Below are 43731 nucleotides of genomic sequence, written 5' to 3'. Positions count from 1 at the left end.
CTTTATTTTTCAAGTTATTATCATTTTTGAAGAGTTGGCACGACTCTTGATATATCCCTACTGAGAGTTGATACATGAATCGGCGCCACCAAACGCCAATCAGTTTAAGAGGATATAATTTATGGGTATTTTTTCTCGTTTTGCCGATATCGTAAATGCCAATATCAATACATTACTGGATAAAGCCGAAGATCCGCAGAAATTAGTGCGGCTGATGATTCAGGAGATGGAAGATACGTTGGTTGAAATTCGCTCGACATCCGCTCGTGCATTGGCTGAGAAAAAGCAATTGTTACGCCGCATCGATCACAGTGAAAGTCAGCAACTGGAGTGGCAGGACAAAGCTGAGCTGGCTCTGCGCAAAGGCAAAGAAGACTTGGCGCGTGCAGCATTGATTGAAAAGCAAAAAGTGGCTTCATTAATTGAGACACTGGCGCGGGAAGTGGCAACGGTTGAAGAAACGCTCAGCCGTATGAAACACGAAATCACTGAACTGGAAAGCAAACTCACTGAAACTCGTGCAAGGCAGCAAGCGTTAACATTGCGCCACCAGGCGGCTTCTTCATCCCGTGATGTTCGCCGCCAGTTAGACAGTGGCAAATTGGATGAAGCAATGGCGCGCTTTGAGCAGTTTGAACGCCGTATTGACCATATGGAAGCGGAAGCTGAAACTGTCGGTGTTGGCAAACAAAAGTCACTGGAACAAGAGTTTGCCGAGCTGAAAGCCGATGACGAAATCAGCCAACAGTTGGCGGCGTTGAAAGCGAAAATGAATCCGCCTGAGTAATGCGATTTATAGACTATTTTTAGTTAGATAGTGCTAATAAAGACTGCGCCGCCGACGTAGAGGCGGCCTGCTATGAAAAAGTGATTAAAGATAATTAAGGGGAACGAATGAGTATCCTGTTTCTTGCCATACCGCTGACCATTTTCGTGTTGTTTGTGGCCCCAGTCTGGTTATGGCTGCATTACAGCAACCGTCAGCAAAGTGGTGCGCAGCTCAGCCATCAGGATATGCAGCGCCTGTCACAGCTCACCGACGACGCGCGTCGGATGCGCGAGCGTATTCAGACATTAGAAGAGATTCTTGATGCGCAGCACCCAAACTGGAGGCAGTCATAATGGGCGATGTGTTTAAAAATAATACGCTTGGCAGCAAAAAACTGTACCGGGTACCGGAAGAGGGCATGATCAAAGGAGTATGTGCCGGTCTGGCGCACTATTTTGATATTCCAGTGCGGCTGATTCGGGTCATGGTGGTGCTATCGCTGTTTTTTGGCTTGTTCATCTTCACTATCGCCGCTTACATCGTACTGACTTTTATGTTGGAGCCGGCACCGGCAAATAGCTTCAGCCATCAGCGTGAGGCAACGCCGCGCCAGTTACTGGACCAACTCGAGTTTGAATTGGGGGCGGGTGAGCAACGTTTGCGCCAGGTTGAGCGCTATGTCACCTCGGAAACCTTCGGCGTACAAAGCCGCTTTCGTCAGCTCTAATCTGACCAAGTTATTGCGTTTAAACCGGGCCGGTCATCGTCGATGACTGGTTGCGCTGCAATCAAATCGTCCTGCCGGAGGGCAAAATGAACAACAATAATCCCGTCCGTCTACGTGCAGGTGTAATATTGATATCACTACTGAAAATTATTTTTACTGTTGCATTGACCTATGGCCCAGCCGGTGCCGCAGGCTTGATCGTTCGAAGTGTGAGTAGTAAGCCGCTGCGTTGGTTACTTTTGCTACTGTTGGAGCCGATGTTGAAACGCGCAATGCGGGTAACTGCGGGCCAATTTGCCAAGGAGAAGCATGAAACGACTGCAAAATGAGATTACGTCTTTGGTTAATCGTGGGATGGACCGGCATCTCCGCCTGGCGGTCACTGGCCTGAGCCGTAGTGGGAAGACCGCCTTTATTACATCGTTGGTGAATCAACTACTTCATGTCCACAGCGGTGCTCGTCTGCCGCTGTTTTCTGCTGTACGTGAAGATCGTGTGTTGGGCGTAAAGCGCGTTCCTCAGCGCGATTTGGGTATTCAGCGTTTTACCTATGATGAGGGGCTGGCGTCTTTGTACGGCACGCCACCTAACTGGCCAACGCCGACGCGGGGGGTGAGTGAAATCCGTTTAGCGCTGCGTTTTCGTTCCAGCGATTCACTCTTACGCCATTTTAAAGAAACGTCCACGTTATACCTTGAGATTGTTGATTATCCCGGTGAATGGCTCTTGGATCTGCCGATGCTGGAGCAAGACTATTTAAGTTGGTCGCGCCAGATGGGAGGGTTGTTACAAGGGAACCGCGCGGAGTGGGCTAAGCCTTGGTTGACCTTATGCCAGCAGTGTGACCCGTTGGCACCGGCGGATGAAAACCAGCTCGCTACCATTGCACAGGCGTACACTGATTATCTTATTCGCTGCAAAAATGAAGGGCTACATTTCATTCAGCCGGGGCGGTTTGTGTTGCCCGGAGAGATGGCTGGCGCACCGGCATTGCAGTTTTTCCCGTGGCCGGACGTGAGTGGTATTGGGGAGTCACGGCTGGCGCAGGCAGATAAGCATTCAAATCTGGGGATGCTGCGCGCCCGTTTTAACTATTACTGTAACGCGGTGGTAAAAGGATTTTATAAAGAGCACTTTGTTCGTTTTGATCGGCAAATCGTGCTGGTGGATTGCCTGCAACCGTTAAATAGCGGGCCTCAGGCATTCAACGACATGCGATTGGCACTGACACAATTGATGCAAAGTTTCCATTATGGAAAGCGCACACTGTTCCGCCGCTTATTTTCTCCGTGTATCGATAAGCTGATGTTTGCGGCCACCAAAGCTGACCATGTCACAGCAGATCAACATGCTAATCTGGTGTCACTACTGCAACAACTGGTGCAAGAAGCCTGGCAGAATGCCGCCTTCGAGGGGATCAGCATGGATTGTGTCGGACTGGCCTCGGTACAAGCGACAGAGAGTGGCATTGTTGAGCACCAAGGGCAAAAGATCCCCGCATTGCGCGGTCATCGTCTGGACGATGGCGTGCCGCTGACCGTTTTCCCCGGCGATGTGCCAGCCCGTTTGCCCGGCCCGGCTTTCTGGCAACAGCAAGGTTTTCATTTTGACCAATTTCGCCCGCAAGCCGTACATGTTGACAGCCCGTTGCCGCACATCCGGCTGGATGCGGTGATGGAGTTTTTATTGGGAGATAAATTGCGATGAGTGAACCGCTGAAACCACGGATTGATTTTGAACAGCCATTACAACCGCTGGATGAGCCGGTGCTAAAAGCGGCACAGGCTTTTGATGAACAGGCAGCAGAGAACTTCTATCCCGCCGCGCCAGAATTGGACGCTGAAGAGGAAGAAGGGCGCGTGGAAGGGTTGGTTAATGCAGCGCTAAAACCTAAACGTAGCGTGTGGCGTAAGATGGTTACCCTCGGCGTGGCGCTATTTGGCGTCAGTGTGATTGCTCAATCAGTGCAATGGGTGAGCCAGGCATGGCAGCAGCAGGACTGGATAGCCTTGGGCACGACAACTGCGGGTGGTTTGATTGTGGTGGCCGGTGTCGGTTCGGTGTTGACCGAGTGGCGACGTTTATACCGTTTACGCCAACGGGCACAAGAGCGCGATATTGCGCGAGAACTGTTGGTCAGTCACGGTATCGGTCAGGGCCGGGATTTTTGTGAAAAACTGGCACGGCAGGCTGGGTTGGACCAAGGGCATCCGGCATTGCAGCGCTGGCAAGCGTCCCTGCATGAAACCCATAATGATCGCGAAGTGGTTGAGTTGTATGCCAAATTAGTGCAACCGACGCTGGATAATCAAGCCAGGGCGGAAATTAGCCGTTACGCCGCTGAATCCGCATTGATGATTGCGGTCAGCCCGTTGGCGCTGGTGGATATGGCTTTTATTGCCTGGCGCAACATTCGCCTGATCAATCGTATCGCTGCACTCTATGGTATTGAGTTGGGGTATTTCAGCCGTATTCGTCTGTTCCGCTTGGTCTTGCTGAATATTGCTTTTGCCGGTGCGTCTGAGCTGGTACGCGAAGTGGGGATGGATTGGTTGTCACAAGATTTGGCAGCCCGCTTGTCAGCTCGCGCTGCGCAAGGGATAGGCGCTGGTTTACTTACCGCCCGTCTGGGCATTAAAGCGATGGAATTGTGCCGCCCGTTACCGTGGCTGGCGGGCGATAAACCTAAACTGGGTGATTTCCGCCGTCAGTTGATAAGCCAACTGAAAAACACCTTACCAAAGAAACCGCAGGTTAATCAGTAGTGGCAGTGACGAAGGCTATCTTAGCCGCGGGTCAAAGGCAAAAGAGAGCGGCTTGACGCTTTTTAGACAACCCTGAAAGTCTTTGTGATGCGGGTTAACCAACATATTATTCTCTGATGGCACCAGGGTGGATGGAACCAGTAATCCAACAGATGACTCTGATTTTAGCCACTCGGTGCCAACGTCCATTGCTGCGACCGGTGCCGGATCACTTCGCCACTCTGACGGCCAATCTTGCGGTTGCAGCAGCATAATGCTGCCGTCATTAATTTCAATCTGAAATAACTCAAACTCACTGAGCGTAGTGCTGTCGTGAATATGTACCAATGTTTCCAACATCGCCAGTGATATGCTGCTGGCCAAGTAGATAGCAGCATGGCCTTTATGATTCCAACGGCCACCGTACATTTCGGCACCATAACCGGTCCAGGTTGAGGCGAGATAACGGCGCATTACGATGCGGTAGAGCATCATAACTCGCGCTCCCTTAACTGACTCTCCATGTACACCTCTCCCTCTGTCGCTATAATAACGGCAATGTTATAAGCGTAAAATCAAATAAAAATAGATAGTTACGAGAACACGCCGTGTTCCAGTCGGCCAATCAAATCACAGACTTCCAGTGCGCCGGTTTCCGTTTCCAACAGGGAGTCAGGGGTTCTGTGGCCCAAGCCTTTGATAGGCGTGGACATCCAGGTGATTGCCTTGCCTTTATTTCCGCTAAAGAGGTCAACAGTGGCATCCATGACACGCACAAAACGCGCAATTCGCTCACTCTCTTCCGGGGTAAAACGGCCATCATGGGTACGGCGGCGAGTCAGACTACGGCTGGGGATCCCTGTGGCACGTAATATCTCGGATTTAGGCATTGACGCCCATAAATGAATACTGTCGATGACATCAACAGAAAATCCTAGCTTGATACTGTCTACCAGCACAGTGCCGCGACTGGCCGGCAGGCCAATTTCACGCCACAACGCCCCTGTTTTGGTCGCAGGGGCTGGATGATATGCTCTCATGTAACCTCCTCGGTCATCTGGCTACCCATACTATAGCCATGTGGCCGATGTAATGCAAAGTGTCATCAATTTGTGACAAAGAAAGGATGTATTCAACCGTTATATTCATCTTAATTATTTATATTATAACTAATAAGCCACTGGCAATGTGCCGGAAAGACGTTAAAAATATCATCAAGGGCAATATATTATGGGAGAAAAAATGACGAAAAGCCGATTCCTGTCAACTTTTGCTGACAGACTGCTTCATCCATTGAGGGCGACAGGGTATTATCGTATGCAGTGATTTCGTACCTGCCATATATAAGGTCAATACTGATGCGCTTGGAAGTTTTTTGCGAAGACCGAATCGGTCTCACCAGAGAGTTGCTTGATCTCTTGGTTTTACGCAGCATTGATTTACGAGGGATCGAAATTGATCCAATTGGTCGCATTTATCTGAATTTCTCCTCATTGGATTTTAGTGTATTCAGTGCTTTGATGATGGATATTCGACGTATTGATGGGGTGACGGATGTTCGCACAGTTTCCTTTATGCCATCGGAGCGTGAGCATCGTTCATTACGCGCACTGTTAGAATCGATGCCAGAGCCGGTATTTTCCATTGATTTGAAAGGCAATCTTGAGTTGGCTAACCCCGCAGCTCGTAAACTGTTTTCTCTCAATGAAGAGAAAGTTCGTCACAAAACAGCCGGTAGTTTGCTGGGAGGATATAATTTTGCGCGTTGGTTCGATGGCGCAGAAACGGCACCTCATACCGAGCGCATATTGATCAACAATCAGGATTACCTGATGGAGATCACGCCGATCTACCTTGAAGATGAAAATCTGCAAAATCAGTCGGTTGGTGCGGTTGTAATGTTGAAATCCACCGCCCGGATGGGTCAGCAGCTACAAATTCTATCGGTTAATGATGACACCGAATTTAAACAGATTGTTGCCACCAGCACCAAGATGTGCCATGTGCTGGAACAGGCACGTAAGCTGGCGATGCTGGATGCCCCGTTGCTGCTGGTGGGGGATACCGGCACCGGTAAAGATTTACTGGCCCGTGCCTGCCACTTGCGCAGTCCTCGCGGCAAAATGCCGTTTCTGGGGCTGAACTGCGCTTCATTGCCCGACGAGGTGGTAGAAAGCGAGTTATTTGGCTACGCGGCAGGGGCTTATCCCAATGCAGTTGAAGGCAAAAAAGGCTTCTTTGAGCAGGCGAACGGTGGCTCGGTGTTGCTGGATGAAATCGGTGAAATGTCGCCACGGATGCAAATCAAGTTATTGCGTTTCCTTAATGATGGCACTTTCCGTCGTGTTGGCGAAGAGCACGAAGTCCATGTGGATGTCCGCGTGATTTGTGCGACGCAAAAGAACTTGGTGGAATTAGTTCGGCGTGGTGAGTTCCGCGAGGACCTCTATTATCGCCTCAATGTGCTAACCATCACTCTGCCGCCATTACGTGAACGTCAGGCTGATATCATGCCATTGACGGAACTGTTTGTGGCCCGTTTCTCTGATGAACAAGGGGTGCCACGGCCAAAGTTGGCCCCTGAGCTGAGCAGTTTCCTGACACACTATGGTTGGCCGGGCAATGTACGCCAACTGAAGAATGCCATCTATCGTGCCCTGACCCAACTGGACAGCGTCGAATTACGGCCACAAGATATTATTCTGCCTGAGTTTGAGGTTGAAGCTGCCTTGGGTGACGAGGTATTGGATGGTTCACTTGATGACATCAGTAAACGCTTTGAACGCTCCGTTCTGACGCGTCTTTACCGTAATTATCCTAGCACTCGTAAACTGGCGAAACGACTGGGTGTTTCTCACACCGCAATTGCCAATAAACTGCGTGAATACGGCTTAAGCAGTAAACGGCCCGCCAGTGATGAGAATGAAGAAGAGTAAACGTTAGAGCGTATCACAATAAAAAAACGGCTGTACCTAACAGGCAGCCGTTTTGTCGCATGACTTAATGCCTAAATAGGCTATTTATTTCAGTGCTGCCAGTGCGGCATCGTAGTCTGGTTCGCTGGTGATTTCATTAACCAGTTCGCTGTAGATAACGTTGTCCTGACCATCCAGAACCACCACTGCGCGCGCGGTTAAACCGGCCAGAGGGCCTTCCGTGATCGCCACACCGTATGCTTGTTTAAATTCAGCGCCACGCAAGGTTGACAGCGTAGTGACGTTGCTCAAGCCTTCAGCACCGCAAAAACGTGATTGAGCAAATGGCAGGTCAGAGGAGATACAAAGAACAACGGTGTTCTCAAGCTCGCCAGCCAGTTGATTGAATTTACGTACGGATGCGGCGCAAACGCCAGTATCAATACTTGGGAAGATATTCAAGACTTTACGTTTGCCAACGAAGCTGCTTAATGCAACATCAGATAAATCTTTCGCAACTAACGTAAAGTCTTTAGCTTTATCACCAGCCTGCGGCAGTTTGCCTGCAACAACCACTGGGTTGCCTTGAAAATGTACAGTTTGTGTCATTATTTGATTCCTTTTACAGATGTGTAACACGAACTTCAGTTTAAGGTAACAGTGGCAGCTTGGATATAAAAAAGTGACTAAATCACTGACATGCTAAATACATTAAGGTCTAACCGTCTGCTGTATCCGCCCGTACTTTGCCAAGGAGCCATGATGAGAACAATGCACTACTATCCAGAGAGCTGGCCTCTTCACTCTGCGTTTGTTATTTCCCGTGGCAGCCGCACTGAAGCCAAAGTGGTGGTGGTTGAAATCGAAGACAATGGTATTCGTGCTGTTGGCGAATGTACCCCATACCCACATTATGGCGAAAGTGAGTCTTCGGTGATGGCACAGTTAGCGTCAGTTGTTCGGGCCATTGAGTATGGCGTATCGCGCCAGGAGCTACAGTTGCTACTCCCTGCGGGCGCGGCCAGAAACGCGGTAGATTGTGCCTTATGGCAACTGGAGTGTGTGCAAAACCAGCAAAGTCTTTGGCAACGAAGTCAGGTTAGCGCACCAGAGCATATTTCGATGGCCCAGACGGTCAGTATTGGTACGCCGGAGGCGATGGCCTACAGTGCGAAGGCTCTGGCACAGCAAGGAGCCTGTTTGCTGAAAATCAAGCTGGATGACCATCTGATTGCGGAACGTTTGGTGGCCATTCGCAGTGCGGTGCCAGAGGTCACATTAATTGTTGATGCCAATGAAGCCTGGCAGCCAGAAGGGTTAGCCGCCCGGTGTCAGTTGCTTGCTGATCTTGGCGTGGCCATGTTGGAACAGCCACTACCGGCTGGAGCGGATGATTCTTTACAGAATTTTATTCACCCGCTGCCTATCTGTGCTGATGAGAGTTGCCATACCCGTGATGATTTAGCCGGTCTGGTTGGGCGTTATGATATGGTCAATATTAAACTGGATAAAAGCGGCGGGTTGACCGAAGCACGGTTACTGACTGAGCAGGCGAAAGCGATGGGATTCGGCATCATGCTTGGTTGTATGTTGTGTACTTCGCGTGCGATCCAGGCAGCATTGCCTTTGGCGCCGGGCGCGCGCTTTGTTGATTTGGACGGCCCGACATGGTTGGAAAATGATATAGAAGGTGGGCTGAACTTTGCTATAGGCGCAATAAATCTGTCGGTTTAATCCGTTAGTGTAAGTAAGTCGATCAGTGCAGCCAGGTAACATTCGTTGGCTGTATCCGCTGAGATTGGTGGTAATTCTGCTGTAATGCAGGGTAAGTCTCGTTGTGCACACCAACTGCCAAAAGAACCCGGTGTGGCATATCCCACGTTAGTGACCAACGGCAATACAAAATTCGCCGCCAGACGAGCACCCAAGGCGGAGCTTGCGGGGTCTTCAATGCAGGCCAGTGGTTCATGAAACGAGACCACCCAGGCAGGTGATAATTGGGTAATTAACTCGCACAGTGCCTGGGTTTCTGGCTCAGAGCCTGCGTATTCACCGCTTGATAACACCACATCACGCGCATCAGCAGCACTATTCCAGCGATAAACCGTTTCACCCGATTGCCAGTTATCCGTTGGAAAATTACGATTGAGGTCAACGCCATTAGCATTAGCACGTAACCCTAGCTGGCAACCATCGGGATTAACTGCCAATATCACATGATGGCGCTGCTGGGCAGGGGATATACTGCGCAGCGCACAGGAGAGAGCAACAATTGCTGCACTTTCATCACCATGCGTTCCTGCAATAATCAAACCGGTGTTAGCCGTCAGGGAGGGCGCTGGAAAATAAAGCAGTGGGGCACCTAATAGAGACTGGCCGTAGCGTTGACCGGGTTTAATTAAATTGCCTCGAGCGGAACGGGGAGTGGTCATGATGTTGATATTATCACTTCAAATATTATGTTAATCCGAAGCTACCACTTAATTGTTGCGTGTTCAAACTAATGTAACGTCAATCTGTGTTTACAACATTACACCTGTCCTTTCAGACTTGAAAACGAATAGTCTGGATATATATATAATCGGGTAAATAACTACCGATGGTTAATTCATAGGGGCGTCCCGCGGGTGGTTATTTCAACGAATAAAGTGAGTATGTATATTAGACAATAGTGACTTAGATGCCTTGAGTGTGGCGGGGAAATGGCTGTGACGTTAACCTGCGGATAATGTCGGCTAACGGTGGTTATCTGGCAATCAACCGTGATAACGTCTGTAGCAATACCTCCTTAACACAGGTGTTAAATTGAGTTTTTGATTGCTTAGCTGATATAAAACAGCATTAGCGGCGTCTTTGTGCGCCGCTTTTTTTTATTTTCTCATCGTCATGAGGGGGCTTTATCTGCTAGTTTATGTTTATTCGATTTTTTTGTTTCGCTGACATGGAACAACAACGATAAGGTTATCGATTATGCACTATTCCCATTATGTATTGTGCGTCACATTAGTCGGCACTTCGCTGGGAGTGGCAAATGCTGCGGATGTCCCTGCGGGTACGGTACTGGCTAAAAAACAAGAAATTGTTCGTCATATTAAAGATGAGCCTGCCTCGCTTGATCCGGTTAAAGCTGTTGGGTTAATCGAAGCACAGGTTGCCAGAGATCTGTTTGAAGGCTTGGTTAATCAGGATGCGCAGGGGAAAATCATTCCCGGCGTTGCTACCAGTTGGCAAACGACCGATAACCAAACGTATATATTCACCTTACGTAAAGATGCTAAATGGTCTGATGGCAAACCGGTTACCGCACAAGATTTTGTCTACAGTTGGCGTCGCCTGGTTGACCCTAAAAGTTTATCACCTTTTGCCTGGTTTGCGGATCTGGCAGGGATTGAGAACGCTCAGCAGATTATCTCCGGTAAAATGTCGCCTGAGACGCTTGGCGTCAGTGCGGTTAATAACCACACCCTGAAAATAAAACTCAGCAAACCGGTGCCTTATTTCCCAAGCCTGACCGCTAACTTTAGTTTATTCCCGGTACCACAAACCATTGTCGAGAAATACGGTAATGAGTGGACTAAAATTGGTAATCTGGTTGGCAACGGCGCATTTAAGTTGCAAGACCGAGTGGTAAATGAAAAGTTAGTCTTAGTTCCCAATAAATATTATTGGGACCATGCTCATACTGTTTTAACCAAAGTGACCTTTATTCCCATTAATCAGGAAGCAAATGCCACAAAACGTTATCAGGCCGGGGATATTGATATTACTGAATCTTTCCCGAAAAATCTGTATCAAAAGCTGCTAAAAGATATCCCAGATCAGGTTTATACCCCAGATCAGCTCGGCACCTATTATTACGCTTTTAATACGCAACGTGCGCCGACCAATGATGTTCGGGTGCGTAAAGCGCTATCTTATGCTATTGACCGTAAAATCATTGCGGAAAAGGTATTGGGTACCGGTGAGAAACCGGCGTATAACTTCACTCCTGACGTCACTGCGGGTTATCATCCGATGGTGAATTTTTTACAGCAGCAGGATCAGAATGAATTAAATGCGCAAGCTAAAGCGTTGCTCCATGCGGCAGGTTATGGCCCTGATAACCCCTTGAAGTTATCGCTGCTGTATAACACCTCTGATAATAACCAGAAATTGGCTATAGCTATCGCCTCAATGTGGAAGAAGACATTAGGTGTGGATGTCAAAATGGTCAATCAGGAGTGGAAAACGTATATTGATAGCCGCAATACCGGTAATTTTGATGTGGTTCGCGCTTCATGGGTTGGGGATTACAACGAACCCTCAACTTTCTTGTCTCTTCTGACGTCAACCCATAGTGGTAATATCGCCAAGTTCTCTGATGATAACTACGATTATTTGCTAACTGAAGCGGGTAAGCAGACAAATCCAAAAGCGTTGAACGACGATTATAATCGTGCTGAACAGATTATTGCTGAACAGTCGCCGATCGCGCCAATCTATCAATTTACCAATGGGCGTTTAATTAAGCCGTGGGTAAAAGGTTATCCTATCACTAACCCTGAAGACGTGGCTTATAGCCAAACAATGTATATTATTAAGCATTAAGCATTAAGCTATAGGTGATATTGTTTTTTCCACTTGTTCTATTACTTTATAAGTATAGTTCAAGTGGATTAACTTCATTCAATTGATTTGCGTTGTGATTGTTTTGGCACAATAGCAGAAACAGAAATCATAAATCCGGTTAGAGATGCTATTATTAATGGAAAGATGAATGCGTCTGATGTCCTCAATGGGTTTTCTATATCAAAAAGCATAACAAAGAAAAATGCGCTGGTAGCAAAAGTCGATGAGGAATATAACTCATTCAGTTTATATTGCAGATTTTCTAATGCGAAGGGCGGTGTTTTTATCGAAATACAATCCCAGGTAATATGGACTGCCATATAAGTGATGCAGATAAGGCAGTAGAATATGGTTAAATCATTAGTGGTTTGGGGAAGATACCAGTGGGTCGCGTTTGGATTCAAATTAAACTACCCGGCTATTTTTCAGGTAAACCCCTGCGGTTACGATTCCGCCGACGGCGGCAAACGTGAAAGCAAAAGAAGTGGTCACGGTCAATGCAGGAATAAGGAGTGATAAGCCACCGCTCAGTGCAAACCCCGCGCCAGCCCCCCCAATCAATGCTTTTAATAATGTCATTATATCCATAATTTCTCTTCCTTGAATGCAGTGTTGTTGATAACTCTGAGCCAAGTTTATCGCAAAACAAGGCGATTTCTGCGTTATTCTTTATTACTAAACCTTAAACCTACATTCTATTATCACCGGTGCTTCCTCACTATTTTAGGCTATCCCTGACCCTCGCCTTTCAAGATAGTGCTGCTAGCGCTACACTGAGCTAATTGCATGATTAATTTTGAAAAGAGGGTGCTGTTGTGGATGTAGTTGAAGGAAAAACGCTTCAAGTTTCTGATGCCGTATATGCCTATCAGCTTGACGGTAAAGGCGGTGTGAAACCCATCAGCCTCGATGCGGTTGCTACGGCCGAACAGCCTTGCTGGTTGCATCTGGATTACACTCATCCAGAAAGCGAGGCTTGGCTGCAAAACACGCCTCTGTTACCAGAAGTGGTGCGGGGTGGTTTAGCCGGTGAGAGTATGCGCCCTAAAGTCACCCGCCTGGGTGATGGCACGATGATAACGCTGCGCGGCATCAACTTTAACCATGATGCCCGCCCAGATCAGCTAGTTACGATTCGGGTTTATATGACAGATAAGCTGATTGTCTCAACCCGACATCGCAAAATTTACTCTATCGATGATGTGCTAAACGATCTGCAAAACGGTACTGGCCCGAAGGACAGTGGTAACTGGCTGGTGGAAATTGCCGATGGTTTCACCGACCATACCAGTGAGTTTATTGAAGATTTACACGATAAAATTATCGATCTCGAAGATGATTTACTGGAACAAAAAATCCCACAACGTGGGCAGATGGCGCTGTTACGTAAGCAACTTATTGTATTACGTCGTTATATGGCCCCACAACGCGATGTATTCTCCCGGCTGGCCAGTGAGCGTTTGCCGTGGATGAATGATGATGATCGCCGCCGGATGCAGGAAATTTCAGAGCGTTTAGGGCGTGGTTTGGAAGATTTAGATTCGAGTATTGCCCGTACCGCGGTGCTATCCGATGAAATAAGTTCATTAATGGCTGATGCCATGAACCGGCGTACCTATACGATGTCGCTGTTGGCGATGGTGTTCTTACCGACTACGTTTCTTACCGGGCTATTTGGTGTCAACCTTGGTGGAATCCCCGGTAATACCGATTCTTTCGGTTTTGCTGCTTTTTGTCTGATGTTAGTGACATTAATTCTTAGTGTTGCCTGGTGGTTAAGGCGCAGTAAATGGTTGTAGGAACTCAAGAATTAGGCAGTAAAAGAGTTTGCTCGCGATGGGGCTAATCACTGCAAAATTGAGCCATATCAAGATTTGATGGTTATGAGTCAGGCATTATGGTTTTGCAGGTGAATGTGACGTCAAGCGATGGGCGTTGCGCTCCATATTTGTAATACTTTTATTTTGAATTACTGCATAGCACATAATTGTTACGATGCCGATGTTATTTCAACATCGGCATTTTTTTATGCGTTATTTATGAATAAACCATTTGTGATAAATAGATTTTGAATGAAATTTCATAAAAATAAAGGATTAGATAATGGAGCGAATGCCTCATCCTGCGCAATGAGGCAATAAAAGCTGACGACTTATTTAATCTCCAGCACATCAAGGCGCACCGGCTGTAGCTTGCCCGTGCTTTCTTGGTCATCTTCCGGCTGCCAGCCTGCCGGTTGCAGTGGCAATTCTTCCCGGTCAAAGGCCAAATCACCCCCATCGACGATTTGGCTGTCGTGAGTAATACTTTTGAAATCAAACAGTTTATGGTCATTCAAATGTGATGGCACCACGTTTTGCATCGCGCTGAACATGGTTTCGATCCGGCCCGGATACTGTTTATCCCAGTCGCGTAACATATCTTTGATCACCTGACGTTGCAGGTTGGGCTGAGAACCGCATAAGTTACAAGGGATAATTGGATACTCTTTGGCAAGTGCAAACCGTTCAATGTCTTTTTCGCGGCAGTAGGCCAACGGGCGGATGACCACATGTTTACCGTCGTCACTCATCAATTTGGGTGGCATACCTTTGAGCTTTCCACCGTAGAACATATTCAAAAACAGGGTTTGCAGAATGTCATCACGGTGGTGCCCCAGTGCTATTTTAGTGGCACCCAGCTCAGTGGCGGTGCGGTATAAAATCCCACGCCGCAGGCGTGAACACAGTGAACAGGTGGTTTTGCCTTCGGGAATAATCTCTTTGACGATCCCGTAGGTGTTCTCTTCAACAATCTGATATTCCACACCTTGTTTGTTCAGGTAGGCTGGCAGGATATCTTCCGGGAAGCCGGGCTGCTTCTGATCGAGATTAACAGCAATTAACGTGAAATTAATTGGCGCACTTTTTTGCAAGTTTTGCAGAATATCCAGCATGGTATAGCTGTCCTTGCCACCGGACAGGCAAACCATCACGCGGTCACCTTCTTCAATCATATTGAAATCGGCAATTGCCTGACCCACATTACGGCGCAGTCGCTTGTGTAATTTATTCAGATCGTAATGTTCTTTTTGATTAACCACTTGTTTCTCTTGCATTTATTCGTGACTCATATTCAGTTGGCATGGCGTGTATTGATGCTATGGCGTAAGTTTATCATTCAACAAACAGAGTTATTAGTATTTTTCAGCTTTAAACCACCCCCCAAGAGAGCGGCGGTGGTTTTTATTTATACAAGGCGGTGGGTTGTGATGCTGGTTAACCTGGTGGTCTATATGAAATTATTCGAATTGACTATCGTTTTAATAATTGCCCCATCCTCAATATCAACAAAATCGGCAACAATAATGCCCATTTTTTGCTTCTCTCTGTATTGTTTACAGAACCAGATATTCATGCCATCAATCAAGAAATGCCCCTTTGCGCCAGAATACGGCGTTAATATACCTGAGACACTGATGAAGTTAATATATAAGCTTAAGGACAGTTTATCTTTTGCAGACTTCAATAAACTTTCAACAAACTTTCTTTTGAAACGTAGATTCAGGTCGGTATAACCATCATAATGATCTTGGACGTAGATATTAAAGCTGCTATTTTTAACCGTAAATGAGGTGTCATTTTTCCAGGGGAGCGCATTAATACCTATTTTTGCTCCACCATAACGCCGCAATAGCACTATCTTCCCTCTGATTGCGTCAATGATGGGTATTCCATTAATTAAGTAAAACATATCCTTATGGGTTTAATATAATTATCATACATCACGGCAGCAAAATCTTTGGTGCTATTTTCCGTTGTATGTTCTTGTTTAACGGATAAAATAATAAACTCGCCAGGATGGCGTTTTAAAAAATCAAGGCAGGTGTTGAGGACGTCACCGAATTGTTGTTTTAGAAAACCGGGCCGTGGTGCAGGGTGAATACGTTATCAATAAGGCGACAGCGGGCATCCAAAAACCGTATACCATTATCAAGTTGTTCTTTTATATTCCATGATTGCGTTTGTGTAAACATACCGCCAAAAACGTCAGTGCGAAATGAAGCAGAATCATGCGTTCCTGGTATGCTTATTTCGCTTAATGCTTTATTACCGTCTATACGTGATATCCAATTTCTCATGTCCATAATATCTTCCTTGTAATTGAGATCTGAAAATAGCGCGGTACTTAATTTGAGGACATTCCAAATTTAGACGTATGAGTAATAGAAGTTGGCACAAAAAAAAACCAGTCAAGGGATATTGACTGGCTTGATGATTTATTTAATTCAATTTCACTCTGAGCGGGCAATCTCTGCTTTCCCTGCCAGTAGGCTCAGGAAGTCATAACGTTTTTTCAAATCCTTCTCGGCATCCGCATATAATTGTGCTGCCACTTCTGGTTCTTGGCTATTGAGCCGACGAAAGCGTTGCTCATTGAGCAGTGTGGTGGTCAGGTCGCTGCTCGGTGGGCGTGAATCTAATGTCAGCGCCACGTTACCTTCATCAACGCGACGTGGATCAAAGCGATATAATGGCCAGAATCCGGTGGCAGTTAATTGCTTCATTTGCGCGTGGCTGTAAGCCAGATCGTAGCCGTGCTCTTCACAAGGGCTGTAAGCGATAATCAGTGACGGGCCGGGGTAGGCTTCTGCTTCCTGAATCGCTTTGACCGTCTGATTGAGTTGCGCACCGAGGGAGATTTGAGCCACATACACATGACCGTACATCATCATGCTGACGCCTAAATCTTTGCGGGCTTTACGTTTGCCGTGTTCACCAAACTTGGTGACCGCCCCCAGTGGCGTTGCTTTTGATTGCTGCCCGCCGGTATTGGAGTAGCACTGGGTATCTAGCACCAGCACATTGACGTTTTCTGTCAGGCTAAGTACATGATCCAGCCCACCAAAGCCGATATCGTAAGCCCAACCGTCGCCACCAATCAGCCAAATGGACTTATCCACCAGATAATCGGCGTCGGTTGCCAGTTGTTGCGCATCGTTGCCGGGGATAGCGCGTAATAACTCACGCAGTTGTGTCACTTGCTCGCGCCGCACTTCTGGCGTGGCAGCTTGATTGATTAACTGGCTGACCAGTTCAGCCGGTAACTGGGGTGCCAATTGATTAATCAAACGGGTTACGCGCTGGCGATGTTGATCGACCGTCAGGCGGAAGCCCAAACCAAACTCGGCATTATCTTCAAACAGCGAATTGGCCCACGCTGGGCCACGGCCATCGGCATTGGTGGTGTACGGTGTGGTTGGCAGATTGCCGCCATAGATTGATGAGCAACCGGTGGCATTGGCAATTAATAGCCGATCGCCATACAACTGGGTCAGCAGCTTGATATAGGGCGTTTCACCACAGCCGGAGCAGGCACCTGAGTATTCAAACAGCGGCGAGATTAACTGTGAGGTGCGGATATCGATACGTTCGATTTGAGTTTTATCGATCTCTGGCAATTTGAGGAAGAAATCGTAATGCGCTTTCTCTGCCGCCAGATGTTCCAGACGCGGCTTCATGTTAATCGCTTTAATTTCTGGATTCTGGCGATCTTTGGCCGGGCAGACCTCATAACACAAATTACAACCGGTACAGTCCTCTGGGGCCACTTGCAATACGTATTTCTGGCCGCGCATATCACGCGCTTTGACATCCAGTGATTGCAAACTGTCCGGCGCACCGGACATGGCCGCGGGTTGAACCACTTTGGCACGAATTGCCGAGTGCGGGCAGGCCGCGACACAGTGGTTACACTGCGTACAAAGGTCAGGCTGCCAGATGGGAATGTCTTCGGCAATATTGCGCTTTTCCCACTGTGTGGTGCCGACCGGCCAGGTGCCATCCGGTGGGAAAGCGGATACCGGCAGGGCATCACCTAAACCCGCCAACATGGTGGCGGTAACGGTTTTGACGAAATCAGGGGCCAAATCAGAGACGATCGGTGGCCGCATCGGGCTGTTTTCATTAATCGGTTGCCGCGGGATTTCAACCAACGCATCCAGGGTGGCATCCAGCGCTTGCCAGTTACGGCTGACGATTTCTGGCCCTTTAGTGCGGTAACTGCGGTCAATGGCGGCTCTAAGTTGCTCAAGGGCCATTGCCGTTGGCAAGATTTGGGTGAGATGGAAGAACGCCATCTGCATCACGGTATTGATACGGGCACCCAGTTTGCATTCGCGAGCAATTTTAGCCGCATTAATCACAAACAGGCGGGCCTGGCGTTGATGCAGCACTGCCTGAACTTCTTGCGGCAGGCGTTGCCACATTTCATCGGCGCTGAAAGGGGAGTTGATCAGGAAAATACCGCCGGGCTTCAGCCGTTCAGCCATTTGGTAGGTGTCAATAAACTGTAGCTGATGACAACCGACAAAGTCGGCATGACTAATCAGATAGGCTGAGTTGATCGGCGTCTTGCTGACACGTAAGTGAGAAACCGTCAGGCCGCCGGCCTTCTTCGAGTCATAAACAAAATAACCCTGCGCATACAAAGGTGTACTGTTACCGATAATTTTGATGTTATTTTTGGTGGCAGAAACCGAGCCATCACTGCCCAGGCCATAGAACAGGGCTTCCAGTGTGGCGCGTTGCTCAATTGTCTCATCGGTCAGCGGTAACGATAAACCGGTCACATCATCAAAAATGCCAACAGTAAAGCGCGCACGCGGCAAATCCAGGGATAACTCTTTGAAAATAGCCAGTGCGCAGTCGGGGCCAAACTCTTTGGAGGATAACCCATAACGGCCACCTATCACTTTGGGCAATGTGGCGCGTTCACCTCGACTGTAGGCTTCAGCCAGCGCGGTCATCACCTCAAGATAGAGCGGTTCGGCCAAGGCACCTGGCTCTTTGGTTCTGTCCAGTACGGCGATTTTGGTTACTGACTGTGGCAATACACCTAACAGATGTTCGGCGGAGAAAGGGCGGAACAGGCGTACTTTCAGTACACCGACTCTCTCGCCACGGGTCAGCAAGGTGTCAATCACCTCTTCGCAGGTGCCGATCGCCGAACCCATCAAGATAATAACGCGCTCAGCCTGTGGGTGGCCGTAATATTCGAAAGGCTGATATTCACGGCCAGTCGCTTGGGCAAACGCCTGCATTGCAGCGGCGACATGCTGATAAGTGCTGTTATACCAAGGATTGGTCGCTTCCCTGGATTGGAAATAGGTATCCGGGTTAGCCGATGTGCCGCGCACTACCGGCCGGTCTGGTGTCAGCGCCCGGCTGCGGTGGGCATCTATCCCTTTTTGTGGCAGTAGCTGACGCAGTGTGTCGTCACTGAGCGGCACAATTTTATTGATCTCATGAGAGGTACGGAAACCATCAAAGAAATGAATAAATGGAATACGACTATTAAGGGTTGCCACCTGAGAAATCAAGGCGAAATCCTGTGCTTCCTGCACACTGCTGGCACACAGCATGGCGCAACCGGTCTGGCGCACCGCCATTACATCAGAGTGGTCACCGAAGATAGATAACGCATGGGTTGCCACGGTTCTGGCGGCCACATGCAGCACAAAGGGGGTCAGTTCGCCCGCCAGCTTATACAGGGTCGGGATCATTAACAATAATCCCTGAGAGGAGGTAAAAGAGGTTGATAGCGCGCCGGTTTGCAACGCACCATGCACCGTGGCGATAGCGCCGCCTTCCGACTGCATTTCAACCACGCGTGGCACATCGCCCCAGATATTCACTTTACCGTCGCCAGACCATGCATCAGCTTGCTCTGCCATCGTGGAGCTGGGGGTAATAGGGTAGATAGCAATCACTTCACTGGCACGATAAGCCACAGAAGCGACGGCACTGTTACCGTCAGTTGTAATCATTAATTTATACCTTCACATTGCTTATCAAGCAGAGGCCGTTTCTCATTAATCGGAAAAGTAGTAATGAAGGCCTCTGATGGCTCACGATTTATTTGAACTAATAGAGAAATTCTAGCAGAGGGTACTTTTGTCAGTTATCGCGTTTGTGTGGCAGCGGTGAACCGATAATGGGTACAAAATAAGGCAGTTAGGCAGGTTTAGGATATATAGCGAGCATTCGGATAATAATTATTACAATTAGAGAACTATTTATTACGTTGTTCGGACATCCGCTGGGTAACACAGCCAAAATCAGTGAGTTTGTAAAATAATTGTGAGATTGATTTAATGAATATTGCATTATGCGTGGGCATAATACCGGTTCGATGTTGATAAGGAGAGATTAACAATGAGCGGTTTTGCTTATTTAATGATGGCAATTGTGGCTGAAGTGGTAGCTACCACCATGCTAAAAGCATCTGATGGTTTTACGCGGTTAGTGCCTTCGGGCGTGGTAGTGATTGGCTATGGCATTGCTTTCTGGGGGCTTTCTCAAGTGGTTAAAACCATGCCTCTGGGGATCGCTTACGCTATTTGGTCGGGATTGGGGATTGTTTTGGTTTCTATTGCGGCAACGTTTATGTATCAACAAAAAGCTGGATTGGGCTGCTATCTTAGGCATGACATTGATTGTGGCCGGCGTCATGGTGATTAATCTGCTGTCCAAGACGCCGATGCACTAATATATTCTGCTTACTTGACGTTGTAGGGGGCGGCTCTCGCTTACCCGAATCACTGACTTTAGTGAGTTCATCGGGATATATTCGTTTGCTGCCTGCCACGCCAATGGCTTTAGGATATATTTATAATTAATTGTGGGTAGTGGGGAGAATGAACCCGCTACTTAATGTCCAACTGATGTATTCCATCAATAGCCAGTAACTTTTCATATACCTGATCCACGCTTTTTCTTGGTGACAACGTCACGTCCATTGAGAGATCACAATCAGAATCGCCTTCGTCACGTTTTTGCGTCACGGAGAGGTTAATGGGTCGCAGGCGCAGTTTCTGTAGTGCAACCAATACCTGTGGCACACTTTCCGGTAACAGTTTGATGTATATATAATAGTGTTGCCCGAGCAGGCGATTACTTAACTGACGAAAGATCTCCAATACGATCAATGTCATTAACGTGCCATAAATACCAATCTCATACAGGCCACTGCCGATCACTAAGCCGATTGCCGCCGTGACCCACATTCCTGCCGCGGTGGTTAGCCCTTTAACCATCTGTTTTTGGATCATAATCGTACCGGCACCAAGGAACCCCATGCCGCTAACCACCTGTGCGGCGACCCTGCTCGGATCAAAACTGACGTGTTCGAGTATCAATAAATCCTCAAAACCATACTTGGAAACAATCATAAACATAGCGCTACCGATACCCACCAGAATGTGTGTGCGCAATCCTGCTTCTTTTGCACGTAACTGGCGCTCAATACCAATTAACCCACCCAGCGCCCCGGCAAGGGCAATTCGTAGCAATAAATCCGTGATCATAATTATTTCCTTTTATTCTTGTTCGCACTATAGGTATATGATTATCTATCCGATTAATATTAGCTCATTTGTTTTGCACGAAATTTAAACGTAAAAATAATCTGGTCAGCAGGCTGCTCGCCTTGACTTAAGCTAAATTAAATTATCATATTGGCGCTTATTTATGTTGTCTTTTAATTGTAACCGATATTATATAAGGCTTTTGCGGATCATCCGTACTGTTTTTCTAAGACAATAACTTTATATATTTCTCACGCCGGAGCAGAAGAATGAACGTATTATCTTGGTTGGCAGGCGGCGCGGTATTCTTTTTAGCCGCTTGTAGCAGCAATGATCCAACGACCGCATCGAACCGTGCTGATGTCGATGAGCCAGTACAACAAGCGACCAGTGCCAGCACGCATCACAACCTGAATATGTCAAACCCGGCATCAGTGAATTGCGCCAATGCGGGCGGCGTTTTGACCCTCGCCAGGCAACTCAATGGCAGCAGTGTGGGGATGTGCCAATTACCAGACGGTAAACGCTGTGAAGAGTGGGCATTAATGCGCGGAGCATGTCCGGCGCGTTAATAAACGGCAGTATTTAATGCATTATTAAATACTGCCGCGCAGACAGGTTTAACCGAGATCAGTTTACCCAGTCTTTTTGTTGGTAAATTAACGTATGAGCATTATTGCTTAGGGTTAACTGCCCCTTGTTTAAGGTCACTTTTACACCGTTGCCCAATGCTTCGCCAATTAGTGCATCCCACTGATTTAACTGCTCATCGGCACACAGCATCCGGGTGCTTGCCAGCCCTTTGGCAGTAAGTACCCCCTCTTTCAGCTCACCCTGGCCCATAAATCGATTACACATCGCGCCGGAAATATGCATTTTTTCGCCGAATTCAATACTCGGTGCAGGTTTTTTTAGCGGGGCTTGACCATTAACGCTTAGCAGCACAAAGTTGTGATGCAGCAGATCGTTTTCAGTCACGCTGCGCGTGGTGTCATTGCCGGATTGACTCATACCGCATCCTGTAAGAAGTACGCCAACGATGGCGAAGGGAAGTATTTTCTTCATGTTATCTCCTGCTGCGGTGTGGTTGTGTCGTTATTGTCAAAATCTAACGATAAGGTAATTACGGGGGATTATAACTGATATGCAGATTATTATAACGGCACAGGGCTGTTTTCAGGATTAATCTGTCTTGGGGATAACAAATAAACCGCACCCTGATAGAGTGTCTTATTGCACACCCTATCAGTGATACGCGATAGTTAATCAGTCAATAAGATTCGGGCAAGGTTTGTTATCTTTCAATTGTGCGATATTCTGCATTGTGGTGTTAGAAATACTGGTCAGCGCCTCTTCAGTCAGGAATGCCTGATGCCCAGTAAATAACACGTTATGGCAGGAAGAGAGGCGGCGGAAAATATCATCCTGAATCACGTCATTGGATTTATCTTCAAAGAACAGGTCACGTTCATTCTCATAAACGTCCATACCCAGAGCACCAATCTTCTGCTGTTTTAAGGCTTCGATCGCCGCCGCAGAATCAATCAATCCTCCTCGGCTGGTGTTGATGATCATGACGCCTTTTTTCATCTTATCGAAGGACTGTTTATTGAGCAGGTGATGGTTCTCTGCTGTCATCGGGCAATGCAACGAGATGACATCCGACTTATGGTATAAGGTATCCAAATCGACATATTCAGTGCCGAGTTCCAGAGCTTGTTGGCTTGGAAACGGATCATAGGCCAGTAAGTTCATGCCGAAACCTTTCAAAATACGCAGGGTGGCCACACCAATTTTACCGGTACCAATCACCCCCGCAGTACGGTTGTGCATATTGAAACCGATCAACCCCTCTAATGAGAAGTTAGCATCACGGGTTCGCTGATAAGCACGGTGAATGCGTCGATTTAGGCTCATCATCATACCAACAGCATGTTCTGCTACGGCTTCAGGTGAGTAAGCCGGAACACGGACAACCTGAATGCCCAGCTCTTTAGCGGCTTGCAGATCGACATTATTAAAACCCGCACAGCGCAAAGCGAGTATTTTAACGCCAACGGCGGCCAGCTCGGTTAATACTTCGCGGCAACCATCATCATTGACAAAAATACATACCGCCTGACAGCCCTCAGCCATTTTTGCTGTTTTCGGGGTCAACAGAAAGTCGAAAAACTCCAATTCAAAGCCAAAATCTTTATTGACCAATTCGAGGTATTTACGGTCATACTGTTTGGTACTGTAAACGGCTAATTTCATCGTGATTTCTCCGCTAAAATAATGTGATCAATCTAGCATATTTGAATAAATCATACAATTTGAGACAATGAACCATAAATAACAATTATGGTATCTTGCAGGGATTAAAGCACAACGTGAGTCCGGTCGGTGATAAAACAAGGCAAGTCATGACTAAATGCGCAAAAATAGTGGGTTGGTTGTTATTGATAGGGGTAATTTCTCTGCTGGTATTATGGAAAACCCTGCCTCAGTGGTTACCCAAAGTCGCGCAATACTGGCTGCCCGTCGGAACTCAACTGAGAGTGGCACACGCGCCAGTTTGGCATGATGGCGCACTGCGTATTGACCAACTGAGTTATCTGGCGCAGGGCTGCACGCTAACCAATATCTCCCAACTGAGTGTGGCTTATCATCTGGGCCGCTGGCAACTGGGTGCTGATAAAGTGGCACTGGATACTGCCTGCCTGAGTCAGCTTCCCTCCAGTGCTGACAGCGCACCGCAAGACCTGGCTCACTGGCAGCAACAACTATCGCGGCTGGATCTGAATATTGGCAATTTGCTGATAACGCCGTGGCAGCAATATGCCGGCAAACTGACGCTCTCTTCGAAAGGTAAGTTGACACAGGAACTGCGCTATCAGGGCCAGCAGCTCAGTTTTGCCGCCACGTTGGATGAGCAGCAGCAACTTAACTTGCATCAATTCTCTATTGCGGTACCCGGCACGCCACAACCCTTCCAACTGCGCGGTAAGATCAAGGTTCCGCTGTCACTGGATGACTGGCCGAGTCAAGGTGCGCTGGCGGGGGTATTGACCACCGGTTATCTCTCTAAGCCGTTGTTGCTGAACCTGAACTGGCAGCAACAGCACGGGGTATTAACGTTGACGGAGCAAGGTGACAGCCAACCGCTGGCCCATTTTCCGTGGCAGGTTTCAACCAATCAGATTCAGATAGTGGCAGGGCAATGGCAATGGCCTTACGGCCAGCAACCCCTGAGTGGTGGGGTTAACCTGACCTTACATGACTGGGATAACGGTCTGGAACAGACCTCGATTGATGCCCGCATCAATGTGATCACCTCCGGTAAGAGTGGCAAAGGCAATGCGGTATTGACCGTTGGCCCCGGTAATCTGAGCATGATTAACAGTGATTTAAAGTTCCAGCTCAGCGGGCAGGCGAATCTGGAAAGAATGATTTTGAACGCCACGCTTCCCGGCGTGTTCAGCGGTTCGGTGCTGAACCCCACCTGGGTGCTGTATCCGGGCGCGTTGCTGCGTGCGCATGGTAATGTAACCCCTGAATTGCGCATAAGAGATGCCCGCTGGCCGCTGGCTGGCGTCAAAGTCACTGCGCAGGGGGTTACCGGGCGTTTACAGGCTATCGTCGATGCGCAAGACCGCTATTGGGGCAATTTCAATCTGCATCTGGATGGTCAGGCGCAGGCGTTCTGGCCCGATAAAGGTCACTGGCAATGGCGTTATTGGGGGAATGGTAATCTGCCACCGCTGGCTGCCCGTTGGGATATGGCAGGCAAGGGGAGTTGGCACGACAGGGTGATCACCGTCGATAAGCTATCAACCGGTTTTGATCACTTGCAATATGGCTTGGTCAAAGTCGAAGCACCACGCCTGACATTAACGAAGCCGTTGACCTGGCAGCGTGATAACCATCATCCGGCGTTTATTGCCGGTCTTGAATTGGTCGCTAAGAAAGTGGCATTCAGTGATGGCGGGGGTTATCTGCCGCCAGCGGTGCTCTCATTGCAACTCAATGGCCGTGATCTGGACAGTTTTCTGTGGCAGGGGCAGTTACAGGCCAACACTATCGGGCCTATCCCGCTGCGCGGTCGTTGGGATGGGGAGCGCTTACGCGGTGAGGGCTGGTGGCCTAAACAGTCGTTGATGGTATTCCAGCCACTTATCTCTGAAGAGCTTGGCATCAAACTGCGTGATGGTGAGTTCTATGCACAGGCCGCATTCTCGGCCGCGCGTGAGCAAGGTTTTACCGCCGGTGGGCACTGGGTGGTGAAGAACGGTGGGATGTGGCTGAAAGACGGCGAGCTGAGTGGTTTGGACTTTGTTATGTCCTACCGATTGAAAAATCACCACTGGCAGTTGGGGGCGAAAGAACCGGTCATGCTGCGGATTGCTGCGCTTAACAACTTATTCGAAATGCAGAATATTACCGCTGATTTGCAAGGTACTTACCCTTACTCAGAAGGTGCGCCGTTAACCTTAAGCAATGTCGGTATGGATATCCTCAATGGGCATATGAGTTTGTCGGCATTACGTTTGCCGCAACATGATGCCGCAGTGCTGAAGCTAAACGCCATCGACCTCAGCGCACTGTTTACCGTATTACAACCGAAGCAGTTTGCTATGTCAGGCAAAGTGAATGGTGAGTTGCCGCTCTACCTTAATAACCCGCAATGGCTGGTGCGCAATGGCTGGATTGCCAATGATGGCATGGTGACTTTGCGGTTGGACCCTGACCTGGCCAATTCGATCAGTGAGAGTAATCTGGTGGCCGGCACCGCAATTGACTGGCTGCGCTACATGGAGATTTATCATTCTTATGCCAAAGTGGACTTGGATAACCTGGGTCACTTGACGCTCAGTTCAAAAATTCATGGCGTGAATACGCAGAAAAATAATAAGCGTGAGATAATACTCAATTACCAGCATCAGGAAAATGTATTCCAGCTCTGGCGTAGCCTGCGTTTTGGCGACAATTTACAAGAATGGCTACAACAAATGCTTTCAGCGCAACCGGCCATTTCATTACAACCTGCCCATTTATCTCAACCAAAAACATCGGCGAGGACCAAGGAATGAAGAACTTAACAGCGGAACGTATGGCGATAGCACTGGGTATTTTACTGCTCAGTGGCTGTGTACGCCTTGAAGTCGCGACTCCTGAAAAACCCATCACTATCAATATGAACGTCAAGATTGAGCATGAGATCCAGATCAAAGTGGACAAAGATGTGGAAAGTTTGCTGAAAAATCAATCCAATCTGTTTTAGGGAGCCAATATGACAAAGCAAATTTCAGCCTGGATTGGTGCGAGATCGCGGCAGTTTGGTGCAATAGTGTGTTATATGGCCTTGGCAGGCAGCCTGCTGTTCAGTTCAATGGCGTTTGCCTTGACACTAGAGCAAGCAAAGCAGCAAGGCCGGGTAGGGGAAACGCTGAACGGTTATCTGGCGGCGGTGAAAAAAGATGCTGAAACGCTGGCGTTGGTGGAGCAGATCAATATTGCGCGAACCGAGAAGTACCAGGAAGTCGCCCAGAAAAACCATATCTCTACCGAGGATGTCGCCAAATTAGCAGGGCAGAAGCTGGTTAACCGCGCAGCTCCCGGTGAATATGTGCGTGGCATTAACGGTCAGTGGATGCGACGCTGACCACGCGGAACGAATCGTGCGAGTTAAGACAAGGCAAGCCGTCGTTTAACGCGGCACCCGCCAGAAAAAAGCGCGCCCGAAGGCGCGCAATGATCAAATGACACTATGGGTAAAACGAGGGTAATACACGGTCATTTTCAGTGGCGCTTGACGAAGATACCCGCCATTGCGCAAAAGTGATTCATTAAGCGCTGACAACCTGAGCCAGTAATTCTTTCGCATCTGCCTGTGCTTTGGTCGCTACTTCAGGGCCGTAAGCGATACCCTCTGCAAATACGAACTCAACATCGCTAATCCCGATAAAGCCGAGGAACAGACGCAGGTAAGGTACAACCAGGTCTGTTGGGGTATCTTTATGAATACCGCCACGGCTGGTCAGGATAATGGCACGTTTACCGGTCACTAACCCTTCTGGGCCTTTTTCGGTGTAGCGGAATGTCACGCCAGCACGGGCAATCAGGTCAAAATAGTTTTTCAACTGGGTCGGGATATTGAAGTTGTACATCGGTGCGGCAATCACAATGACATCATTGGCTTGCAACTCCGCAATCAGCTCGTCAGACAGCGCCAGCGCATCTTGTTGACGTGGCGTTAATGCCGCGTCAGAAGGGCGCAGGGCACCCACCAATTCACCGTCCAATACTGGGATAGGTTGAGCGGCGAGGTCACGCACGGTAATCTGGTCGTCGGCATGGGCTGCCTGCCACTGTTCAACGAAGAAGTCAGCCAATTGGTTGGACTGTGAATAGGTTGCCAGAATGCTTGATTTAAGAACCAGAACTTTGCTCATCGTAATTCCTTAACAGGTAACAGAGACTTAGGCGATACGCCCTTTCAATGAGATACACTTTATTCATATTTTTAAACCAGTGATAGCGCAATAATTTGCGTTCTTTGTTCGATTTTATTGAATGAAGAAAATAGGCCCGAGATACGGCTTAGGTTACGGCGTAAAGCGAGGCTGTGTTACCCTATCCGATAAGGATTGATACGATAAAAAATGAGTAATAATCAGAATGAGATTAGCGGTTCATATCGTCTATCAATGAATAAAAAAGTCAGCTAATCAGACGAATAGCATAAAACATTGGGCTGATACTGTCAGTGGCAGCCGCATCGTAACAAGGAATACTGAACGTGAAATCTTCGCTCGCAGCGTTATCCACCCAACTTGGTGAGTTGATGCTCCGTGACCAACAGCGTATGCGGCGTCGGCTGCAAGGCGCACGAAAAATCAATGATCCCGACGCCGTGGCAGCCTTTACCCGCGAAATCGAAACAGAGCTTGGCGTTGCCATGCAGCGGGTCAATAGCCGTCGTGCTGCTTGCCCTGCAATTACCTACCCTGAAAATTTGCCGGTTAGCCAGAAAAAACCGGATATCTATAACGCCATCCGTGACCATCAGGTGGTGATTGTTGCCGGTGAAACCGGCTCCGGTAAAACGACGCAGATACCGAAAATCTGCCTGGAGCTGGGGCGTGGCGTGAAAGGGGTGATCGGCCATACCCAACCACGGCGTCTGGCGGCACGCACCGTCGCAAACCGCATTGCCGAAGAGTTGGACACGACGCTCGGCGGTTGTGTCGGTTATAAAGTCCGTTTTAATGATCAGGTTGGCGAGAACACGCTGGTCAAATTAATGACCGACGGCATTTTACTGGCGGAGATTCAGCAAGACCGTCTGCTGCTGCAATATGACACCTTGATCATTGATGAGGCTCATGAACGTAGCCTGAATATTGATTTCATTCTGGGTTATCTGCGGGAGTTATTACCCAAACGGCCAGACTTGAAAGTCATTATTACCTCTGCAACCATCGATCCACAGCGTTTCTCACGTCATTTCAATAATGCGCCGATCATTGAGGTTTCTGGCCGTACCTATCCGGTGGAGGTGCGTTACCGTCCGGTCGTTGATGACGCCGATGATGTTGAGCGCGATCAGCTACAAGCTATTTTTGATGCGGTAGATGAACTGGGGCGGGAAAGCCCCGGTGACATTTTGATCTTTATGAGCGGCGAGCGTGAAATTCGCGATACCGCCGATGCGCTGATGAAGCAAAATTTGCCACATACCGAAGTGTTGCCGCTGTACGCCCGCTTATCAAATAGCGAGCAGAATCGGGTATTTCAGTCTCATCATGGGCGGCGCATTGTGCTGGCGACCAACGTGGCTGAAACGTCGCTAACGGTGCCGGGGATCAAATATGTGATTGATCCCGGCACGGCGCGTATCAGCCGTTATAGCTTCCGCACCAAGGTGCAACGCTTACCGATTGAACCGGTATCCCAGGCGTCGGCCAATCAGCGCAAAGGGCGCTGTGGCCGTGTCTCCGATGGTATCTGTATCCGCCTCTACGCAGAGCAGGATTTCCTCTCTCGCCCTGAATTTACCGATCCCGAGATTCTGCGTACCAATCTGGCGTCAGTTATTCTGCAAATGACCTCACTCGGTTTGGGTGATATTGCGGCATTCCCGTTTGTTGAAGCGCCAGATAAGCGTAATATCCAGGATGGCGTGCGCCTGCTGGAAGAACTGGGGGCGATACAAACCGCCAGTAATGGCCATCAACAACTGACGCCGTTAGGACGGCAGTTGGCACAGTTACCGGTTGATCCACGGTTGGCGCGTATGGTGTTGGAAGCACAGCGAAGCGGCAGTGTCCGTGAGCTGATGATCATTACTTCTGCGCTCTCGATTCAAGATCCTCGCGAACGGCCAATGGATAAGCAGCAGGCATCCGATGAAAAACATCGCCGTTTTGCTGATAAAGACTCGGATTTCCTCGCTTTTGTTAACTTATGGGATTACCTGAAAGAGCAGCAAAAAGCGTTGTCTTCGGCGCAGTTTCGTAAGCTATGTCGCAGTGATTTCCTTAACTATCTGCGGGTGCGCGAATGGCAGGATATCTACACGCAACTACGTCAGGTGGTGAAAGAGCTGGGGATACCGGTTAACAGTGTCGTGGCGGATTATCGCAGTGTCCATAGCGCGATATTGACCGGTCTACTCTCGCATATCGGCCAGAAAGATGTTGAAAAGCAAGAGTTTACCGGCGCACGTAATGCCCGCTTTGCAGTTTTCCCAGGTTCTGGGTTATTCAAAAAACCGCCTAAATGGGTGATGGTGGCGGAACTGGTTGAGACTAGCCGCCTGTGGGGGCGCATTGCGGCGCGCATTGAACCGGAATGGATCGAACCCCTGGCGCAGCATTTGGTGAAACACCATTACAGTGACCCACATTGGGAAAAAGCGCAGGGTGCGGTCATGGCCTGCGAAAAAGTGACCTTATTTGGCTTACCGATTGTGGCGGAGCGTAAGATCAATTACGGCCCGATTGATCCGCCGCTGTGTCGCGAACTGTTTATCCGGCATGGCTTAGTGGAAGGGGATTGGCAGACGCGTCATGCCTTCTTCCGTGCCAATCTCAAGTTATTGGCAGAAGTCGAAGAGCTGGAACATAAATCACGTCGGCGTGACATTCTGGTTGATGATGAAACACTGTTTAACTTTTACGATCAGCGCATTGGCCGTGACGTAATTTCTGCCCGTCATTTTGATAGCTGGTGGAAGAAAACCAGCCAGACACAGCCAGAATTGCTTAACTTTGAGAAAACCATGCTTATCAAGGATGGTGCGAACAAAGTTAACCCATTGGATTACCCCAATTTTTGGTATCAAGGTTCAATCAAACTGCGCTTATCCTATCAATTTGAACCAGGCACGGATGCCGATGGTGTCACGGTCCATATACCGTTACAAATCCTCAACCAAATTCAAGAGCAGGGTTTTGACTGGCAAATTCCAGGTATCCGCCGTGAACGGGTAATCGCACTGATCAAATCTCTGCCAAAACCAGTGCGGCGTAATTTTGTGCCTGCGCCCAACTACGCTGAAGCATTTTTAGCGCGAGTAACACCGTTGGAAACTGGCCTGCTGGATGCGCTGGAGCGCGAACTGCGGCGCATGACTGGCGTGACAGTGTCACGAGAAGCGTGGCAGTGGGATCAAGTGCCTGACCATCTTAAAATGACGTTCCGGGTACTGGATGATAAAAATCGTACCTTACGAGAAGGCAAAGATCTTGCTGCACTGAAGTTACAATTGCAGGAAAAAGTACAAGAAACCCTTTCTGCGGTTGCCGATGATGGTATTGAACAAAATGATCTGCACATTTGGAGCTTTGGTGACTTGCCGGTGTGCTATGAGCAACGCCGTGGCGGTTACGAAGTTAAAGCCTATCCCGCATTGGTGGATGAGAAAGACAGTGTGGCGATCCGCCTGTTCGATAACGAATCCCAGCAGCAGCAAGCGATGTGGCAGGGGACGCGCCGTTTATTATTGCTAAATATTCCTTCTCCTATCAAGTATTTGCACGAAAAACTGCCGAACAAATCCAAGCTGGGGTTGTATTTTAATACCTATGGCAAAGTAATGGATTTAATTGATGATTGTATCGCCTGTGGTGTGGATAAACTGGTTGCGCAATATGGTGGCCCGGTTTGGCAGGAGGCGGATTTTGCGCATCTACAGGAGAAAGTTCGCGCCGAACTGAATGAAACGGTGGTCGATATCGCGCAACAGGTTGAGCAGATCCTGACGATGGTATTCAGTATCAACAAGCGTTTAAAAGGGCGGGTTGATATTTCTCAGGCTCTGGCACTGTCGGATATCAAAGCGCAGCTTGGCGATTTGATTTATCGTGGTTTTGTGACCAATAACGGCTGGAAACGTCTGCCAGATACGCTGCGGTATTTGCGCGCCATAGAGCGCCGACTGGAGAAACTGGCGGTGGACCCTCATCGTGACCGCGCCCAAATGGTGCGGGTAGAACACATTCAGAAAATGTGGCAGCAATGGCTCACCAAGTTGCCACCCAAACGCCAGCAGGATGAAGAGGTAAAAGAAGTGCGCTGGATGATTGAAGAGTTGCGCGTCAGTCTGTTTGCCCAACAACTCGGGACGCCTTATCCAATATCGGATAAGCGTATTTTACAAACGATTGAGCAACTCTCCATCTAATACCTCAGTCTATTTAAACCGTCATTTTCAGCGCCCGAAAGCAGAGTACATTCGGGCGCTGAGTTTATCCGCTCGTTCCGCCTCCCTTATAACATTATCCTTATAGTTCATAACGTAAACCCCAATGTAATCAATGAAAATCACCCGTTACGATGCGAGGCATTTCCAGAATAGTGAATTAACACGGCTATCTGGCCGCGGAGTTATTGTGTGAGTCACTTGCTGACAGTATACCTGCGTCAACAAACGTGCAGCGTGCACAAAGTTTGTCTGATTTTGGTCACCATATTTGATTACTTATGGTGAGTTTGTTAGAGTTTTCACCGAGCAAGGATGGCTTATGTATGAGATTAGTGTGTTGCGTTTGGCACAAAGGGAGCTATTAAAGTTGCCCGCGGGTATTCAGGCGGCATTGATTAAAGCGATGGATGAGCTGGAGGCTTATGGTCATGAATTACGGGAACCGGAAGTCAGGGATATCGGCCAGGGGCTAAAGGAGCTGCGTGTCAGTGCAAAGGAGGGGATCGGGCGTGGTTTTTTCTTTTATCACGCGAATCGGCAGGTTTATATCATCCATATTCTACAGAAAAAGACGCCAAAAACCCCGAGACGAACCCTGATATTGGCCTACCGGCGTATGAAGGAACTCAAACGGAGATTGCAGTCATGAAAAAACAAGATGATTTTGATGTCATACCCTTCAGTGAGGTGAAAGCCACTGCATTGAGTCAGCCTCAGGTAAATGATGCCTATACCGATTTACAGATCCGGCAGGCGATGATGACTGAGCTGAAGGCGGCTCGTCAGCGATGCAACTTGACTCAGGAGGATGTCGCCCTGCGCGCGGGGCTAAAGAAGCAAAACATTAGCCGCATGGAGAAAGGTATTATTTCGCCCAACCTCACAACGTTAAGCCGTTATGCAGCAGCGTTGGGAGGCACGTTCGTTTTTAAATTCAATTCTGAATCTTCTTGTGTTTCCAAGGAGTGATGGCAACGCGTAATCAGCAAATATGCATGATCACTTAGTGATATTAGCGGCTTTTATCGCCAGCGCCTTTAACCGGTCTTTAATGGCAGGAACGGTTAAGGCTCGGTTATCTGCCAGATAACGATCTTTAGCCGCCGGTGCCGAACTTTGAATCGCAATCAATGACCAACTATTGCCCGTTTTCAGCAGCAAGGGTGAGCCACTGTCGCCCGGTAAAGTATCACATTGGTGTGAGAGTACACCTTTCTGAGCCCAGCCAGTGACCAGGCAGCCCTCATGACGATAGAGTGTATCCAGATGGTCTAGCGGGTAACCTGCTTGCGTTATCTTGCGGTTAACCGACTTGAGGACTTGAGTCAGCTCAGTCGTGGAACCCTCCCACAGTGGTAAGGGTTTAATCGGTATGGGCTTTGCATTAGTTAAGCGGATAAGTGCAAAGTCATAAGCGGCGGCGGCGGGGGGAACAATCCATCCGTCACCATCAGGTTTTAGTTTTTTCCCCAACTTAGTATCAACCAGCGTTTCTAAACTGGTTATCTGATATTTCCAATGGCCGTTATCAGAGATAAAGCGCAAGGCAACGGCGCGGTCAATATGACCTGGCGGGGCCAGAACACAATGGCCTGCCGTGAGTGCCAGGCGAGGGGATATCAATGTTGCAGTGCAAAGATTGCCGCTTGCCGTTTCAACCTGCCCAATCGCTTGCCACGGCCATGGGTTACTATTGGTTATCGCTGTCCGATCATCTTTGCCGAAAAATAGCGTAGTTTGATCAGCGATAGTGCTGTCAGCATCTTGCTTCTCCGCAGGAGAGCGCGCTAACGCGGTAGTGACCGAAAAAGGCAATAAACTTAATAGAAATAATGACGATAAGCGCATAAATAATCAGCCCTGCTTTTTTCTGATCGAGGAGTTATCCATTAAACACTCCAGAGGCGTTGCTAGCTAAACCAAACAGCATTTAAGTCTCTAAGTTACTTTGATTTCTAATCGATTCATTGTTCGGTATCGCTAACTATAGACAGATTCAGTCGCACTGTGCATTGCCAGTAATTATTTTTTTGATAACGCTAGAGTTTTTGACTATAAATAAAAAAATAATGTGGTCAGACCGCATATAACTAAAGTCGCCAAGGTAATTTCAAATAAATAACGGCGCAGCATTATCAGCACTCCTGATAAAAAACACCCGGCAAAAACCGGGTGTTGAGTGAATTAGCTGTTACAGGTCAATCGAGGCCGTGAGTTTTCGTTTTCTCGATTCAAACCCTACTATTTTACGGCAGGGGTTGCTGTCGTGGGCGCTTTACTGTGAGTCGTTTTTTTATGCTGTTTTGGGGCTGCTTGTGCCTTTTGTACAGGGGCTGTTTTATCTGTTTTTTTCATCGAATCAGATTTCATCGATTTTTTAGCTTTTTCGTGATGCACAGTTTTAACAGGAGCGCTATGTGAAGGCGCTGTAGCCGTTGGTGTCGTCGTTGGTGCCACCATGTCGGCAGCAAAAGCGACAGAAGATATGCCCATGCTCGCAGCAACAATCAGAGCTAATAGTGTTCTCATGATTTATTCCTCAGTGTTCTATTCTAAAATCAGCCCGTTGGGTCGTTATAAACAGAGTAGAGGAATCATCTCAAATCTTCCGTGAGTCATTGGTTTCGGCTTGTAACCGATTGTACAGGGTAGATTGAGTGAGTTATGTAGCGTTACTCCTATTTTAGTTACAACATACAATGTATGGCGCGTACTACAAAGTGCTCAATGCCAGTAAGTGCACATTTGAACGTAAGGTGGGATCTGTTTTTCATCAGGGAGAAACTAAGATGAATAACTACATCACTAATGAATACGTTGCTCGTGACGAAGAGATCTGGCAGACACTATTGCGTTGGCTTATCAGGTAACCCTCTGTGTCGATGCCAGTACATTACGGCTGCTGTTGGCAAGTAAAGGACACCTATTCACTGGCTATTATCGCAAAGACGTCGAACTTTTGTTATCGCAATAAGCGACCAAGCTGGCGGGGCGCTTTACTCTGCCGACTGCCCCTCGCGGGGCAGTGCTTCAATAACCCGCCAAACTTACATCGGATTAGGTGAGTTTAAGATAAGTAGCGCCGTTCCAGATGCTCACGGAAATAACGTGGGTTAAGCGGTTCACCGGTGGCTTTGCTCATCAATTCGGCGGTTGAGTATCGGCTACCATGTTGCCAGATGTTATTTTGCAACCAGTTAAACAGCGCACGAAGATCGCCAGCCGCAATACTCTGGTCTAACCCTGGAATAGCCTCTCGGGCGGTTTGGAATAACTGAGCTGCATACATTGCCCCTAAGGTATAAGTTGGGAAATAACCAAATGCGCCGTCGGTCCAGTGAATATCTTGCATACACCCGTTACGGTAATTACCTTCGGTGCTAATCCCAAGATATTGCTGCATTTTTTCGTTCCACAGCACAGGGATATCATCCACTTCAATCTCACCGGTAATCAACGCTTTTTCTATTTCATAGCGCAAAATGACATGAGCAGGGTAGCTGACTTCATCGGCATCAACTCGAATAAAACCAGTCTTAACCCGTTGATTCAGATTAATAAAGTTCTCTTCTGCAAAAGCAGGTTGATCACCAAATTGAGTTATCACCAACGGGCGGATCACTTGCAGGAACTCATTGCTACGGGCTAACTGCATTTCAAATAATAAGCTTTGAGATTCATGAATCGCCGTTGATCGGGCATGAGAGATGGGCTGTCCTAACCACTCGCGTGGCAAGTTCTGCTCATAACGAGCATGTCCGGTTTCATGCACAATCCCCATCAGCGCGCTGAGAAACTCAGATTCATTATAACGGGTGGTAATACGTACATCCTGAGGAATACCACCACAGAATGGGTGAACACTGACATCCACTCGCCCGCCATCAAAGTCAAAACCCAACAGGTTCATAACACTCAGCCCCAGCTTGCGCTGTTTTGCCACATCAAACGGCCCTTGTGGTATCAGGCAGGACGCATTTGCTTGTTTGGCTGTAACCTTTTGTAATAGGGCGGGAAGCCACTGTTTGAGATCACCAAAGATACGGTCAAGGTCAGCACTGGTGGTCCCCGGTTCGTAGAGATTCAATAATGCATCATAACCTGAAGTCCCCGCCGCTTGCGCGCGAATGGCCGCTTCTTCCCGGCTGAGTTTGACCACCTCTCGCAGATTCTCTGCAAAACCGTGCCAATCATTCGCGATACGTTGCTGCCGCCAGGCATGTTCACATCGTGCACCGGCCAGTGATTTTGCCTCAACCAGGGCTTCCGGTAACAAGACGGCATTGTCGTAATGACGGCGCATTTCGCGCAAGTTGGCCCGTGCAACGTCATCCAATGATTCAACGTCTGCTTGTTTTAGCCATTCACCGACTCGCTTGTCCGTTAGAATTTGATGCTGCAATACATTTAGCTCCGCCATCGCCTCTGAGCGGGCCAGGTTACCTTTTGGCGGCATCATGGTCTGCATATCCCATCCGGCAATGGCGGAGAGATGCTCGAAGCGGGAAAGGCGGGTAAACGTGGTACGTAAGTGTTGATAAGCGGTAGTCATGTCGCTCTCCATAATAAAAATTGATATCCGTCTAGTGCGTGAATGAGTCCTGCTCAGTAGGCAGTGAATGGGTGTTCTTGACTGGCCAACAGAAGCGGAAACTGGCCCCACCTAATGAGCTGGCATCGACAACGAGGGTTCCCTGATAAGCCAGCGCAATAGAGTGGACGATAGCTAAGCCCAGCCCGCAGCCACCGGTTGCGCGATCACGGCTGGGGTCAAGGCGAACAAACGGCTCGAATACACGGGCGCGTTCTTCCAATGGAATTCCTGGCCCATCATCTTCCACTTGCAGGCAAGCGTTATCACCATCAAACCACAACCCAATACGCAGCCGTTGACTGGAGTAGCGCAGGGCATTGTTAACCAGATTATCCAGCACTCGCTCCATTAAACGCAGGTCAACCGCACCAAAGTCACCACGATGAGGGATATCGAGTTCAATTTCACGCTCTTGATGAATCAAGCGCATGTCCGTGACCTTGGCCGCTAACCATTCGGGTAAATCGATAGGTTCGAGATTAAGCGAAACTTGTGGTCGATCCAGGCGCGCATAGGTGAGAAGTTCATCAATTAGCGCTTCTAACTGGCCAATATCATGATTCAACGCCTGATGCTCACTTTCAGTCAGGTTATCGCTCATGGCTAAACGATAACGCAGGCGTACCAGTGGAGTGCGTAATTCGTGGGCAATACCGTCAATAAGCAGTTTCTTGCTGACAATCAAGGTATTGATATTATCCGCCATTTGATTAAATGCCACCCCCAACCGATTAAGGCTGGATGTGGGATCAAAATGTGTGCGCTCATCGAGATAGCCGGCTCCCAAGCGCTGGGCGGCATTCTCCAATTTAAGCAGATCTTTCCAGTGCGGCCGCATCCAAAGAAACACCGGTAACGCTAAAGACAGGCCAATCAGAAGTAGCAAGGCTAAGTCGAGCAACCGCATTTGATGCAGATAAAACAGATAAGGCACTGGGCCGACAGCAAGGACATAGTGGCTGCGCGGAATACGTTGTAAAAAGGTATATTCATCATCTAAGGCAATAATTTCGCCCGCCCGCAGGCGCTTATTCAGGCGCTCACCGAGATCACGTTTATCTAATGGTTCTATATGCAGTTGAAAGGACAGGTTTAAATCCAGCGTGGCAATGGTTTTATTCCAATCTTTTAGCGGAATTTCCCGCAATTCGCTGCGCATCAATGACAACGAGCTTTTCATCAAATCGTCCAATGATTGGCGACCCGCTCGTTCTGCGGTGATTTTGTAGACCAGCCCGACCAACATCGCCATCACCATAAAGCAGACGAAGAGCAATAAGAAAAACTGAATAAAGAGCTTTCTCATTGCTGCATTGACTCCCAGGCATTGGGCGCAAACAGATAACCTTTATTGCGTACTGTCTTGATGCGAAACGGTTCAAGGGCATTGTCATAGAGCTTGCGGCGTAAGCGGGAGATAGCAACATCAATGCTGCGATCCATTCCGTCATAACTGACACCGCGCAGATTCTTCAGCAGAGCTTCCCTATCCATAATGATTCCGGCATGAGTTGCCAACTCCCATAGCAAATCGAAATCAGATGTTGATAAGATAATTTCTTCATCACTGAGATTTACTTGTCGATTCACCGGGTCAATACACAGCAGGCCAAAGTGAATCGCATTATGATTGGTCAGCACCGGGCTGAGGGGGTCTTTGGTCTGCTGCTGGTGTTGCCGCAGATGTAAGCGCAATCGGGCCAACAGTACCGCCGGGGGCGTGGTCTTCAAAATGTAGTCATTTGCGCCCATCTCAAGGGAGAGAATATGGTTCATATCACTGTCCAGTGAGGTCAGTAATACGATGGGGCCGTCATAGTTTGGCCGAAGATCGCGGCAGAGCGTCATGCCATCTTTGCCGGGCAACATGATATCAAGCAGCACCAGATCCGGTGCTTGTTGTTCAATAACCGCTTGTGCCGTATCACCGCGTGGCTCAACCAAAACATCAATGTCATGTTTGCCAAGATAGGCCGCAATCAGTTTTCCGACCTCCGGGTCGTCTTCCACAAAAACAATTTTGGTCATGATTTTCAGTTTATAAAAGTATCAGGATTCAGCATAGCGTGCTGTTGGTGGCAATGCTACGGACAGTAACGCATTATGCCGGTTAATTAAGACAAGTGACTGACTGCTAGACAACAGGCAAATTATTTCATTATATTAATGAAATTGATTTCATCGTCATCTCTATTTGTTGCGCCTACCGTTTATAGTTCAATACCTGAGATTAATGAATACCTGAGATTAATGAATACCTGAGATTAATAAACACCTGAAACTAATGAATAGTTGTATTGTTCAACCGAGGACTAAGGGATGAGTGGCGAACACGTCAGCGCACCACCGTACGGTGAAAAAGTCTGCTTTGATTACACTGAGTTTCTTGCAATATCATGTAAAAAACGCTGGAGTTTTATCGAGGCTATTTATGGCGTGATGCCAATTTTTGGCATGGTAGTGAAGGCGCAAAATGCGTTGGAAAGGACACCACAGGAGCAACTTACTGCGTTAGCGCTACAGGTTTTATCAACTCAACTCAGTGATGAAACCAATATTATTCGGTTAATTCGGCTGGCTGAACAGCAGGGCATCACGGCTTTGGATATCCAATTACCCTACCCGCTGGAAACGACTCAAATTGGGGCAATTAAGCAGCGGTTCCCAACATCAATGGGGCTGAGTCAGAAGGGGGAATGTCTGTCGGTAAATTTATCTCTGGTCGCAGAGCCGTTATGATGACTTTGCTCATTCGCAATGGACAGGCTGTTTTGGCGTGATTGACGTTTGATGACCAAAACACCCCGAGCCTGCCCATCTGCATTATCGTTTTTGCTTAATGCATCATCAGCCAGGTGGCGGGAACCGTGGCGATGAGCACCAGAGAGATTGCGGCTCGCTCTAATTTATTTAGCAGTTTAAGCCCTTCATGCCCTCTGCGTGCATAAATAAACACCAACAACCCAGGGGCGTACAACAGCACCGACAGTAATAGATACAGCAATCCGGCGGCGTAAATTAGCCATAAACCATACAAACATGCGCCACTGGCGGCCACAATTAAACGCCAGTCTTGACGTTTCAATGCCACCTTAAATAAGAAGGCACCCACCAGAAAATAGGGTATCAGGATCATTTCTGAAGCAATGGTGAGTAAGGTATTGTAATTGCTGCCGGTCAGCCAGATCAGAATAAGCGCCACCTGAACCGCACAGTTGGTCAACCACAGCGAGGGTGCCGGTGCGCTGTTCTTATTTTGATGACGGAAAACTTTCGGGAATGCACCATGTTTCGCCGCAACCATCGGCACTTCTGCCGCCATAATGGTCCAGCTTAGGTAAGCACCACAAACGGAAATAATCAGCCCGGTCGCGATAATTAGCTCACCCCACGGGCCAATCATTTCAACCATAATGCCTGCCATTGAGGGGTTGCGCATCGCCGCGAGTTCCGCGCGCGGAACAACACCAAGTGACAATAAGGTAATCAGCAAATAGACACTGAGAGCTGACAGTACCGCCAACATGGTGGCGCGCCCGACATCTTTCTTGTTCCGCGCCCTGGCGGATACCACCACCGCACCTTCCACGCCAATAAAGACCCAAAGCGTAATCAACATCGTGTCTTTAACTTGCTGCCAGACCGGGGTATGCAAGGCGATGCCGGTAAAGTCAAAAGTAAATGTATCAAGACTGAATGCCAGCCCTGCCAAAACAATAAAACCACCAATCGGCAACAGTTTTGCCAGCGTCGCCGCCAAATTAATGCTGGCCGCGGTCTGAACGCCACGCAAGACCAGCGCATGGACTAGCCATAGCAGGCAAGATGCGCCCAGCAATGCCTGCCAGGTATTGCCTTCACCAAAAATGATGCTGCCCGTCTTATCGGTAAAGAAACTTAAGGCGGCAAAAACAATCACTAAATATGAGACGTTGGCGATCACCGCACACAGCCAATAACCCCACGCAGAGAAAAAACCAATCAGATCACCAAAACCCTCTTTGGCATAGGTAAATATTCCGCCATCGAGATCAGGGCGCAGCCGTGTTAGCAACAGCATGGCAAACGCAAGGAAGATGATTCCAACGCCGGTAATACTCCAGCCGATAAGCAGCGCCGCTGGGCTGGCCACTTCAGCCATGTTCTGCGGCAAACTAAAAACACCTGCTCCCAGCATTGAGCTGAGGACCAGCGCCGTCAGCGCGGTCAGACCGAGTTTTTTTTCCAATGAGGGTTCCTGATTTTAAAGTATTAATGAATGGTGACTGACTTGTTAGCAGCATTATATGAGGCGAATTCAATAATGCTTGACAGATAATAGCCCCAAAATTTTCGGGAGATTTTACGGAGTGAGGGGGGATCATGCAATGATTGGTTATGCGATTTAGGCAAAAAATTATTCAGTCGCATCGGATAGGCTAAGTAACAGAAATAACAAAGGCAGCACTGGGCTGCCTTTGGGATGACTTTACGCTGATTATTTAAACAAATCAGCGCTAACGGAGAGGTTGCCACCGCTTTGGTTCTGCCACTGGCGGGTAATATGATAATACTTCGCGCCTTTGGCCGCAGCACGCTTGGCCACTTCATGAGACACATCGGTCATGCTGTTATAGTGACCGCTAAAGCTAACGGAATCAAAGGGCACCATCTGAGCGGCGGTGGTGTTATTCAATTCCTGGATCTCAGAACCATCAGGAAGCGTTACAGTGTAACGCTTGCCGGTGGAGGATTGTGTCTCAAAGAAACGGCCAACATCAGCACTTGGCGTACCGGAAGAGGCCACACCCGGAATTTCAACATTAGCGGCGGCGGCACCGCCTGCGGCCAGTGCAGCACGGCCAGCCTCTGAATCGGCAGGGATAACATCCGGGCTTTGAACAACACGCTTGGCGGCATCCGCTTTATAAATATATGCCGTCACAAACTGGTTGCCGCCTTGGTTAGCATCAACCTGACGCACGATAAAGAAGGAGTACGCGCCTTTCTCTTTTGCTGCTTTGGAAATGGCATCGCTGATATCAGGCTGGCTGCGGAAGAAGCCGCTGACAGACACGGTATCGTAAGGCTGAAGTGTATAGGCTTCAGTTTTTGGCAATTCTTTAACGCCATTAAAGACGCGATACTGAGTCTCTTTGCTGACTTCAGCGGCATCTTTATGATAAACATCGGCCGTTACACGCCAGTTGCCGCCATTGTTGTTGCTGTTAATATCTTGGATATAGAAGGAATCGGCACCCAACTTGTCAGCACGACGCGATATCGCATCTGCTGCTTCATTGATTGCATTAAATCTGCCTGTAATAGTAATGCGATCAAACGGCTTAATGGCTGCTGCTCGCTCTGGTGTTAACTCTTTTGCCGCATGAGCAGCAGAAAGAACCGTGAGCGATAGCAATGCCGATGCGATGACCGTGTATTTCAGCTTCATAAAAAATCCTTTCGCCTTGCGCATTAACGTTAATACGTGCGGAACAATTGATGTGTAACAGAATAGCAGATGATTATTACATGTAATAATGGCAAGTGTCTCAGCAATTTATATGACCAAATGTAGTAATCGTGACGTCTTGCTCAACAATACGTTACCTCAACAATAGAGTATAGCTTTACGAATAATGGTTTTAACGTCATAAGTGCTAATTATTTACATTTTACTAACCTGGGGCCGCATCCTGATTGGGCTGCTTGATCTTCCAGCGGAAGGTTAATTTGGTTCAAAGTTGCAGGACAAGCCGCTGGTAAATGTTATTTTTATAGTGAATTATACAGTGTTCTTTCCACCTGCCAGTTTTAGTGCAAAAACTGCATCACAAGTGCATACAAATATGGATCATCGGTCACATTTTCAGTAGGTTATAGGGAGCTGAAACGCAGCAGGTTTTGCCAGTAACCAAACAGATAGCAATTATATCAAAGACAAGTAAAAGGGATCATTATGCGTATTGGTGTACCAAGAGAGCGGTTGGCCAATGAAGCCCGTGTTGCAGCAACGCCGAAAACGGTGGAACAACTGCTGAAATTAGGCTTCACCGTGGCGATTGAAAGCGGAGCTGGCCATTTAGCCAGTTTTGACGATGCGGCGTACCAGGAAGTGGGTGCCACCATTACGGATACCACCGATGTGTGGCAATCCGATATTATCCTCAAAGTGAATGCGCCTCTTGAGGGCGAAATTCCTCTGATGCGGGCGGGGAGCACGTTGGTCAGCTTTATCTGGCCAGCTCAGAACCCTGAACTGCTGCAAACGTTGGCAGAGCGTCAGGTCACGGTCTTGGCAATGGATTCCGTGCCGCGTATTTCTCGCGCACAATCGATGGATGCACTCAGTTCGATGGCTAACATCGCCGGATACCGTGCCATCGTTGAAGCCGCACACGAATTTGGCCGTTTCTTTACCGGGCAAATCACGGCTGCGGGTAAGGTTCCGCCAGCGAAAGTGATGATTATCGGGGCCGGTGTTGCTGGTTTGGCCGCTATCGGCGCGGCAGGGAGCATGGGCGCGATTGTGCGAGCCTTTGATACCCGTCCGGAAGTAAAAGAACAAGTCCAAAGCATGGGGGCTGAGTTCCTCGAGCTGGATTTTGAAGAAGAAGCGGGCAGTGGTGACGGCTACGCCAAAGTGATGTCCGAAGCCTTTATCAATGCTGAGATGGCGCTGTTTGCTGCGCAAGCGGCTGAAGTCGATATTATTGTTACCACCGCACTCATTCCCGGCAAACCCGCACCACGGCTGATAACCAAAGAGATGGTGGCGTCAATGAAGGCCGGCAGTGTGATTGTCGATTTGGCGGCCCAAACCGGGGGTAACTGTGAATTGACAGTGGCCGATAAAGTGACGGTGACTGAAAATGGCGTGAAAATCATCGGTTACACCGATTTGCCTAGTCGCTTACCAACACAGTCATCTCAGCTTTATGGCACTAACCTGGTTAACTTGCTCAAATTGCTCTGCAAAGAGAAAAATGGCGAGATAGAGATTGATTTTGAAGATACGGTTATCCGCGGTGTTACGGTGGTGAAAACCGGTGAAGTGACCTGGCCGGCCCCACCGATTCAGGTTTCAGCACAGCCGCAGGCGGCTAAAGCCGTACCACTAGTAAAAGAAGAGGCAAAACCGGCCTCTCCGTGGACCAAATATATCGTTATGGCGATAGCCATTGTGTTGTTTGGCTGGCTGGCGAATGTGGCACCGAAAGAGTTCTTATCTCACTTTACCGTATTTGCACTGGCGTGCGTGGTCGGTTACTACGTGGTTTGGAATGTGAGCCACGCACTGCATACACCGCTGATGTCCGTTACCAATGCGATTTCGGGCATTATTGTGGTCGGCGCATT

40 protein-coding genes and 1 pseudogene (1 of these 41 cut by a window edge) are annotated in these 43731 nt (G+C 48.4%); 20 read left to right on the top strand and 21 right to left on the bottom strand.

The window, feature by feature from the left end; genetic code table 11:
• Positions 1 to 121 precede the first annotated feature (121 nt).
• The 6 genes from pspA (at position 122) to YALDO0001_RS08775 (ending at position 4261) form a co-directional block, all read left to right on the top strand.
• On the top strand, positions 122 to 787 hold the full coding sequence (gene pspA, locus YALDO0001_RS08800) for a phage shock protein PspA (RefSeq protein ID WP_004702155.1): 666 nt from the start codon (positions 122 to 124) through the stop codon (positions 785 to 787).
• Between the two features lie 107 nt (positions 788 to 894).
• Complete coding sequence (gene pspB / locus YALDO0001_RS08795; protein ID WP_042545811.1) at positions 895 to 1122, top strand: envelope stress response membrane protein PspB; 228 nt, start codon at positions 895 to 897, stop codon at positions 1120 to 1122.
• Positions 1122 to 1496 carry an envelope stress response membrane protein PspC gene (gene pspC / locus YALDO0001_RS08790; protein ID WP_004702154.1) on the top strand — a complete coding sequence of 125 codons (375 nt, stop codon included), beginning with the start codon at positions 1122 to 1124 and terminating at the stop codon, positions 1494 to 1496. Before pspB ends, pspC begins: the two co-directional genes overlap by 1 nt.
• Before the next feature lie 86 nt (positions 1497 to 1582).
• Positions 1583 to 1825 (top strand): phage shock protein PspD, encoded by a 243-nt coding sequence (pspD, locus tag YALDO0001_RS08785; RefSeq protein ID WP_042839615.1) that lies wholly within the window; start codon positions 1583 to 1585, stop codon positions 1823 to 1825.
• On the top strand, positions 1806 to 3203 hold the full coding sequence (locus tag YALDO0001_RS08780) for a YcjX family GTP-binding protein (RefSeq protein ID WP_042839614.1): 1398 nt from the start codon (positions 1806 to 1808) through the stop codon (positions 3201 to 3203). The genes pspD and YALDO0001_RS08780 overlap by 20 nt, the downstream gene beginning before the upstream one ends.
• Complete coding sequence (locus YALDO0001_RS08775; protein ID WP_042839613.1) at positions 3200 to 4261, top strand: YcjF family protein; 1062 nt, start codon at positions 3200 to 3202, stop codon at positions 4259 to 4261. Before YALDO0001_RS08780 ends, YALDO0001_RS08775 begins: the two co-directional genes overlap by 4 nt.
• A 15-nt stretch (positions 4262 to 4276) precedes the next feature.
• On the opposite strand, the gene YALDO0001_RS08770 is transcribed toward YALDO0001_RS08775, so the two are convergent.
• Both YALDO0001_RS08770 and YALDO0001_RS08765 read right to left on the bottom strand, forming a co-directional pair.
• Complete coding sequence (locus tag YALDO0001_RS08770; protein ID WP_004702144.1) at positions 4277 to 4735, bottom strand: RES family NAD+ phosphorylase; 459 nt, start codon at positions 4733 to 4735, stop codon at positions 4277 to 4279.
• 98 nt (positions 4736 to 4833) lie between these two features.
• Positions 4834 to 5280 carry a DUF2384 domain-containing protein gene (locus tag YALDO0001_RS08765; protein ID WP_004702142.1) on the bottom strand — a complete coding sequence of 149 codons (447 nt, stop codon included), beginning with the start codon at positions 5278 to 5280 and terminating at the stop codon, positions 4834 to 4836.
• 318 nt (positions 5281 to 5598) lie between these two features.
• Between YALDO0001_RS08765 and tyrR the strand changes: the two genes are divergently transcribed.
• Positions 5599 to 7176 (top strand): transcriptional regulator TyrR, encoded by a 1578-nt coding sequence (gene tyrR / locus YALDO0001_RS08760; protein WP_004702138.1) that lies wholly within the window; start codon positions 5599 to 5601, stop codon positions 7174 to 7176.
• Between the two features lie 84 nt (positions 7177 to 7260).
• Here the strand turns inward: tyrR and tpx are convergent, their stop codons facing one another.
• Positions 7261 to 7764 (bottom strand): thiol peroxidase, encoded by a 504-nt coding sequence (tpx, locus tag YALDO0001_RS08755; protein WP_004702136.1) that lies wholly within the window; start codon positions 7762 to 7764, stop codon positions 7261 to 7263.
• Positions 7765 to 7917: 153 nt separating this feature from the next.
• Between tpx and ycjG the strand changes: the two genes are divergently transcribed.
• A complete protein-coding gene (ycjG, locus tag YALDO0001_RS08750) occupies positions 7918 to 8889 on the top strand; it encodes an L-Ala-D/L-Glu epimerase (protein ID WP_042839612.1) in 972 nt (323 codons plus the stop codon).
• Here ycjG and mpaA read toward each other — a convergent pair.
• Positions 8886 to 9587, bottom strand: coding sequence for a murein tripeptide amidase MpaA (gene mpaA / locus YALDO0001_RS08745; protein ID WP_042839611.1), 702 nt, complete (start codon positions 9585 to 9587; stop codon positions 8886 to 8888). The genes ycjG and mpaA overlap by 4 nt on opposite strands.
• 538 nt (positions 9588 to 10125) lie before the next feature.
• Here mpaA and YALDO0001_RS08740 point away from each other — a divergent pair.
• Positions 10126 to 11742, top strand: coding sequence for a peptide ABC transporter substrate-binding protein (locus YALDO0001_RS08740; protein WP_004702130.1), 1617 nt, complete (start codon positions 10126 to 10128; stop codon positions 11740 to 11742).
• Positions 11743 to 12168: 426 nt separating this feature from the next.
• Here the strand turns inward: YALDO0001_RS08740 and YALDO0001_RS08730 are convergent, their stop codons facing one another.
• Positions 12169 to 12351 carry a hypothetical protein gene (locus YALDO0001_RS08730; protein WP_004702126.1) on the bottom strand — a complete coding sequence of 61 codons (183 nt, stop codon included), beginning with the start codon at positions 12349 to 12351 and terminating at the stop codon, positions 12169 to 12171.
• Between the two features lie 227 nt (positions 12352 to 12578).
• Between YALDO0001_RS08730 and zntB the strand changes: the two genes are divergently transcribed.
• A complete protein-coding gene (gene zntB, locus YALDO0001_RS08725; RefSeq protein ID WP_004702124.1) occupies positions 12579 to 13562 on the top strand; it encodes a zinc transporter ZntB in 984 nt (327 codons plus the stop codon).
• 353 nt (positions 13563 to 13915) lie between these two features.
• Here the strand turns inward: zntB and ttcA are convergent, their stop codons facing one another.
• The 4 genes from ttcA to nifJ all read right to left on the bottom strand — a co-directional run bounded on the left by ttcA (position 13916) and on the right by nifJ (position 19570).
• A complete protein-coding gene (ttcA, locus tag YALDO0001_RS08720) occupies positions 13916 to 14860 on the bottom strand; it encodes a tRNA 2-thiocytidine(32) synthetase TtcA (RefSeq protein WP_004702123.1) in 945 nt (314 codons plus the stop codon).
• A 173-nt stretch (positions 14861 to 15033) separates the two neighbouring features.
• On the bottom strand, positions 15034 to 15495 hold the full coding sequence (locus YALDO0001_RS21830; protein ID WP_252830391.1) for a PI-PLC domain-containing protein: 462 nt from the start codon (positions 15493 to 15495) through the stop codon (positions 15034 to 15036).
• 160 nt (positions 15496 to 15655) lie between these two features.
• Complete coding sequence (locus YALDO0001_RS21825; protein ID WP_252830390.1) at positions 15656 to 15889, bottom strand: phosphoinositide-specific phospholipase C-related protein; 234 nt, start codon at positions 15887 to 15889, stop codon at positions 15656 to 15658.
• A gap of 147 nt (positions 15890 to 16036) precedes the next feature.
• Positions 16037 to 19570 (bottom strand): pyruvate:ferredoxin (flavodoxin) oxidoreductase, encoded by a 3534-nt coding sequence (gene nifJ / locus YALDO0001_RS08710; protein WP_004702117.1) that lies wholly within the window; start codon positions 19568 to 19570, stop codon positions 16037 to 16039.
• Positions 19571 to 19958: 388 nt separating this feature from the next.
• Here nifJ and YALDO0001_RS08705 point away from each other — a divergent pair.
• Positions 19959 to 20292, top strand: a pseudogene (locus YALDO0001_RS08705) (DMT family transporter).
• A 157-nt stretch (positions 20293 to 20449) separates the two neighbouring features.
• Here the strand turns inward: YALDO0001_RS08705 and YALDO0001_RS08700 are convergent.
• Positions 20450 to 21109: an MgtC/SapB family protein gene (locus tag YALDO0001_RS08700; RefSeq protein WP_004702111.1), complete on the bottom strand. Its 660-nt coding sequence runs from the start codon at positions 21107 to 21109 to the stop codon at positions 20450 to 20452.
• Positions 21110 to 21378: 269 nt separating this feature from the next.
• Here YALDO0001_RS08700 and YALDO0001_RS08695 point away from each other — a divergent pair, with 269 nt between their 5' ends.
• Positions 21379 to 21681, top strand: coding sequence for a putative hemolysin (locus YALDO0001_RS08695; RefSeq protein ID WP_004702110.1), 303 nt, complete (start codon positions 21379 to 21381; stop codon positions 21679 to 21681).
• Between the two features lie 58 nt (positions 21682 to 21739).
• Here YALDO0001_RS08695 and hslJ read toward each other — a convergent pair whose 3' ends face one another.
• Complete coding sequence (gene hslJ, locus YALDO0001_RS08690; RefSeq protein ID WP_042839610.1) at positions 21740 to 22174, bottom strand: heat shock protein HslJ; 435 nt, start codon at positions 22172 to 22174, stop codon at positions 21740 to 21742.
• 201 nt (positions 22175 to 22375) lie between these two features.
• Positions 22376 to 23365, bottom strand: a complete 990-nt coding sequence (locus tag YALDO0001_RS08685; RefSeq protein WP_004702106.1) for a 2-hydroxyacid dehydrogenase — start codon at positions 23363 to 23365, stop codon at positions 22376 to 22378.
• Positions 23366 to 23514: 149 nt separating this feature from the next.
• Here YALDO0001_RS08685 and YALDO0001_RS08680 point away from each other — a divergent pair, with 149 nt between their 5' ends.
• The 3 genes from YALDO0001_RS08680 (at position 23515) to YALDO0001_RS08670 (ending at position 26753) form a co-directional block, all read left to right on the top strand.
• Positions 23515 to 26181, top strand: coding sequence for a YdbH family protein (locus tag YALDO0001_RS08680; protein ID WP_049595998.1), 2667 nt, complete (start codon positions 23515 to 23517; stop codon positions 26179 to 26181).
• Complete coding sequence (locus YALDO0001_RS08675; protein WP_042839609.1) at positions 26178 to 26372, top strand: YnbE family lipoprotein; 195 nt, start codon at positions 26178 to 26180, stop codon at positions 26370 to 26372. Before YALDO0001_RS08680 ends, YALDO0001_RS08675 begins: the two co-directional genes overlap by 4 nt.
• Positions 26373 to 26447: 75 nt before the next feature.
• Positions 26448 to 26753 carry a YdbL family probable chaperone protein gene (locus tag YALDO0001_RS08670; RefSeq protein ID WP_004702099.1) on the top strand — a complete coding sequence of 102 codons (306 nt, stop codon included), beginning with the start codon at positions 26448 to 26450 and terminating at the stop codon, positions 26751 to 26753.
• A 184-nt stretch (positions 26754 to 26937) separates the two neighbouring features.
• Here the strand turns inward: YALDO0001_RS08670 and azoR are convergent, their stop codons facing one another.
• Positions 26938 to 27543, bottom strand: coding sequence for an FMN-dependent NADH-azoreductase (gene azoR / locus YALDO0001_RS08665; RefSeq protein ID WP_004702098.1), 606 nt, complete (start codon positions 27541 to 27543; stop codon positions 26938 to 26940).
• Between the two features lie 347 nt (positions 27544 to 27890).
• On the opposite strand from azoR, the gene hrpA reads away from it, so the two are divergent.
• From hrpA to YALDO0001_RS08650, 3 genes are all read left to right on the top strand, one after another.
• Complete coding sequence (gene hrpA, locus YALDO0001_RS08660) at positions 27891 to 31778, top strand: ATP-dependent RNA helicase HrpA (protein ID WP_004702096.1); 3888 nt, start codon at positions 27891 to 27893, stop codon at positions 31776 to 31778.
• 340 nt (positions 31779 to 32118) lie between these two features.
• Positions 32119 to 32448, top strand: a complete 330-nt coding sequence (locus YALDO0001_RS08655; RefSeq protein ID WP_042545849.1) for a type II toxin-antitoxin system RelE/ParE family toxin — start codon at positions 32119 to 32121, stop codon at positions 32446 to 32448.
• On the top strand, positions 32445 to 32768 hold the full coding sequence (locus YALDO0001_RS08650; protein ID WP_042545850.1) for a helix-turn-helix domain-containing protein: 324 nt from the start codon (positions 32445 to 32447) through the stop codon (positions 32766 to 32768). The genes YALDO0001_RS08655 and YALDO0001_RS08650 overlap by 4 nt, the downstream gene beginning before the upstream one ends.
• Before the next feature lie 30 nt (positions 32769 to 32798).
• Here the strand turns inward: YALDO0001_RS08650 and YALDO0001_RS08645 are convergent, their stop codons facing one another.
• The 6 genes from YALDO0001_RS08645 to rstA all read right to left on the bottom strand — a co-directional run bounded on the left by YALDO0001_RS08645 (position 32799) and on the right by rstA (position 38421).
• Positions 32799 to 33647 (bottom strand): trypsin-like serine peptidase, encoded by an 849-nt coding sequence (locus tag YALDO0001_RS08645; protein ID WP_004702090.1) that lies wholly within the window; start codon positions 33645 to 33647, stop codon positions 32799 to 32801.
• 204 nt (positions 33648 to 33851) lie between these two features.
• Entirely contained in the window at positions 33852 to 33932 is an 81-nt protein-coding gene (ydgU, locus tag YALDO0001_RS22640; RefSeq protein WP_493666646.1) for a small membrane protein YdgU, read from the bottom strand.
• A gap of 108 nt (positions 33933 to 34040) precedes the next feature.
• Positions 34041 to 34328, bottom strand: a complete 288-nt coding sequence (gene asr, locus YALDO0001_RS08640) for an acid resistance repetitive basic protein Asr (RefSeq protein ID WP_042839607.1) — start codon at positions 34326 to 34328, stop codon at positions 34041 to 34043.
• A 538-nt stretch (positions 34329 to 34866) separates the two neighbouring features.
• Entirely contained in the window at positions 34867 to 36351 is a 1485-nt protein-coding gene (locus YALDO0001_RS08635; protein WP_004702083.1) for a carboxypeptidase M32, read from the bottom strand.
• 31 nt (positions 36352 to 36382) lie between these two features.
• Positions 36383 to 37699 (bottom strand): two-component system sensor histidine kinase RstB, encoded by a 1317-nt coding sequence (gene rstB / locus YALDO0001_RS08630; protein WP_042839606.1) that lies wholly within the window; start codon positions 37697 to 37699, stop codon positions 36383 to 36385.
• A complete protein-coding gene (rstA, locus tag YALDO0001_RS08625) occupies positions 37696 to 38421 on the bottom strand; it encodes a two-component system response regulator RstA (protein ID WP_004702078.1) in 726 nt (241 codons plus the stop codon). Before rstA ends, rstB begins: the two co-directional genes overlap by 4 nt.
• Before the next feature lie 291 nt (positions 38422 to 38712).
• Between rstA and YALDO0001_RS08620 the strand changes: the two genes are divergently transcribed.
• Entirely contained in the window at positions 38713 to 39132 is a 420-nt protein-coding gene (locus YALDO0001_RS08620) for a hypothetical protein (protein WP_004702077.1), read from the top strand.
• 97 nt (positions 39133 to 39229) lie between these two features.
• On the opposite strand, the gene YALDO0001_RS08615 is transcribed toward YALDO0001_RS08620, so the two are convergent.
• Together YALDO0001_RS08615 and ydgH are read right to left on the bottom strand one after the other, a co-directional pair.
• Complete coding sequence (locus YALDO0001_RS08615; protein ID WP_004702074.1) at positions 39230 to 40621, bottom strand: amino acid permease; 1392 nt, start codon at positions 40619 to 40621, stop codon at positions 39230 to 39232.
• A 249-nt stretch (positions 40622 to 40870) separates the two neighbouring features.
• On the bottom strand, positions 40871 to 41824 hold the full coding sequence (gene ydgH / locus YALDO0001_RS08610) for a DUF1471 family protein YdgH (protein WP_042545858.1): 954 nt from the start codon (positions 41822 to 41824) through the stop codon (positions 40871 to 40873).
• A gap of 507 nt (positions 41825 to 42331) precedes the next feature.
• Here ydgH and pntA point away from each other — a divergent pair.
• Positions 42332 to 43731, top strand: the 5' portion of a protein-coding gene (gene pntA / locus YALDO0001_RS08600) for a Re/Si-specific NAD(P)(+) transhydrogenase subunit alpha (RefSeq protein WP_004702070.1). The gene runs 127 nt beyond the window's last position; the window shows 1400 of its 1527 coding nt (coding positions 1–1400); its start codon is at positions 42332 to 42334; its stop codon lies beyond the right edge, outside the window.

The organism is Yersinia aldovae ATCC 35236 (genome assembly GCF_000173735.1).
Lineage (GTDB): Bacteria > Pseudomonadota > Gammaproteobacteria > Enterobacterales > Enterobacteriaceae > Yersinia > Yersinia aldovae.
The sequence above is the reverse complement of the archived record's forward strand: the minus strand, read 5'-3'. Positions and strand labels throughout refer to the sequence as shown.

Bases quoted from the DNA above. Each gene is read 5' to 3' on its own strand.
- pspA (WP_004702155.1), top strand. From the start codon at position 122: ATGGGTATTTTTTCTCGTTTTGCCGATATCGTAAATGCCAATATCAAT.
- pspB (WP_042545811.1), top strand. From the start codon at position 895: ATGAGTATCCTGTTTCTTGCCATACCGCTGACCATTTTCGTGTTGTTT.
- pspC (WP_004702154.1), top strand. From the start codon at position 1,122: ATGGGCGATGTGTTTAAAAATAATACGCTTGGCAGCAAAAAACTGTAC.
- pspD (WP_042839615.1), top strand. From the start codon at position 1,583: ATGAACAACAATAATCCCGTCCGTCTACGTGCAGGTGTAATATTGATA.
- YALDO0001_RS08780 (WP_042839614.1), top strand. From the start codon at position 1,806: ATGAAACGACTGCAAAATGAGATTACGTCTTTGGTTAATCGTGGGATG.
- YALDO0001_RS08775 (WP_042839613.1), top strand. From the start codon at position 3,200: ATGAGTGAACCGCTGAAACCACGGATTGATTTTGAACAGCCATTACAA.
- YALDO0001_RS08770 (WP_004702144.1), bottom strand. From the start codon at position 4,735: ATGATGCTCTACCGCATCGTAATGCGCCGTTATCTCGCCTCAACCTGG.
- YALDO0001_RS08765 (WP_004702142.1), bottom strand. From the start codon at position 5,280: ATGAGAGCATATCATCCAGCCCCTGCGACCAAAACAGGGGCGTTGTGG.
- tyrR (WP_004702138.1), top strand. From the start codon at position 5,599: ATGCGCTTGGAAGTTTTTTGCGAAGACCGAATCGGTCTCACCAGAGAG.
- tpx (WP_004702136.1), bottom strand. From the start codon at position 7,764: ATGACACAAACTGTACATTTTCAAGGCAACCCAGTGGTTGTTGCAGGC.
- ycjG (WP_042839612.1), top strand. From the start codon at position 7,918: ATGAGAACAATGCACTACTATCCAGAGAGCTGGCCTCTTCACTCTGCG.
- mpaA (WP_042839611.1), bottom strand. From the start codon at position 9,587: ATGACCACTCCCCGTTCCGCTCGAGGCAATTTAATTAAACCCGGTCAA.
- YALDO0001_RS08740 (WP_004702130.1), top strand. From the start codon at position 10,126: ATGCACTATTCCCATTATGTATTGTGCGTCACATTAGTCGGCACTTCG.
- YALDO0001_RS08730 (WP_004702126.1), bottom strand. From the start codon at position 12,351: ATGGATATAATGACATTATTAAAAGCATTGATTGGGGGGGCTGGCGCG.
- ttcA (WP_004702123.1), bottom strand. From the start codon at position 14,860: ATGCAAGAGAAACAAGTGGTTAATCAAAAAGAACATTACGATCTGAAT.
- YALDO0001_RS21830 (WP_252830391.1), bottom strand. From the start codon at position 15,495: ATGTTTTACTTAATTAATGGAATACCCATCATTGACGCAATCAGAGGG.
- YALDO0001_RS21825 (WP_252830390.1), bottom strand. From the start codon at position 15,889: ATGGACATGAGAAATTGGATATCACGTATAGACGGTAATAAAGCATTA.
- nifJ (WP_004702117.1), bottom strand. From the start codon at position 19,570: ATGATTACAACTGACGGTAACAGTGCCGTCGCTTCTGTGGCTTATCGT.
- YALDO0001_RS08700 (WP_004702111.1), bottom strand. From the start codon at position 21,109: ATGATCACGGATTTATTGCTACGAATTGCCCTTGCCGGGGCGCTGGGT.
- YALDO0001_RS08695 (WP_004702110.1), top strand. From the start codon at position 21,379: ATGAACGTATTATCTTGGTTGGCAGGCGGCGCGGTATTCTTTTTAGCC.
- hslJ (WP_042839610.1), bottom strand. From the start codon at position 22,174: ATGAAGAAAATACTTCCCTTCGCCATCGTTGGCGTACTTCTTACAGGA.
- YALDO0001_RS08685 (WP_004702106.1), bottom strand. From the start codon at position 23,365: ATGAAATTAGCCGTTTACAGTACCAAACAGTATGACCGTAAATACCTC.
- YALDO0001_RS08680 (WP_049595998.1), top strand. From the start codon at position 23,515: ATGACTAAATGCGCAAAAATAGTGGGTTGGTTGTTATTGATAGGGGTA.
- YALDO0001_RS08675 (WP_042839609.1), top strand. From the start codon at position 26,178: ATGAAGAACTTAACAGCGGAACGTATGGCGATAGCACTGGGTATTTTA.
- YALDO0001_RS08670 (WP_004702099.1), top strand. From the start codon at position 26,448: ATGGCCTTGGCAGGCAGCCTGCTGTTCAGTTCAATGGCGTTTGCCTTG.
- azoR (WP_004702098.1), bottom strand. From the start codon at position 27,543: ATGAGCAAAGTTCTGGTTCTTAAATCAAGCATTCTGGCAACCTATTCA.
- YALDO0001_RS08655 (WP_042545849.1), top strand. From the start codon at position 32,119: ATGTATGAGATTAGTGTGTTGCGTTTGGCACAAAGGGAGCTATTAAAG.
- YALDO0001_RS08650 (WP_042545850.1), top strand. From the start codon at position 32,445: ATGAAAAAACAAGATGATTTTGATGTCATACCCTTCAGTGAGGTGAAA.
- YALDO0001_RS08645 (WP_004702090.1), bottom strand. From the start codon at position 33,647: ATGCGCTTATCGTCATTATTTCTATTAAGTTTATTGCCTTTTTCGGTC.
- ydgU (WP_493666646.1), bottom strand. From the start codon at position 33,932: ATGCTGCGCCGTTATTTATTTGAAATTACCTTGGCGACTTTAGTTATA.
- asr (WP_042839607.1), bottom strand. From the start codon at position 34,328: ATGAGAACACTATTAGCTCTGATTGTTGCTGCGAGCATGGGCATATCT.
- YALDO0001_RS08635 (WP_004702083.1), bottom strand. From the start codon at position 36,351: ATGACTACCGCTTATCAACACTTACGTACCACGTTTACCCGCCTTTCC.
- rstB (WP_042839606.1), bottom strand. From the start codon at position 37,699: ATGAGAAAGCTCTTTATTCAGTTTTTCTTATTGCTCTTCGTCTGCTTT.
- rstA (WP_004702078.1), bottom strand. From the start codon at position 38,421: ATGACCAAAATTGTTTTTGTGGAAGACGACCCGGAGGTCGGAAAACTG.
- YALDO0001_RS08620 (WP_004702077.1), top strand. From the start codon at position 38,713: ATGAGTGGCGAACACGTCAGCGCACCACCGTACGGTGAAAAAGTCTGC.
- ydgH (WP_042545858.1), bottom strand. From the start codon at position 41,824: ATGAAGCTGAAATACACGGTCATCGCATCGGCATTGCTATCGCTCACG.